Here is a 55536-nt window from a genome sequence, read left to right on the forward strand (position 1 = left end):
GGGTCGCGGCGGGCGCCTGGGCGCTCTCGTCGCACACCCCGCCACGGCCCGCGCTCATCGCCGCTCTCACCGGAGCCGGCGCGTTCCTCGTCTCCGACCGCCCCCGCCGGTCCCTCCTCCGCACCGCCCTGATCGGGACGACGACCGCTCTGCTGGCCGTCCTGGTCGCGGCGGCGCTCCTTTTCCACGCGTCCGGCGGACGCTGGTTCATCGTGCAGACGCCCTCCATGGGCACGGCCGCCCCGGTCGGCACCCTCGTCCTCACCGAGCCGACGGCCCTCGAGGACGTCCGGGTCGGCGACGCGGTCAGCTTCCACCCCACCACCACGCCCGACGAGACCTACACCCACCGCGTCGTCGAGATCGCGGACGACGGCACGCTCCGCACCCAGGGCGACATCAACGGAGCCGTCGATCCGTGGGCCACCGGCCAGGACCAGCTCATCGGAGTCGTCACCACGGCGCTGCCGGTGCTCGGCTGGCTCGTGCGCGGTCTGCCGCTGCTGATCATCGGCGCCGTCCTCGTGCAGCTGCTCACCCGCTTCATCGCCTCGCCCACCCAGCGGGCGTCGATGCGGATCCTCGGCCTCTCGCTCGTCGCGTCCGTCACCGTCTTCGTGCTCCGCCCGCTGGTCGGCATCGTCGTCCTCGAGGCCACGGTCGACAGCGGCACGACGAACGCCACGCTCGTCTCGACGGGCGTCCTCCCCATCCGCGTGAGCGCCGAGGGAGCCGACCCCGTCGACCTGGTCTCCGGACAGGTCGGCCGCCTGCAGATCCCGGCGCACGACGGAGACGCCTACGCCCTCTCCTCCGCTCTGCACCTGCCGTTCTGGGGCTGGGTCCTCTTCGTCCTGCTCTGCGCGATCCCGGTGCTCTACACGGTCTTCGTCGGCCTCCCCGGCGAGCCGGAGCGGACCGCCGAGCGCGGCCGCCGCGCCGCCCGCGAGGAGGAGACGGCTTGAGCCGGCACCGCCTCTCCGCCGCCTCGCCGGCCGCGCGGCTGCGCACCCTCCTCGCCCGCCCGATGTCTGTCGTCGCCGCCCTCGCCACCGCCGCCCTGGCCGCCGTGCTGCTCACCGCCCCTGCCACCTCCGGCGCGTACACCGCGTCGATCCTGAACTCGACCAACACGGTCGGCAGCGCCGCCGCGTTCTTCACCTGCGACGGCGCCCTCGCCGCCGACCGCGGGGCCGCGCTCTTCGCCTACACGCTCGCGCAGCCGAGCGGATCGACGACCGCGCCCGACACGGACTCCGGCCAGTACCCGGGCACCTACCGCTCCACCAGCCTCTTCCCGACCGCGATGGTCAGCTCCGCCGCGACGCCCAAGGCCTGCCCGCGCGACGCGGGCGGCTCCTGGATGCCGAACGGCACCAACCAGTACCTGAGCACGCCGCTGGAGATCAGGAACCCCGGCACCTTCAGCACCGAGATCTGGTTCAAGACCACGAACGCGGGCGGCAAGCTCTTCAGCTTCAGCGCGGGAGCCACCGCTCCCGGCGGTCAGTACGACCGCCACACCTACATCGGTGCCGACGGCAAGCTCGTCTTCGGCGTCTACAACGGCGCCGCGCAGACCATCACGAGCACCCGAGCCGTCAACGACGGACTCTGGCACCACGTCGTCTCCACGCTCTCGCCGACAGCGGGCATCGCGCTCTGGGTCGACGGCGTGAAGGTCGCCTCGAACAGCACGTACCGCACGGCCGAGAACACGACGGGCACCTGGAAGATCGGGTACGACAGCCTCGGCGGCCAGTGGCCGAACGTCGGCTCCTCGTATTTCGGCGGGAGCCTGCGCTACGCCGCGGTGTACTCGACGGTCCTCACGCCGGAGCAGATCCAGACGCACTACGCGGCAGGACGCTGAGCGAACGGCCCGGTCGGCGGCGCCTCCGCCGCCCTAGGGTGAGCGGATGAGCACCCCCGCCCTCTCGCGCCGCGCCCGCTTCCACCAGCGGTTCCTCGTGGAGGAGCGCGTGATGGCCCCGGAGGCGCGCCGCGGCCTCGACCGGGCCGGCTTCGGCCTCATCGGCGTCGGCATCGTCCTCTTCGCGGCCTTCACCGCGCAGGTCGCGAGCGGCACCGGCCTCACCGTCCTCGATCCGGTCGTCGCCGAGTGGTTCCGCGAGAAGCGCTCCGCCGAGGGCACGGTCGTGATGGACGCGCTCGCCACCGTCTTCGGGCCGGTCTACCTGCCGGTCATCATCCTGGCGGTGCTCGTGCTCTGGTTCGTCCTCGCGCGGCACCTCTGGCGGCCGATCCTCCTGGCCGGCGGCATGCTCGTCGGGATGCTCAGCGTGCAGCTGGCCGCTCACCTCGTGATGCGGATGCGCCCGCCGATCGAGTACATGCTGCTCGGGCCCGACGGGACCTTCTCGTTCCCCTCCGGCCACGTCACCGGCGTGAGCGACTTCTTCCTGATCACCACGTTCCTCCTCGCCTCCCGCCGCTCCTCCCGGAGCTGGATGATCGGGGGCTTCGCGCTCTCGCTCGGGATGATCGCCGGCCAGATCGTCGCCCGGCTCTACCTCGGCTACCACTGGCTGACCGACACGCTCGCCTCGGTGTCGCTCGCCCTGATCGTGCTCGGCTCGGTGATCGTGATCGACACCCGCCGGACCGCGGTCGTGCGGGGCGGCGCGGACTGACCGGCGCGGCGCCTCCCTCTGCGGCGAGGAGCCGGCCGAGGGAGCCGCCCTGTCGTCAGCCCCGGTCGGCCGGATCCTCCTCGGTGACGATCGGCACCGGCTCCGTCACGCCGATCGTGCTGACGATCGGGACGATCCCGGTGCGGGTGAACGGCTCCTCGGCGGCCGGCGCCGACTCGTCGGGCAGCGGTGCGGGGACGACCGCGGCCGGCGCCGACGGGTCGGACGCCGTGGGGCCGGATCCGCTGCCCGGCGCCGTGGCGTCCTGCGCGGTGTCCGCCTGCCCGGCCTCGGCGCCGTCGGGGTAGAGGACGTCGGCGGCGAGGGCCTGCTCGATCCCGCGGTCCCGGCGGGTCCGGGCGCGGACCGGCGCCACCGCCCGCACGATCGGGGTGCGCAGGCGGCGGTAGGCGATCCGGCCGAGCGTGACTCCGCCGGCGAGGCCCAGCGCGATCATGCCCGCCTGGAGCAGGAGCTCGATCCCGGCGCTCGGGCCGGCGTTCGAGGTGAGGCCGAGGACGCCGCGGTAGAGGGTGAGGCCGGGCAGGAGGGGGACGATCGCGCACGCGGTCGTCACCACGGCGGGCACCCGCATCCGCTCGGCCAGCATCTCGCCGAGCAGGCCGATCGCCAGCGCCGGGAGGGCGTTGGCCATGAGCGGCGCGAAGCCCGAGGTGGTCAGCGAGTCGGAGACGAGGAACGCGCCGGCTCCGGTGAGAGCGGCGATGAGCGCGGGCCGTGGCGGGGTGTGCGACGAGAGCGCCCAGGCGCCCGCCGCGACCCCGGCACCGAGCACCTGCACGGCGGCCGGCCAGGGGCGGGCGTAGGAGTCGACCAGCACCAGCTCGACCCCGAGCGACCGCGCGCCGTCGAGCACCACGGCGATCCCGACGACGATGCCCAGCGTCAGCAGCCCGACCTCGAGCAGCCGGCCGCCCGCCGTGATCGGGAACCCGTTGATCGCGTCGTCCGCCGCTCCCACGAACGAGAGCCCGGCGAGGAGCACGACCACCCCCGACGCGACGACGAGCGCGGGCGGCAGCACCGCCAGCTCCACGGGCAGCCGCGGCACGACCGCGAGCAGCACCACCGCCACTCCGGTCGCCAGCGCGGCGCCCGCGATCTGCTGGAAGAAGGCGGGCAGGCCCCAGCGGGCGAGCAGCTGGTTGACCAGGTCGATCGCGGCGGCCGTCGCGGCGGCGAGGAGCACGACGAGGGGTCCGCCCCCGAGCAGGAGCGCGACGCCCGCGGCCATCAGCGCGAGCGTGAGGGTGACGACTCCGCGGCGGTAGCGGTGCGGCTGGACGAGGATCGCGTCGAGCCGGTCGTGCGCGGCCTCGAACTGGTGGCGGGCCTCCTCGCGGGCCTCGGCGGAGTCGACGGCGTCGGCGACCCGCACCTCCGGCGAGCCCTCGGTGATGGCGGTGACGAGCGCCGTCACGCGGGCGAGCCGCTCGTAGTCGGCGCTGCGGGAGGGGACGACGCGCAGCACGCTCACGCTGGGGGAGTCGTCGCCTCCGTCGTGCACGACCAGGATCGACGTGAAGGTGAGGTCGACCTGGCACTCGATGCCGTAGGCGCGGCACACCCGCTGGATCGTCTCGGTCACCTCGGCGGCCGCGGACCCCAGCGAGAGCAGCGTCTCGCCCAGCCGCACGGCCAACTCGAGCACCCCGCGGACCGTCTGCTCGGCGAGGAGCGCGCGCTGCGCTCGACGGCTCACCGGGGCCGCGGGCCGCTGCCCGCCGAGCTTGCCGACGACCTGCTGCAGAAGACGAGGAGAGCGCACCGTCCAGGGTAGGCACGCGGGGGCCGGTCCGGGGACGGGTTGCGGCGGCGGCTCTTCCGCGGATGCCGGGGCAGCAGCCCTCAGAAGCAGGCGAGCACCCGGGTCGTCAGCCAGAGGGCGGCCTCGAGCTCGGTGTGCAGCTCCCGGCCGAGGGCGAGCCAGCGCTCCTCCGCCTCGGCGCTCCTCCAGCCCTCGAACACGTCGCATCCGGACGCCCAGAGCTCCTGCCAGCGGAGCAGCGGTGCGTGCAGGGCCTCCGGGACGCCGATCGCACCCGGATCGTCGATCGGGCCGTCGACCGCCCAGAGCGGATACTCCGCGCAGTGGTCCGGGTACAGGCGGAGGTCGGCGAGCCGCCCCTCCCGATCGGCCCGCGCGCGGGCGAGGGTGTCCTCCTCGGTCGCGAACGGCGGGACGATCCACTCGATCTGCGTGACGGGATCGACGACTCGGTGTTGCACGGCTCCTCCTCCGCTCCTCGATGCGCGCACGACGGTAGCAGGGCCGTTCCGCGCCGCATCGGAGGGGGCCTGCCTACACTGGCGAGCGACTGCGTCCGCGGACGGGCGGGCGGGGCGAGGGGTGGGAGCGCATGAGGGTTCACGAGCGCGCGGTGCGGCACGGGCGGCTCCGGCGGCGGTCCGGGGTGCGGACAGTGGTGGTCGGGATCGCGGCGGTGGTCGGCGTCCTCGCCGTCAGCGCCACCTCGCTCGTGGCGATCGCGACGGTGAGCATCAGCCGGAACGTCGCCGACAACGCGGTCGATCTGGGCGTCGCTCCTCCCACCGCCGGGAACGTGCAGATGGGCGCGGTCGAGGGCGGCTTCGACGTCCTGGTGGTCGGCACCGACAACGACGCCACGCAGGGCGACACGTTCGGCGTCCGCGACGACACGCTCAACGACGTCAACATCCTGCTCCACGTCTCGGCCGACCACCGCAGCGCGACGGTGATCAGCTTCCCGCGCGACCTGATCCTGGACCGTCCCGCGTGCACCGACCCCGAGACGGGCGTCGTCACCGAGGCCGCCGCCGGCGTCCCGCTCAACTCCGCGTTCCAGTACGGCGGGCTCGCCTGCGTCAACGACACCCTGCAGCAGTTCACCGGCCTGACGGTGCCCTACGCCGGCTGGGTGTCCTTCAACGGCGTCATCGAGATGAGCAACGCCGTCGGCGGCGTCCCGATCTGCCTCACGGGTCCGATCCTCGACACCGACTCGGGCCTCGACCTGCCCGCCGGCACCTCCACCGTCTCCGGGTCGATGGCCCTCTCGTTCCTCCGCAGCCGCCACGGCGTCGGCGACCAGAGCGACCTCAGCCGCATCTCGTCGCAGCAGCAGTACCTGGCCTCGCTGATGCGCACCGTCCGCTCGGCCGACACCCTCTCGAACATCCCCGCCCTCTACGGACTCGCGCAGGCGACCTCGTCGAACGTGCACCTGTCGACGTCGCTCACGAGCCCGGCGACGATGATCTCGCTCGCCCTCGCACTGAAGGACGTCGACCTCTCGAAGATGGTGTTCGTGCAGTACCCGGCGCTCGACGACCCGGACTATCCGGGCAAGGTCGTGCCGAACGCCGAGGTCGGCGCCGAGCTCATGAACCGCGTCCTCAACGACCAGCCGGTGACCCTCGCGTCCGACGCTCCGGCGGAGGAGGCGCCCGCGGCGGAGACGCCCGCGGAGGGCGGCGCGGCTCCGACGGATCCCGCTCCCGTCGCCGTCGACGCTCCGGGCCAGACCGCGGCGGAGGAGACCTGCGCGGTGCCGTCCGACTGACCCCACAGGTCTCGCGACGACGAAGGCGCCCGGGCGGTGTGCCCGGGCGCCTTCGTCGTGCGTGGTGCGCGGCCGTCTACGCGCGGCGGCGGCGGAGCATCGTCAGGGCGAGACCGCCGAGGACGCCGAGGGCGGCCAGGGCGAGCGGCGCGGTCGTCGAGACGCCGGTCGAGGCGAGGACGGGGCGGTGGCCGCCCGTCTGCGCAGCGGGTCCGGAGCCGGCCGGGTGCCCTGCGGGCCCGGCGCCGGCAGGGTGCGCCGTGACCGCGGCGACCGCGGCGGAGCAGTCGGCCTCTCCGGCGATCGGGTCCTCCTCCGTCAGCGTGTAGTCGTAGGAGGTGCTCGCCACGAGACCGCTCGACGTGCCGCGGGCGATGACGCAGTAGATCTCGCTCGCCGGGTCCTGCAGCGGGTACTGGCCGAGGGAGATCAGGCTCCAGCCGAGCGCGTCGACGCCGACCTCGAGGCTCGAGCCGCCGCCCGTGAGCGTCTGGCGCGCACCCGAGGTCGAGAAGACGCCGATCGAGACGGTCTCGTCCGCGCCGAAGCCGAGGAGAGCGCCACCGCTGGTGGGCTGTCCGTCCGCCGGGGCGGGCTCGGGCGGAGCCCCCTGGGGCCAGATCCGGATCGCGGTGCGCGAGGGGACCTGCTCGAGCGACGACGTCACGGAGCGTCCGCTGGTCTCTCCCGTGGCGGTGACGGTGAAGGTGCCCAGCTGGTCCGCCATGGTGTCGGCGTCGAGCAGGACGAAGGCCTCGCCCGAGAGCGGGGTCGGCGCGGGGGGCACGAGGGCGGAGGTGCTGCCGTCGGGCGCGGTGAGCGTGACGGACACGTCCTCGCCGCGGTCGAATCCGCGGAACGAGGCGACGACGCCGTAGATCCGGAACTCTCCGACCTGGATGTCCGCACCGGCCGGGAGCACCCCGCCGTCCTCCCGGTTCTGGAAGACGACGCTCGTGTCGGGCTGCGTCACGGTCAGCTCGACGGCATCGGAGGCGACAGTGGCGCCCGAGGCGTCGAGTCCCTCCGCGACGACGGAGATCGTCTCACCGGGGAGCGGGAGGTGGGGGTCCACCGCGACGCCGTCCGCGTCGGCGGGGAGCCAGTCCTGGAGGCGGAGCTCGCCGGAGGCGGTGATCACGCTGGTGGTGACGGCCTCCTCCGAGTCGCCGTCGCGGAGCACGACGACGGCGACGGTGCCGGGCTGGAAACCGGTCCCGGACACGTCCAGGCCGCCGGCCCAGCCCTCCGCCGACGGGATCGCGGAGAACGCCGAGCCCGCTTCGTAGGTGGTGCGGTCGAGGGCGATCGCCAGGGGCGACTGCGCGCTCTCGACGGGCGCGATGGTCGGAGCCGGAGTGGGCACGGGAGTCGAGGCCGGTTGCGGCGTCGCCGTGGGCTCCGGAGTCGCGGTCGGCTCCACGGTGGGAGCCGGCTCGGCCGGTGCCGGACTCGAGGCGGCGTCCGGGACGACCTCGGTGGCCAGAGCGACGGACGGGAACGCGAGCGCCCCCAGCAGTGCCGCAGTGGTGATGACGGTGACGCCGTGGCGTCGTCGCGCAGAGCGCACGATTCCTGCTTCCTCCGAGCCGCTGATCGCGGTCGGCTTCCCCATGAGCGGGGGACGCTCGCCCCCTGTCGCTGAGTGTGTCCTAAGCGGAACCTCAGCCGGTGCCGGATCCTGCAACGATCCGATCACGCCGCGCGGCGCGAGGTGACGGTCCGGTCACGGGCGCGCACGGCGACCCGGACAGGCTGGTGGGCGACGCTCCCCGGGGCTCCTCAGACCGGAGGCACGACCAGCAGCAGCACGCCGATCGCGGCACTCATCGCGGCGACCACGCACCAGCGCTCCGCCCGGGTTCCCGCGGGTCCGCGCGTCCGCGCCACGGCGCCGAGACCGATCGCGAGCACGGCGATGCCGACCTGCAGCGCCACGGTGGTGCGGAGCAGCGTCCAGGCCTCGAAGACGCTCGCTCCAGCCGATCCCGTGGCGAGCAGCGGCACTCCGCCGACGCCCACCGGTACCAGCAGCAGGCCGGATCCGATCGCGAGCGCCGCGACCAGGTGGGCGAGCACGTCGTCCAGCGCGGTCCGTGGCGGCGCGCCCACCGGCCCGAGAGCGGCGGCGCCGGGCCTCATCGCGACAGTGCGGAGATGCATGGGGCGAGCGTAGGCCCGGACCGCAGCGGAGCGGACCCCCTGCGGAGGCCCCTGTCCGGTGGGCATTCCGGGGGAGGATCGGCGCTGGGCGCGCAGTCGACCGGCCCGGTCCTCCGGTCGCTCGTCGACGCCGTCCGGGCGGCTCGCTTCACGCCCGTCAGTCGCTGCTCCCGGTCCAGGTCCCTTCGATCACCTGGATCAGGTCGTGCCGCTCATCGGGGCCCAGATCCGGTTCGAACTCGACGACGAGCCGGTCCGACCGGTAGACGTCCCTCGTGTTGTACACCGTCGCCTGCCGCGCGAGATCGAGGGAGTGGTAGCGGTGGATCGACGCCCCGGGCCCGTCGACGCCCTCCACGCACCCACGACGATCTCCGCAGGCCTCCCTGCTCGGAGCGGCAGCGCGCTCGAGTCCGTCCAGCTCCGCGCGGGTGACGTCCCGGATCGTGATCCTCGATCTCGAGTCGTCGAGGAGGAGCCCCGCTCCGAAGACGGCGGCTCCGCCGACGACGGCCCCGACGACGAGACCCGCCGCCCCGAAGACGACGGCGGTCCGGCCGACCGTTCCCGTGGCTCTGCTCGTCGCTGTCATGGAGGTCCTCTCTTCGGCCGGCTGCTCGGGCGGACGGCGGAGTGCCACCGCATCCGGAGAATCTCCCAGCGCTCATCGGCGGAGTCAAGAGCGCACACCTCGATGGCAGGAGATGTGGCGCGATCGTCGACGCAGAGGGTGCAGCAGCAGGCTCCGCATCCGCCCGGCGCCTCCGCCTCAGGCGCCGTCTCCGGCAGGATCAGGGGATGCTCCTGCAGACGATCACCACCGGGTCCGGACCGCGACACGTCGGGCTGGTGCACGGTCTCGGCGGGTCGGCGGCGACCTGGGGGCCGCTCGTCGAGCGGCTCGTCGCGACCGGCCGTCACACCGTCACCGCCGTCGATCTGCGCGGGCACGGCGAGAGCCCGCGGGCCGAGTCGTACCGGATCGACGACATGGCCGCCGATCTGGTCGAGTCGCTGCCGGCGGGACTCGACAGCGTGGTCGGCCACTCGCTCGGCGGCGCGGTGCTGCAGCGCGCCGTCGCCGCACTCGCGCCCGGCCGGGCCGTCCACCTCGATCCCGGGTTCGCCCTGTCACTCCCGACGAGCGGCCTGGCCGGACGGCTGTTCTGGGCGGCGCCGCTCCTGTCGCTCGGCATCGCCCAGCTCGGACAGGCGCGGGCGAGCGCCGCGGTCCGCGCCGCCTACAGCCCCGAGACCCGCGCGCTCCTCGACGAGGCGAAGAAGCGGTTCGACGCGCGGATGGCCGTCGGCGTGTTCCGGGACGTCGCCTTCCACCCGGTCCCGGTCGAGGCGCCGGCGGTCCCGTCGACGATCGTGCTCTCCGACCAGTCGCCGGCGGTGCTGCCGGACGCCCTGGCCGCGCGGCTCGAGCAGCGGGGCTGGCAGGTGCGCCGGCTCCCGGGCGTGCACCACGACATGCAGCTCGAGGACCCGGAGAGGACGTTCGCCGCGATCGCCGACGTGCTCTAGCCGCGAGCCCCTCCGCGGGTCGGGCGCCGGTGAGCGGGCTACCGGCACATCCGCCCCGACGACCGCGGCCACGGGCGGCTCCGGACGGACGGACGCTCGAGCCGTCTGCGAGAGTGCTGGCATGTCCCCGCAGTCGTTGTCCGAAGCCGATCGTCGCCTCGTCGCCGCGTGGGCGGCCGACTGCGCGGAGAGGGTGCTCCCCCTCTTCGAGGCCGAGGCCCCCGACGACGTCCGGGCACGGGACGGCATTGCCCGCGCCCGAGCCTTCTCGCGGGGCGAGTCGGACGCGGCAGGGGAGATCCGGCTCCGCTTCGTCGCGGGTCGTGCGGCGCAGTCGGCGATCTCTCCGGCGGCGAAGGCTGCGGCGCGGTCGGCGGGACAGGCGTCCGGCGTCGCCCACATGGGAGCTCACGCGCTCGGCGCCGCCGCCTACGCAGTGAAGGCGGTCGGGCTGGCCTCGACGCGGGAGGGCGGCGAGGCCGAGATCCGGTGGCAGCTGGGGCACATGAGCGGGCAGGTGCGGGCGGCGCTGCGGACCCTGCCGCTCCTCGGCGAGGACCCGTCCGGCCCGCTCGGTCCGGGACTCCTGACCTCGGGTGTGCTCGGATCGAGCATCCGCGCGGTGCAGGCGGCGCTCGGCGCAGCAGCCGCGGACTGATCGCCGACGCAGGCGGCGCAGCAGAGGGATCGGGCGACGGCGCGCAGGTCGTCCCCCCTCAGCGTCTTCACCCGCGTTCGCCCACCGCGGATCCGGACGCGCTGCCGTCCCAGGCGGAGAGCATGCTGAGCCGATCCGCACTGTCGCTGTCCGCGTCCGGGCAGGAGATCACCAGGACGCCCCCGCCCACCGGCAGCTTCTCGCACGGGCGTCGGTTCGCGCTCGTGCACATCCCCTCGACCAACCGCTGCACCCTCGTGATCGCCGCCGAGCCGGACGGCGCGCGCTGGTCAGCGAGTCCACGCCAGCCAGCGCTTCGTCTCGGTCCACACCCAGCCGCACCGCGGATCTTCGGATGAGCCGTGTGCTCACCTCGCGTCACTCGCCGATCGGCCGCCTGCCGTCGACCTCGAATCGCCGCTCCGACGGCTTCATCCACCCCGATGATCGGTCGCGTTGCCATTTCGCGGAGGAGGGGACGACGTGCTTCGCCGCACGATCAGTTCGGTGGAGACCGTCGTTCGAGCATCCACCGCCTCGCGGCCCTCGATGACCGCGACGAGTGTCCGAACGCTCACACGGCCGACCTCCATCAATTTCTGGCGGACCGTCGTCAGAGGGGGCCAGAAGGCCTCGGCCTCCTCGATGTCATCGAACCCCACGACGCTGACCCGGCCGGGCACGGGGATGTCCGCCTCGTGGTAGGCGAGGAGGACTCCTAGCGCCATCTGGTCGTTGGCGGCGAACACTGCGGTGACGTCATCCCGCTCTCTCAGCGCGACTCCGGCGCGGTACCCCGATCCGGTCGACCAGTCGCCGGCGAGGGTGGCCGGCGGTTCGATGCCGCGCTCACGCAGCGCCTCCCGCCAGGCGGCCTCCCGTCGCAGAGCCGCGAAGCTGTCGCTCGGTCCGCTGACGTGCCAGACCGTGTCGTGCCCGAGGTCGAGCAGATGCTGGGTGGCGAGCAGTGCGCCGTGCCTCTGGTCGGAGTCGACCACGGGATGGCTGGTCTCCCGGCTGGCGTCCAGGGAGACGACGGGAACGCCTGGCGGGAGGTGCACGTCCGGGTTGTCTCGGTAGTGGAACTGCTCGAGCACGATGATGATGCCGTCCAGGGCCTGGTCGGCGAGCACCGAGAAGGCGTTGCTCGTCTCGTCCCGGCTGGAGACGTCCACGGTGATGAGCGTGAGAGAGTACCCGGCCCGGTTGGCCTCTGCGGAGATCGCCTCGAGGGTTCGGCGGTTGCCGAACGAGGAGAGGGTCGAGAGCACCACGCCGATGTTCCGGTACCGGCCCGATCGGAGCGCGCGGGCCGCGCGATTGGGCCGGTAGCCGAGCTCGGTCATGCTCAGGAGGACCTTCTCCCGGGTGAAGGAGTCGACCTCGGGCGCCCCGTTCGCGACGCGCGAGACCGTCTGCTTCGACACCCCCGCCCGCTCGGCGACGTCGCTCTGAGACGGTCCCTTGTGCCTCGTCGCACCGGGACGGTGCGCCTCAGACATCCTGGTCATCCGCGCGCACCGGGGCCGCGGGAGGAGGCGTCGCACGGGGATCCTTCTCGTTGCTCATGGCTCCATGCTAGAGTCCGGACCCAGATGGTCACGTGACCAAAAATCTCAACGACTGAGGAGCGACGATGGTGTCTCTGACGACAGCCCGACCGGTGAGCGCCCGCCGCGCCCGCCGCGACTGGCGGGGCTGGGGGTTCATCGGCCCGTTCATGCTCGTGTTCCTGGCGGTCCTGGTCGCGCCGGTGGTCTACGCGATCTACCTCAGCCTGTTCCGCCAGCAGCTGGTCGGCGGCAACGCGTTCGTGGGAGTGGAGAACTACGTCCTCCTCCTGCAGGACCCGCGCTTCTGGGAGTCGCTGGGCCGCGTCACGCTGTTCCTCGTCGTGCAGGTCCCGGTGATGCTGGTGCTCTCCCTCGTCGTCGCTCTCGCCATCGACAGCGCCCACCTCGTCGGCCGAGGCGCGTTCCGGATCCTGCTGTTCCTGCCCTACGCGGTTCCCGGCGTCGTGGCAGCACTGATCTGGGGCTTCCTCTACGGCAACCAGTTCGGCCTCACGGGCAGCGTCAACGATCTGCTCGGCGCGGAGATCCTGCAGCCGTTCAGCTCGGAGTGGGTGCTGGGCTCGATCGGCAACATCGTCACCTGGGAGTTCCTGGGCTACAACATGCTCATCTTCTACGCGGCACTGAAGGTCATCCCCGCCGACATCTACGAGGCGGCGGACCTCGACGGAGCGGGCGGCCTGCGAGTGGTGTGGAGCATCAAGCTGCCGGCCATCCGCAGCGCGGTCGTGATCGCCACCATCTTCTCGATCATCGGCAGCTTCCAGCTCTTCAACGAACCGAACCTCCTGAAAGTGCTGGCCCCCAACGTGATCTCCACCTACTTCACCCCGAACATGTACGCCTACAACCTCTCCTTCGCAGGCCAGCAGTACAACTACTCGGCCACGGTGGCGATCGTCATGGGGCTCCTGACCGCCGTTATCGCCTACATCGTGCAGCTGCGCGGACAGCGCTCCGAGGTGCGCTGAGATGACCGTCTCCTACGCACGCACCAGCCCCCGCGCTCGACGCCCGCGCCGCTCGATCCTGCTCGCCGTCATGATGGTCGTCTTCGTCGTGTACTCAGTGGTCCCGCTGGTCTGGCTCCTCATCAACGCGACCAAGAGCCAGAGCGATCTGCTCTCCACCTTCGGCCTCGGCTTCGGCGGCGAGTTCGCGCTCTTCCAGAACATCTACGAGACACTCACCTACCGCGACGGCGTGTTCCTGCAGTGGTTCGCCAACACCCTGCTCTACGTCGTCGTCGGAGCGGGCGGAGCGACACTCCTCGCCACGGTCGCCGGCTACGGACTCGCCAAGTTCGACTTCCCCGGGAAGCGGGGCGTCTTCGCCCTGATCCTCGGGGCGGTGGCGGTGCCCGGGACCGCCCTGGCCGTGCCGACCTTCCTGATGTTCAGCCAGGTGGGACTGACGAACACGCCCTGGGCGGTCATCCTGCCCTCGCTCGTGAGCCCCTTCGCGCTCTACCTCATCTGGAGCTTCGCCACCGAGGCCGTCCCGACCGAGCTGCTCGAGGCGGCACGCATGGACGGGTCGAGCGAGTTCCGCACTTTCTTCACCATCTCGCTGCGACTGCTCTCCCCGGGCATCGTCACGGTCGTCCTCCTCACCGTTGTCGCCACCTGGAACAACTACTTCCTGCCGCTCATCATGCTCAGCGAGCCGACCTGGTATCCGCTCACGGTCGGCCTCAGCCAGTGGAGCGCGCAGGCGACCGGCGTCGGAGCCCAGCCGATCTACAACCTCGTGATCACCGGCTCGCTGCTCACGATCGTCCCGATCGTCATCGCGTTCCTGTTCCTGCAGCGCTACTGGCAGTCGGGTCTGACCGCCGGAAGCGTCAAGCAGTGAACCTCCGCACCTCCTTCCTCCCCTCCCTTCCCGTACAACGAAGTCACTCGAAAGGAACTCCCATGACTCACTCCACCAGCAGGCGGCGTCTCGGCCGCTTCGGCACCCTGGCGGGCGCCGCGCTCACCCTCGGCCTGGTGCTCTCCGGCTGCTCCGCCGCCGGCGGCGCGACGAACTCGGACGCCGATGCGGCCGACCTGGACGCGGCCCTCGAAGAGGGCGGCGCCCTGACCTACTGGACATGGACTCCGTCCGCCGAGGCGCAGGTCGCCGCGTTCGAGAAGGCCTACCCGAACGTCGATGTGAACGTCGTGAACGTCGGCACCGGCACGACCGAGTACACGCAGCTGCAGAACGCGATCACCGCCGGCTCCGGCGCGCCCGACGTCGCCCAGGTCGAGTACTTCGCCATCCCGCAGTTCGCGCTGGCCGACTCCTTCGTCGACCTGACTCCGTACGGCCTCGCCGACCTCGAGGATCTGTACAGTACCGGTCCCTGGAGCTCGGTCAGCATCGGCGGCGGGCTGTACGGCCTGCCTCAGGACTCCGGCCCCATGGCCATGTTCTACAACCAGGCGGTCTTCGACCAGTACGGCATCGAGGTCCCCACTACCTGGGACGAGTACTACGCCGCCGCACAGAAGCTGCACACAGCGAACCCCGACGCCTACATCGCCGGCGACACCAGCGACCCCGGCTTCGCGACGAGCATGATCTGGCAGGCCGGCGGCCGCCCGTTCGAGGTCGCGGACGACGGCACGACGATCTCCGTCGACCTCGAGGACGAGGGCTCTCAGGCCTTCGCCGCGAACTGGTCCCGCCTGACCGAGGGCGAGCTCTTGCCGGACATCCCGAGCTGGAGCGACGAGTGGTACCGCGCACTCGGCGACGGCACCATCGCCACGCTCCTCAGCGGGGCCTGGATGCCCGGCGTGCTGGAGTCCTCCGTGCCCGAGGCCGCGGGCGACTGGCGCGCCGCAGCCCTGCCCACCGCCGACGGCGGCAGCACGGGCGGCAACTCGGAGAACGGCGGCGGCGGACAGGTCGTGCTCGAGCAGAGCGAGAACAAGGCTCTGGCCGCGGCGTTCGTGCGGTGGCTGAACTCGGACGACGAGAGCATCGACATCTTCCTCCAGTCCGGCGGCTTCCCCGCGACCGTCGCCGACCTCGAGTCGGACGAGTTCCTGGCGCAGACCCCCGAGTACTTCGGCGGGCAGGCGATCAACGAGATCCTCGTCGAAGCGTCCCGCACCGTCAGCACGGGCTGGCAGTACCTGCCCTTCCAGGTCTACGCCAACAGCGTCTTCCCGGACACCGTCGGTCAGTCCTTCGTCAACCACGAGGACATCGGCAGCGGACTGATGGACTGGCAGGACCAGCTCGTCGAGTACGGCGACCAGCAGGGCTTCTCCGTCAACAAGTGATACGGAGTCGCTGAGCGATACGAGAGCGCGGCGCGGGGCTTCCCCGCGCCGCGCTCTCCTGCGTGGTCGAGGGCGCGATCGACTGTCCCGCGACAGCCGCCGCGCTCCGCGGGACCGGAGAGGATCGGCGCGGAGCGATCAGGGCCGGTACAGGACGGCCGCTGTGCCGCGGACTCCCGGCCGCACCTGGAACAGCGCTCCGGCGAGAGGGTGCGCGGCGGCATCGGCGGGAGAGTAGTCCTCGCGGGACGTCGTGATGAACAGGGTGTCCAGATCGGGTCCGCCGAAGGTCACGCTGGAGACCTGCGGGGCGTCGACGTGGACGACACCGATCAGCTCGCCGGAGGGGTCGTAGCGATGCACTGCCGAAGCACCCCACATCGCTACCCACAGCGCCCCCTCGTCGTCGATCGTCATGCCGTCCGGGCTCCCTGGCCGCGACGACAGATCGAGCGATCCGTCACGACGGAGGGCGGACCCCTCCGTGAGATACCGGTCGATGCGGTGGGTCGGGGTGTCGATGTAATGCATCGTGCCGCCGTCTGGGGACCAGGCCAGACCGTTGGAGATCGTGACCTCGGGGACCGCCTCCGTGACGACGCCCTGGTCGAGGGCGTAGAGGGAGCCGGCGCCCGAGCGCTTGTCCATCGCCATCGTGCCGAACCAGAACCGGCCGGCCGGATCGACCTTCCCGTCGTTCATGCGCCGGTGCACGCCGTCGCGCGGAAGGACGTCGACGACGGGGGAGACGGTGCCCTCTGGGGAGAGGGACCACAGGCCGTCCGCAGCCGCGACGAGCCAGCCGCCGCGCACGTCTCCGACGACGGCGCCCACGGGACCGTCGAAGGCGATCGGGGGGCGGAGCAGGAAGCTCGTACCCTCCGGGGTCGCGGAGCGGACGAGTCCCGCGTACTGGTCGACCCATATCAGCGTGTCGCCGCGCGGGTCCCAGAGCGGGCCCTCGGCGTGATGCGACACGGGCGGGATGCACACCGCGGCCTCCCAGTAGGCGGGGACGGCGGAGCTCATGCGCCGCCTCCCGGCGTCGCCGCGACCGCGTCGTCCGGGTGCTCCACGGGCTCCTCCAGGCGGCCCCGGGTCTGATCGACGAGCGCACGGGTGAGGCCGACCGCTGCTGCGGCGTCGCGTGCGGTGAGCGCGTCGGCGAGCCGGACGTGGATGGCCAGGGCCCGCTCGCCCTCCTCGTCGAACACCGGCACGCTGCCGGAGTAGCGCAGCCGGAGGGCGGCGAGGACGGTGTCGGAGAGCTGCGCGAGGACGGAGCTCGAGGCCGCGACGACGATCGCCGAGTGGAAGTCGAGGTCGGCCCGCGTGAACGCGGCGACGCGCCGGTCGCGGTAGGTCGCGGTCATCTCCTCGGCGGCCCGGACGATCGCGGTCAGCTGCTCCTCCGTGCCTTGGACCGCGGCGAGCTCCGCCGCCGCCGGCTCGATGATGGTGCGCAGCTGCATGAGCTCGCGGAGCTGGATCTGCGCGTCGTCCGTGTGCGACCGCCAGGCGATGACCCGCGGATCCAGGAGCTGCCAGTGCTCGCGGCCGAGGACGGTGATCCCCACCCGCTGGCGGGCGACTATCATCCCGAGCGTCTCGAGGATGCGCAGAGCCTCTCGGATCACCGACCGCGAGACGCCGTGCTCGCGGGTGAGCGTCTCGATGTTCAGCACCGTGCCCGTCGGCGGATCTCCGCCGACGATGGCGGTGCCGATGGTGTCGACGAGGGAGCGTTGATGAGTCATGAGAGGGGTGGGACCACTCCCTCGTAGGCGCGCTGCGGGAGCTGCGTGGCGAGCTTTCCGCCGCTCACGTCGATGAGCGTGCCCGTGATGTAGTCGGCGGCGTCGCTCGCGAGGAACACGAGCAGATCGGCGATGCTGTCGGCGGTGCCCCAGCGGCGGAGGGTCAGCGTGTCGAGCAGCCGGTCCTGAGCCGCCTGGGGCATCGTCTCGAAACCGTTCATGGCGCTCGGGATCATACCGGGAGCGTAGGCGTTGACCGTGACGCCCCACGGCCCCAGCTCGCCGGCGAGCACCCGGCTGAACTGCACGACGGCCGCCTTCGATGCGCCGTAGGCGGCCGCGCCCACCGAGGGGACGATCGCCGCGAACGAGGCCGCGTTGAGGATGCGTCCATGACCGGAGGCCTTCACATGCGGAAGCACCGCCTGCGACATCAGGAACACGCCGCCGACGTTCACGTCGAAGCAGCGGCGCCAGGCGGCCAGATCGAGATCCTCCACCCGGCCCTCGACGTTGATGCCCGCGTTGTTGACCAGGACATCGATACCGCCGAACTCCTCGGCGACGCGAGCGACGCCGCTCGCCACGGAGTCGGGCTCGGTCACGTCGCCCTCGATCTGCAGGACGCCCTCGGGCGCGCCCTCCGGGAAGGCGACGTCGAACGCCGCCACCTTCGCACCCTCGAGGGCGAACCGCTCAGCGAGCGCCCGCCCGATGCCCCGGCCGCCACCCGTCACCAGGACGACCCGATCAGTGAGATCCATCAGCATGTCCTACCCCCGTCGTTCTGAAAAGTCTGCTTATTATAGATCTCATGGACGCGGAGATGCGAGTCGCCTGGGTGACAGGAGCCGGAAGCGGAGTGGGGCGCGCCTGCGCGACGGCCCTGGGGGAGCGGGGGTGGACCGTCGCCCTCTCGGGGCGCAGGGCGCCCGAGCTGTCCGAGACGGCGGGACTCGTCCGCGCCGCAGGCGGCACCGCCCTCGAGCTGCCGTTCGACGTCGCCGCGGACGACGCCCGTGAGCGCGTCGAGGCGATCGCCGCCGCGACCGGCACCGACCGCCTGGACGCCGTCATTCTCTCCGCCGGTGCCAACACCCCGCGGCGGGCGTGGGCGGACCAGTCGATGGCGGAGTTCGCGAGCGTCGTGCAGACCAACCTCCTCGGCGTCGTCCGCAGTGCCGACGCCGCACTTCCGGGACTGCGCGCCGCATCCGGCGTGATCGTCGTGGTCTCCTCGATCGCGGGCTGGCGCCCCTCGCCCGGCGCCGGAGTCGCCTACAGCGCCGGGAAGACGGCGCTCGCGCCGGTCGTCCGCACCCTCAACGACCAGGAGGCGGACTCGGGCGTCCGCGCGACACTCCTCTGCCCCGGGGACATCGACAGCGACTTCCTGCGCCAGCGGCCCGAGGTCCCCGGCGCGGCGGCCCGCTCGGTGATGCTCGCGCCCGCCGATATCGCCCGCTCGGCGATGTTCGTGGTCGACGCACCCCGCCACGTGCGGATCGACGAGCTCGTCATCTCCCCGCTCTCCCAGCGCTCCGCCTGACCGCGCTCGACCCGCGCTCGACCCCACACGACCCGCGGTCGCCGTCTTCACGGCGCCCGGACACCGACGAGAGGCTCCCATGAACGACCGATGGCTCCGCACCGGCGAGGAGCGCACCCCGCGCATCTCCTTCGGCGCCGACTACAACCCGGATCAGTGGCCGCGCGAGGTCTGGGCCGAGGACGTCCGGCTGATGCAGGAGGCCGGGGTCGACGTCGTCTCCGTCGCCATCTTCTCCTGGGCGAAGATCCAGCCCGCCCCCGACCAGTGGGACTTCGCCTGGCTCGACGAGGTCCTCGACCTGCTGCACGCCGGAGGCATCGGAGTCGATCTGGCGACGGCGACCGCCTCCCCGCCGCCCTGGCTCACGCTGGCCCACCCGGAGATCCTCCCCGTCACCGCCGACGGCAGGATCCTCTCGCCCGGGGGCCGGCAGCACTGGCGTCCCACCTCGGCGGTCTTCCGAGCGCACGCCCTCGGGCTCGTCGAGCGCATCGCCGAGCGCTACCGGGACCACCCCGCGATCGTCGCCTGGCATGTCAGCAACGAGCTCGGCTGCCACAACGCCTGGGACCACTCCGAGGACGCCACGCGGGCGTTCCGCACCTGGCTCGAGCGCCGCTACACCGGCATCGACGGCCTCAACGCGGCGTGGGGGACAGCGTTCTGGTCGCAGCGCTACAGCTCGTTCGAGGAGGTGCTCACTCCGCGTCTGGTGGCGGCCCTGCCGAACCCGACCCAGCGCCTGGACTTCCTCCGCTTCTCCTCCGACGCCCTGAAGGAGTACCTCGTCGCCGAGCGCGAGGTGCTGCGGCGGATCACCCCCGACATCCCGGTCACGACCAACTTCATGATCATGGAGGGCAAGAACCACGCCGCCTACGACGACTGGGCGCGGGAGGTCGACTTCGTCTCCAACGACCACTACCGCTTCGCCGGGGAGCAGTCCTTCGACGAGCTGGCCTTCTCAGCGGCGCTGACCTCAGGCGTCGCGCAGGGATCGCCCTGGTTCCTGATGGAGCACTCGACCAGCGCGGTGAACTGGCAGCCGGTCAACCAGCCCAAGCAGCCGGGGGAGATGGCGCGCGACGCCCTCACCCACGTCGCCTACGGCGCCGACGCCGTCTGCTACTTCCAGTGGCGGCAGTCCGTCGCCGGAGCGGAGAAGTTCCACTCCGCGATGCTGCCCCACGCCGGCGAGGACAGCCAGCTGTTCCGCGACGTCGTCCAGCTGGGGGAGCGGCTGCGCCGGCTGGACGATGTGGCGGGGAGCCGGCGCGAGGCGGCCCCGGTCGCCGTCCTGTTCGACTGGGACTCCTGGTGGGCGAGCGAGCTGGAATCGCACCCCAGCACGCTGCTGCGCTACCGACGCGAGGCGCTGGACTGGTGGCGCGCGCTCGCCGACGCGGGCGTCCGCGCGGACGTGATCACCCCGGGCACCGACCTGACCCCGTACGACGTCGTCGTCGCTCCGATGCTCTACCTCGTCTCCGGGCGGACAGGTCGCGAGCTGACCGGCTACGTCGAGGGCGGCGGGAACCTGATCACCACGTACTTCTCGGGGATCGCCGACGAGAACGACCACGTCGTCGCCGGCGGCTACCCGGGTGCTCTGCGCGACCTCCTCGGCATCCGAGTGGAGGAGTTCCACCCGCTCCTCGAGGAGGAGCACGTCCTGCTGGAGGGTGACCTGCGCGGATCCCTGTGGACCGAGGGGATCCAGCTCCGCAGTCCTGAGACGCGGGTGGTCCGCCGCTACGCGACAGGACCGCACGCCGGCGAGCCGGCGGTGACGCGGCGCGCGGCCGGAGCGGGCAGCGCCTCCTACGTCTCGACCCGTCTCCGAGGGGGTGACCTCCTCGATGTCGTCGCCGAACTTCTCGAGGCCGCCGGAGTGGCCTCCGAGCTCCCGTCGGAGATGGTCGGCGCCGTCTTCCACTCGCGGCGGACGATCGACGGCAGCGGATTCGATTTCTACATCAACCGCACCGACCGCCGAGTCCCGCTTCCCTCTGATGAGCCGGACCTTTTCGAGCAGCGGGCTGTTCCTCCGAGGGGAGTCGCAGTGGTTCGTCGGATCGGCAGCCCACTCCGCTGACAGCGAGCCGGGCGGCGCTGCTGCTCGAAGCGCTGATCCGCTCGATCGTGCAGCGCGCGGGGGCCGTGCCGCATCGCGACCGGTCGCCGGGAGCCGGCGCGTCCTGATCGGAGGCGGGCTCACCGGTCCGGTCGTGCCGACACCCCCCCCGACGCAGGAAGGGTCGCCCCGAGGGACGGCCCTTCCTGCGACTCCGCCGGCCCGCGCTCCTCGAGAGGAGCCGGGCCGACGAGTGCTCAGTGCTGGCGGATCCTGTCGATCAGCTTCCCGCCGATGTCCTTGACCTTGTCGGTGATGGGGGTGCTCGACTTCGGGCGCTCGGTGACGGTGAACGGCAGGGTGATCGCCTTGCCGGTCTGGTCGCCGGTCACCGTGACGCTGTAGTCGCCGGGCGTGGCGGGCGCCTTCGCCGTGACGGTGAGGCCGCCGCCGGCGAGGTCGCGGGTCGCGGTGCGGTCCGTGAAGAGGGGCGCGGAGCCGATCAGCTGCGTGTCTCCGTTGAAGCCCCTCGCGGTGAGAGTGACGTCGGCTCCGGGGGCGAACGACGAGCCGGAGAGCTCGGCGGCGGCTCCGAAGCTCATCGAGCGGATGTCGCGGTCCACTCCGAGCGCGTTCGTGATGGTGAAGAACGTGTCGGTCTGGTCGGTGAGCCCGGCGACGTTCGCCGCGCCCGGCCCGTAGGCGGCGATGCGCAGCTGCGTTCCGGTGTGCTGCTGCGATCCGCCCTCGGCGGCGGTGCCGTACGACACCTTCATGGTGCTGCCGTCGGCGGTCTTCAGCGCGGTGCTGAGCGAGGTCGGCGGGGTGGAGTCGACGATCTGGCTGGAGTGGGCGTGGTCGGCGGTGACGATGACGAGGGTGTTGCCGTCCGCCTCGGCGAACGCGAGCGCGGCCTGGACGGCCTCGTCGAGGTCGACGGTCTCGCCGATCTGGCCGCACGCGTTCGCGGCGTGGTCCTGCTTGTCGATGCTCGCGCCCTCGACCTGGAGGAAGAAGCCCTTGTCGCCGGTGTCGAGGAGGGAGATCGCCTTCTCGGTCATGGAGCGGAGCGTCGGCTGATCGGCCGGACGGTCGGGGTTCGCGACGCAGGTCTGCGGGGCGGCGTCCGCTCCGCCGACCGTCGCCGGGGTGGGTGCGTAGCGCACGGGCAGGTTGCCGGAGTTGAACAGTCCGAGCACGGGCGCGTCCTGGTCGGCGACGGTCAGCGCGTCGAGCTGCGCGGCGGTGGCGGGAGTCGTGGCGTCCCCGAGCAGCTGGAAGCCGCGCTCCGCGGCCTGCTGGAACAGCGGCTCGCCGCTCCAGTCGCCGGCGCGGGCGACCTGCACGAAGCTGGCCGACCCTCCGCCGAGGGTCAGGTCGGCGCGGGTGTCGAGGATCTGCTCGCTGATCGAGCCGAGTCCGCCGTTCTCCAGCGCGTCGTCGCCGCAGCTCGCGCTGTCGGGTCCGTAGCAGCTGCGGGCGTCGACGTGGGCGGCCTGCACGGCCGGGGTGGCGTCCTGGATCTCGGCGGTGGTGACGTTGCCGGTCTTCAAGCCGTTCGCCTTCGCGATCTCGAGGAGGGTGTCCTTGCGCTGCTGGTCGATGTCGACCGAGATGGCGTTGTCGTAGGTCTTGGTGCCGGTGGCCCAGGCGCTGCCGGTGGCGGCGGAGTCGGGCACGTAGTCCGGGGCGCCCTTGACGGCGCCCGTCGCCGGGTCGTCCGCGCGGTAGAGCGAGTAGGTCGTGTACTGGCCGGTGATCGGCAGGGCGTCGATCCCGGGGAAGCGGCCGGCCGCTCCGTACTGGTAGTTGCGGGCGACGGTGATCTCCGAATCGCCCATGCCGTCCCCGATGAGGAGGATGACGTTCTTCGCGTCCTGCTCCTCCACCGCTGCGCGCAGCGAGTCGGAGAGGTCGGCGTCGACCGGGGAGATGCGGGCGGCTCCGCCGGTGGCGGAGAGGTCGGCGGCACCGACGGCAGTGGCGGCGCCGGGTGCGGCCAGGGCGGCGGCGCAGACCAGAGCAGCGGCCGAGAGGGCCAGAGCGGAGCGTCCGCGGTTCGCGGAGCGGAACAGTCGTGTCACGTCGTGGGCTCCTTGAGAGGTGAGGCCCCGAGAAGGGGCACGCTCATCTCACTCCTCATCGCCGCGTCGGTGGGTGAACGATGATGTATAGCTGAGTGAACTGTCCGACGAGGGCTCTCGGCCCCGGCGGCCCGCCGGAGCGTCCTGCCGACCGGCGTCCTGCCGACCGGCGCTCACCGGGAGCGTCGGTCGGCAGGGGCGCGGTCGCCGGGAGCCTTTCGGGTCAGCGCTGGACGAGCGGGACGGCGATGTCCGTGACGTTCGCCCCGATGGTGCCGAGCGGAGTCGCCGTGCCGTTCAGCAGTCCGATCTCGTAGAGCGACCCGTTGACGGCGGCGAGGCCGACCGAGCCGATGGAGCTGCCGTTGCGGAGGACGGAGTAGATGTCGAAGCCGGTCGCACCCGCTGCGTCGAGGCCGAGCTTCCCGGTCGGCGCCAGGGTGCCGGCGTTGGCCGGGGACTGGATGGCGATCTGGTCGAGGGCCGTGTCGAGGACGAACAGGGTGGTCGCGCTGTTCGCGTCGAGGTCGTTGTTCGTGTACGCGGCCCCGGCGACACCGGTGGCCACGGCGGGCGCGGCGTAGCTGAGCGTGCCGTCGGCGACCGTCGCGGCGCCCGCGGTGGCGAACGGCTGACGGAGGTTCTGGCCCGTGTCGCTGACTACGCGCAGCGCGTTGGCGGCGGGGTTGAAGTCGACGCCGAAGGAGGTGCCGCTCAGCGCCACGGTGAGACGGGTCACCTGAGTGGCCACGCCGGTGGACGGGTTGATGGAGTAGACGCCGGCGCTCGCCGCGTTGTCGCCGACGCCGTAGAGGGCGCCGTCCTGGACCCGGTAGTCGATGCCGATGAGCGCGGTGTCGCCGCCGGTGAGGCCGGTGACGGCGACGCGGCTCGTGACCTTGCCGGGCTTGGTCGGGTTGAACTGCACGAGCTTCGTGCCGCCGTCGGAGAGTCCGACGACCCGCAGCTTCGCCGCCACGGAGCGGACCGCGTTGATCAGGTTCCTGTCCGACGCGCTGCTGGAGTCGCTGGTCGCCGCGGCGGGAGCGACGCTGCTCGCACCGGCGAGCACGGGTGCCACCGCCATCACGCCCGCGACGGCGACAGCTGCGATACCGACTCTGATGTTCCTGGTCATCGTGCACTCCTCGAGACTTGCGGTCGCCGGAGATCGGCGGCTCGGAAGGGGATACCGTCCGGAGCGCGCGAGCGTTCATCCGATCCGGAAACCGATCCGGAACCGATCTCGGAAGAGGTGCCGCGGGCGGATCACGACGGGGCCAGGGCTCGAGGCGAGTGCGCGAGTCGACCGTCCTACCGCCGCGTGAGCCGCTTGCTCGCGGCCTCGAGGATCTCGTCGGACAGCGCCGGATCGGCATCGGCGACCGCGCGGGCGACGACGACGGATCCGACCATCTGGGAGAGCGATGCGACGGCCTCTTCGCGAGCCTCCGCAGCGGACCTCTCGGTGCCCGGTTCGCTGGCTCGTCGTCGGGCTCGGGGGTCACGGCCGTGATGCCTCGGGAACGCGGGTCCTCACACCCGTCGCCGACGAGCACGGCTTCGATCGTGCAGCGCTTGGAGATCTTCGGGCATCAGGTGGTTGGTCCACGAGTAGTAGACACCGTCGCTGGTTTCTAAGGCTTCTTTCACGGCCCGCTTCCACAACCCGCGAGGTGGAAGGTCGGCAGCCTCATTCGTCCGCTGTTTCTCCGCGACCAGACTGGCCAGCCATGACGACGCCTCTGATCGGGCAAGGCTGCCGGCCTCATTGACCAACTGCGTGGCGGAATCGGTGGTAGCTCGATACTTGTTCGCTGCTACGGCGGCCCGCGCCGAGAGCGTTGCTGGCTGCAGGAAAAGGAGAGACGCGGAGAGCACGGCGGCGGCTGTAGCCAGCACCCCGGCCACCACGGGTCCAGCGAGCTCCGCGAACGAGGCGGCCCCCGCCGCCGCAGCGAGAATCGCTGCAGGTAATCCGACCCAGAAATTGACCAGTGACCAGCGACGCGCGAGCATGCTCTGCGCTTCAGCCGCGGTACGGCACTGCAACGCGAGCCCCCAGGCCTGACGCATGAGCCCGTCGTCATCTCCCACGATGCCCCTCTCGTCACGCGGAGCCACGCTGCTCCTGCGATACGTCTAGCACGGCGACCGTCCCGCGTACAGGCGCGCGTCTCGTTCAGACCTCCGCCGCCGTCATTTAGTCACGTGCTGAGCGATACAGAGGCGAGTCCGAGAACGGTCGTACTTGACGCGGCGGCCAGTCGGCTCGACCGGCCCAAAGGCGCCCATTCCGCGGCCTGGGGAGGTACCGCAGGCTCGCGGCGACCAGTGGGGCGGTGCAGTCGTTGTCGTGGAACTCCGACCGCCGCCCCGCCTCGAACGCGAGGACATCGCCCCACTCGCCCGCGACGCCGATCAGTTCAGCCATCACTGGACCCCGGTTGCGGGTGCACCGGCTCCGACTGCAGATCGCCGACACGACGCTGGACTCGCGTCGGCCGACGCGCCACTCCTCCGTGCTCCCAGCGGCGTCGCCGGTGATCCTCCGCGCCGGCGGTCCAGGACGGCGCCGAGCGCCTCCCGAATGTCGGTGCCCCCGACCTACACTCGGACGCGTTCGAACACACGTTCGATACCACGAGGAGGGAGCCGACCATGGGCGTGACCGTCGTGGAGCGCATCGCGACTCCGGCCTCGGACGCCGTCGCCGTCACCTTCCTCGTCACCAGCGAGGCCGTGGCGGCGGGATTCCCGTCGCCGGCGCAGGACTACTTCGACGGGTCCCTCGACCTCAACGACCACCTGATCCGCGACAGGACGTCGACGTTCATCGTCCGCGTCTCGGGCGAGAGCATGGTCGGCGCGGGCATCAGCGACGGCGACGAGCTCGTGGTCGACCGGTCGATCACGCCGACGCACGGGAGCGTGGTCATCGCGATCCTCGACGGCGAGCTGACCGTCAAGCGCCTCGAGCTGCACCCCGGGGGAGTGGTCCTGCGGGCCGAGAACCCGGAGTACCCGCCGATCCACGTCGCCGAGCTGAGCGACCTCCAGGTGTGGGGCGTCGTCACCGTCTGCCTCCACCGGCTGCACCGTGCGCTCTGAGCGGCGCATCGCCCTGGTCGACGTGAACTCGTTCTACGTCTCCTGCGAGCGGCTGTTCGATCCGAGGCTCGCGGGCAGGCCGGTCGTCGTCCTCTCGAACAACGACGGCTGCGTGGTCGCTCGCTCCGACGAGGTGAAGAGGCTCGGGATCGAGAACGGCACGCCCTGGTTCCAGATCGAGCCGCTCATCCGCTCCGGTCGTCTCCCGGAGGTGATCGCCCGATCGAGCAACTACGAGCTGTACGGCGAGCTCTCCGCGCGCGTGATGGAGCTGCTGGGCCGCTACTCCGCCTGGCAGGAGGTGTACTCGATCGACGAGTCCTTCCTCGGCGTCGACGGCGACGCGGCGGAGCGGGCGAAGATCGGCCGGGCGATGCGGGCGGCGGTCGCGAAGAACGTCGGGCTGCCCGTCTGCGTCGGATTCGGGCCGAGCAAGACGCTCGCGAAGTTCGTCAACAAGGGCGGAGCGAAGAAGCACCCGCGGCTGGGGGGCGTCTGCGACACGGACTGGTACACGCCCGAGCAGCTCGACGCGCTCATGGCCTCGCAGCACGTGACGGAGCTGTGGGGCGTCGCCGGCCGCACTGGGAAGCGTCTCGCGGAGCTGTCCATCCACACCGTCCGCGACCTCCGCGACGCGGACCCCGCGCTCATCCGCAAGAAGTTCTCCGTGGTCCTGCAGCGCTCCGTCTACGAGTTGCGCGGCGTCGACTGCATCCCCCTCGAGGCCGCCCGCACCGTCCGCGACCAGCTGATCTTCTCCCGGTCGTTCGCCACTCCCGTGACGACGATCAGCGACATGGAGCAGGTGCTCTCCGTCTACGCGCAGCGCGCCGCCCACCGCCTCCGCGCGCAGGAGTCGGTCACCAGGACGATGAGCGTGTTCGCGTCGACGTCGCCGTTCGCGGACGCGCCCTACGAGTCCGCCGGCGGCCTCGCCGGCTTCCCCGTGCCCACCGATGATCCGGTGGCGATGGTGAGGGCCGCGATCGGCACCCTGCGCCCGCGGCTGCGGGAGGGCGCGCGCTACGTGCGGGCCGGCGTCATCCTCACGAACCTGTCGCCTCGGAACTCCCACGCGCTGCTCGAGATCTTCGACACCGCCTTCGACACGAAGGGCCTCGGCGCCACCATCGACGCCGTGACGAAGCGCCACGGCCGGTCCGCGGTCGGCCTCGGGCTGGCGGGCATCCGCACGGGGCCGGTGTGGACGATGAAGCGCGACGCCCTCTCGCTCCGGGCGACGACGCACTGGGGCGAGCTGGCCACGGCGCACGCGCGGTGAGTCCGCCGCCGGGGAGATCGGGTCATCCGACGCGTAGGCGCCCGGGGCGGTCTCGGGCATGCTCGTCGCCATCGACGGGTGTCGGTGCGAGGACGGCGGGAGGACCCATGGCCGAGAGCTGGCAGGACGCGTCGGTGCGGGGCGTCGCGATGATCGAGAACGAGCTGGTCGTGCGCGACTTCCTCGAGGTGTGGAGCGCTCGCGACAGCCGCCAGCTCATCCCGTTCCTGCATCGGAGGTCGTCTACAGCGCGTCGAGCTCGCAGGAGATCGCGGGGCGGGCGCGGGTCCTCGAGATGTGCGACGAGGTCCATCGGGCGTTCACCGAGATCCGGATCGCCCTCGTCACGATCGCGGTGGCCGGCAGCGTCGTCCTCACCGAGCACGCCCTGCACCTCCGCTCGGACACGGGGGAGGGCCACTGGCTCCGCTGCTTCGGGAGCTACGAGCTCCGCGGAGAGCAGATCGTCACCTGGCGGCAGCTCCATGGCTGAGGGCCTCGCGTGACGGCGGTGGCCGGGCCCGCCCGCCTCAGGCTCGCCCTGGTGCTCCTGGCCATCGCCTCGGGCGCGACCGACGCGTTCGCGTTCCTCCTGCTCGGCGGCATCTTCACCGCGAACATGACGGGCAACCTGGTGCTGCTGGGGCTGTACCCCCGCTCCGCCTGGCTGACGACCGCGGCCGGAGCGGTCACGGCGATCGTCTTCTTCGCCGGAGCGGTCTACGCCGGGTTCCGCGCGACGCGGGCGCGCACGTCGCCGACCGTCGCGGGGAGGCGTCCGCTCCGCGCGATCGCGCTCGTGGGGGTCGTCCTCTAGCTCGCCGTCGCGGTCGCCTGGCCGACGGTGCAGAGCGGCACGTCGCTGCTCGTGGACTGCGCGTTCATCGCGACCAGCGCGGCGGCGCTCGGGCTGCAGACCGTGCTCGCGAAGCGGATCTCCGGCGCCGCCGGCCTGACGACGACGTTCGTCACGGGCACGCTCACGAGCCTGATGCAGGAGCTCGCCGAGCGCTCGTCCGGGTCGAGGACCGTCCAGGCGCTCATCGTCGCGAGCCTCGCGGGCGGGGCGGTCGTCGGAGCGGCGACCGTGACGCTCGCCCCGGCCTGGGCTCCGACGCCGGCCCTCGTGCTCTCGGCGCTCGCCGTCGTGCTGCTCTTCGCGCACCGCGCGCGAGCCGTGCCCGCGGGAGCGGAGCCCGGTGCCCCGCGTCCCGCGTGACCGGGATCAGGCGTCGAGCGCCCACTTCGGCCGGACCCAGTGGCAGGTGTAGCCACCGGGGTGCTTGCGCAGGTAGTCCTGGTGCTCCTCCTCGGCGTCCCAGAACTCGCCCGCGGGCTCGACCTCGGTGACGACCGGTCCGGGCCAGCGGCCCGACGCGTCGATCTCGGTGATCGTCTGACGCGCGACCCTCTCCTGCTCAGGCGAGAGGAAGAGGATCACGGAGCGGTAGGCCGTGCCGATGTCGTTGCCCTGACGGTTCTTCGTCGTCGGGTCGTGCACCTGGAAGAAGAACTCGAGCAGGTCGCGGTAGGAGAGCTGCTCGGGATCGAACTCGATCTCGACCGCCTCAGCGTGGTCGCCGTGGTGGCGGTAGGTCGCGTTCGGCGTGCTGCCGCCGGCGTACCCGGCGCGGGTGCTGAAGACGCCCGGCATGTCGCGGATGAGCTCCTGGAGCCCCCAGAAGCATCCGCCCGCCAGGATCGCGCGCTCCTCGGCCATCAGACGCCTGCCTTCGTGTCGTGCGCGAACTCGCGCGGAGAGATGATCATGCGGGCAAGTCCATCACGGCCGGGGACGTCGCGGGGAGCGTCGGACGACTCTCGGAGCAGACCGTCGGCGGGGGAGCCCGGCCCTCGCGCCTCGGCTCGTCGTCACTGCGCTCGGGACGCCGCCGGAGACGTGCCGGTGGGAACGAGTCATCCGACCGGGAGGCGCGAGCGGAGGCGGGCGGACGTCCGGGGAGACGGGCCGGCCGCGACCCGTCTCCCCGGAGGCCCGTCAGGGCGCGAGCTCCTCGCGGACGATCGACGCTCCCGCGCTCAGCGCACTGAGCTTCCCCCAGGCGAGGTCGCGGGGCAGCGGCGCCATGCCGCAGTTCGTGCTCGGGAGGAGCAGGTCCGCGTCGACGAACCGGAGGGCGCGTCGCAGGGTGTCGGCGACCTCCTCGGGCGTCTCGACGGTCCCGCTCGCCACGTCGATCGCTCCGAGCATGACCTTCTTGCCGCGGACGAGCTCGATCAGCTCCATCGGCACATGGGAGTGGTGGCTCTCCAGCGAGACGATGTCGAGAGAGGACTGCTGGAGGAGCGGCAACGACTCCTCGTACTGCCGCCACTCCGACCCGAGGGTCGCCTTCCAGTCGGTGTTCGCCTTGATCCCGTAGCCGTAGCAGATGTGCACCGCGGTCTCGATGCGGAGTCCCTCCGCCGCCCTCTCCAGCGCGGCCACACCCCAGTCGTGCACCTCGTCGAAGAAGACGGTGAAGGCGGGCTCGTCGAACTGGACGATGTCGACTCCGGCGTCCTGGAGGGCTCGCGCCTCCTCGTTGAGGATGGTCGCGAACTCCCACGCCAGCTTCTCGCGGCTCCCGTAGTGCCGGTCGGAGAGGGTGTCGATCATCGTCATCGGGCCGGGCAGCGCCCACTTGATGGGCTGATCGGTCTGCTCGCGCAGGAACCGGGCGTCGTCGGCGAACACGGGCCTCTCGAGGCCCACGGCGCCGACGACGGTCGGCACGCTCGCGTCGTACCGGTCGCGGATGCGGACCGTCTCGCGCCGCTCGAAGTCGACGCCCGTGAGGTGCTCGATGAACGTCGTGACGAAGTGCTGCCGGGTCTGCTCCCCGTCGCTGACGATGTCCAGGCCGCGGTGGTGCTGCTCGTGGACGGCGGCGCGCAGGGCGTCCTGCTTGCCCTCGGCCAGGGCGTCGCCGGTCAGCCGCCACGGGGACCACAGGGTCTCCGGCTGCGCGAGCCACGACGGCTTCGGCAGGCTGCCGGCGATCGATGTGGGCAGGAGCGGGAGGGACGTCGAGGATACGCGGGCGCTCATCGGACCGCTCCCGCGTACCCGGCGGCCCACTGCCGCAGCCGCTCCCCGTGCGGCTTCATGAGGTGCTCCTCCGCGAACCGCCCCTGCTCGACCGCGAGCCGGCCGCGCTCCTCGCGGTCGTAGGAGACCGCGGGCCGCACGTAGTCCTGCTGCTCCAGGTCCGGCCGGTAGACGTCGGCGGCGGCCGAGCGCGCGCCGTAGATCTCGGGCCGGTAGATCCTCTGGAACGTCTCCATCGTGCTGATCGTGGCGATGAGCTGGAGGTCCGAGTAGTCCTCCAGCAGGTCGCCGCCGCAGTAGAACGCGAGCGGCGCCGTGCTGCCGGGCGGCATGAAGAAGCGGACCCCGAGGCCCATCTCCGCGAAGTACCGGTCGGTCAGCGAGAGCTCGTCCTGCCGGTACTCGACGCCGAGGATCGGATGGAGGGTCCCGGTGCGCCGGTACGTCCTGCTCGTCGAGACGCTGATGCAGATGACGGGCGGCGTCGACGAGAGCTCCGCGTACTGCGCGGAGTCCCGGAAGTGCTGGAAGAGCGCGCCGTGCAGGACGCCGAAGTCGTCGGGGACGGTGAAGCCGGCCTGCGCGGCGTTGACCGCCGGCAGCCGCACGCTGAAGTCGTGGTCGCGGAGGTAGGAGGAGAAGTTGTTCCCCAGTGTCCCCGGCTGACATCGGCCGGTGCGGCGGTCGAGGATCCGGGTGCGCAGGACCTCCAGCAGGGGGAACTCCCGGTCCTCGCCGTCCGTGGTGAGCCGCAGCCCGACGGAGACGATGTCGAGCCCGACCGTGTAGCGGCCGCGGCTCGGATCGTCGCCCGGCACGAGATCGTTCAACCGGTCGTCGATCATCCGCAGCGCGGTCCGGAGGTTCTCCCGGCGGCGCTCGCCGCGGGCCAGATTCGCGAAGTTGGTGGTGATCCGGGAGCTCCGGGCCGGCGAGTAGTCCTCGTCGAAGGGGGTGAGGGTGATGCTGAAGGCGGGTTCGTTCGTCATGATCGGCCGATCGGTAGGAGGGACTGGGGCGGGGCGGGTCCCCTACGTCCCGAAGAGGTTGGCGCGGGTCCCGCCGGGAGCGAGCTCGTCGCGGAGGATCCCGCGGCGGCGCAGGACGGGGACGAGGTCGTCGAGCATCCGGTGCAGGGTGACCGGGTGCAGGTCCCCGGAGAGGAGGAGCCCGTCGCTGCCGCCGTCGTCGCCGAGCTCCTCGACGAAGTCGGCGAACTCCTCCGCGGTGCCGACGAAGCCGGCGCGCTCGGCGACGCGGCCCTTCCGCGCCTTCCTGGTCAGCAGCTCCCGCAGCGGAGCGTCCTCCGTGCCGCCGTACAGGCCGGCGATGGTGCCGTGCGAGACGTGCTCGCCGAACACCGACCGCGGGACGGGGAGGTCCAGGTCCAGCCCGGTGAGGTCGGTCTCCAGGTCGCTCGACCAGCCGAGCGCGATCCGCCGCAGCGCGTCCTCGTCGGGGTGGCGCGATGCCTCGACGACGCGCGCGGCCTCCTCCGGGCTCGACACGATCTCGGGCTTCACGACGAAGAGCACGCGCAGGTCGTCCGCCGTCCGCCCGTGCTGCTCGGCCGCGGCGAGCACGCGCGCCCGGTAGTCGCGCACCGCCCGGGCCTCCAGAGGGGCGAGCGCGAGCTGCACGTCCGACTGCGTGCCGGCGAAGGCCAGGCCGCGGGGAGACCCGCCGGGGGAGACGACGATCGGGTCGCCGTTCGCGAAGGGGACGGCGTTCAGGGGGCCGTCCACGCGGAAGTGCTCCCCGCGGTGCCGGAACGCGTCGATCCGGGTGCCGTCGGCGTAGCGGCCCGACCCGGGGTCGGCGATCAGCGCGCCCTCGCCCCAGCTGTGCCAGAGCCGGCGGACGACCGCCATCCACTCGTCCGCCCGGTCGTAGGCCGCGTCGTGCGACAGCGGCTCCAGGCCCACGTGGCGGGCGCTGCCGACGTCGGTGACGAGGTTGATCCCGAAGCGGTCGGAGCTGAGGTGCTGCAGCGTCGCCGCCTGCCGGGCGGCGAGGTACGGGGGCGTGATGCCGGCGTTGATCGTCGGCGCCAGCCCGATCCGCTCGGTCGCCGCGAACAGGTACGGCGCCAGGAGGAGCGGATCGTGCTTCGGCCCGCCGTACGCTCCCCGCACCCGCAGGTCGAGCGTCTCCGGGGAGCCGAGCGAGACGGCGTCCTCCATCACGATCAGCTCGAAGCCGGCCTGCTCCAGCTCGCGGGCCGACTGCTGGTAGAGGCCGGGCTTCGTCCAGTCGTGGTTCCACTCCCGGTAGGGGTGCCCCCACCCCTGCGGGCCGAAGCCCCGGGAGAAGAACCAGCCGAAGTGCTGACGGCGAGCCATGCTCACACCTCCGCGAGTGCGGGGAGGGCGCGTGCGCGCACCGCGGCGAGCCCGCGCTCGAGGTCGCGGAGGAGGTCGTCGACGTCCTCGATCCCGATCGACAGCCGGAGGAGCCCGGGGTGGATCCCGGCGGCGGCCCGCTCGGCGGGAGTGCGTCCGGCGTGGGTGGTCGACGCGGGGTGCAGCACCAGCGAGCGCACGTCGCCGAGGTGGGTCATGTGGCTGAACAGCTCGACGGCGTCGATGAAGGCGGCCGCGCCCGCCTCCCCTCCGGCCACGGTGAAGGAGAAGACGGAGCCCTGCCCGCGGGGGAGCAGGCGCTGCGCGAGGGCGAACGACGGGCTCGACTCCAGGCCGGAGTAGTCGACCGACACGACCTCGGGCCGCTCCTCGAGGAAGCGGGCGACGGCGAGGGCGTTCGCCGAGTGCCGCTCGACCCGGAGCGACAGCGTCTCGACGCCCTGCCGCAGCAGGAAGGAGTTCAGCGGTGACGGGGTCGGTCCCAGGCGGGAGACCACGATGTCCCGCGTGTACGAGACGAAGGCGCGCCGGCCGTGCTGCTCGGTCCAGCTGCGCCCGCCGAACGACCGCTCCTCCTGATTGAGGTGCGGGAAGAGCGCGGGGCGCGCCGCCCAGTCGAACGTGCCGGCGTCGACGATCACGCCGCCGAGGGCCGAGCCGTGCCCGGCGAGGAACTTGCTGGTCGAGTGCACGACCACGTCGGCCCCGTGCTCGATCGGGCGGAGGAGGTAGGGAGTCGCGAGCGTGTTGTCGACCACGAACGGCAGCCCGTGCCGGTGCGCGATCGCGGCCAGCGCCGGGAGGTCCAGCAGATCGTTCTTCGGGTTGGGGATCGGCTCGCCGAAGAGGACCCGGGTGTCGGGCCCGATCCGCCGTTCCCACTCGCCGAGGTCCGACGCGTCGTCGACGAAGTCCACGCCGATCCCGAGCCGCCCGAAGTTCTGCACCAGCAGCCCGCGGTTGCCCTCGTAGAGGCGGCGCGACGAGAGCACCCGGTCGCCGGCCTGCAGGATCCCCAGGAGAGCGGAGGCGGTCGCCGCCTGGCCGCTCGCCACCAGGATCGCCTCGGCGCCGCCCTCGAGATCGGCGAGCCGGCGCTCGACCTCCTCGGTGGTCGGGTTCCCGTTGCGGGTGTAGAGATAGCCCTCGTCCTCGCCGGCGAACCGCTCGCGGGCGTGCTCGAAGCTGTCGAACACGAAGCCGGCGCTGAGGTGCACGGGAGTCACGCGCGCCCCGTGGGCGCCGTCGGGCGCGGCACCGGCGTGCACCTGGCGCGTGGAGAAGCCGGCCGCCGCGGAGGCACGGGGTGCGGGCGCCGGGGTCGAGGTCGCGGCGCTCGCCGCAGTGGTCGCCCCAGCGGTGGTCGCGGTGTTCGCCGGTGCAGTGATCGTCACGGTGTGCTCCTGTCCAGACGCCCGGAAGGCGGATGCCGGGAGCCTGTCAGGCCGAGGGGAGTGCGCGCCGGATCGTGACGGAGTGTGACTGCCAGGGCGCCGTCGCGGGTCGTGGAGGTCGACCGCTCGGAGTCCGCGGATCGTGCCTCAGCTGTGCGTCGTGTTCGCCCGGATCTCCTCGACGGACAGCTCCGGCGCACCGCCCGCCGCAGCCGCCGGGTCCATCCAGACGAAGTCCCAGTGGTGGCCGTCGAGGTCGTCGAAGCTCTTCGAGTACATGAAACCGTGGTCCTGCTCGCCGGCCGGGGTCGCGCCCGCGGCGAGGGCCCTGCCGTGGAGGGTGTCGACCTCCTCCCTGCTGTCGGCGCTGAGGGCGAGCTGCACCTCGGTCGAGGTGGTGGCGTCGATGATCGGCTTGCTGGTGAACTCGGCGAAGAACTCCCGCGTGAGCAGCATCGCGGTGATCGTGTCGCTGATCACCACGCTGACGGCGTTCTCGTCGCTGAAGCCCTCGTTGATCGAGTAGCCGAGCGACTCGTAGAAGGCCCTCGCCCGGGCGAGATCGGCGACGGCCAGGTTGACGAAGAGCATGGTGGGCATCGGTGCACCGTTCCTGTCGGGACGCCGGTGGCGCGCCGCCGCCGGTCGTGACTGCATGATGGTGACCGGCCGGCGGCGGTGTCAAGGAAGCGGTGCCGAGAAGGCGGTGGATGCCCGGCGCGGGCGTCCGGAGGAGGACGCGGCGCACGGATGCCGCGGATCTGCTGGACTGGCCTCGAGCAACGCAGCACGAGCAGGAGGGAGCGGAGATGATCCGGACCCTCGTTCCCACCGTCCTCGCGGCCGCCCTCCTCGCGGCCGGCTGGACCGCGATCGGACCCTCGCATCCGGTCTTCGCCGCGGTCGCGCAGATGGTCCTCACCAGCTGGGCGGCCCTGACCTTCGGTGCGCGCACGCGTCCGCTCGAGCAGTCCTGGTTCGACGTGGGTCGCCGCGAGCCGGCGCTGCTGCGGGTGCTCGGGGTCGGCGTCTTCGGCCGGCTGCTCGACGTCGTCGGGTGGAACCGCCTCGTCACCCGCGAGCGCGGCTTCGACGGCACGCGCGCGGGACTGACCGCTCTCGATCAGCACACCCGCCGCTCCGAGGCGGTGCACCTCGCGTGCACGGCCGTCGGAGTCGCACTCGCCCTCGCCGCGACGGTCACGGGTGCGACGGGCGGCGCCGGGTGGCTGCTCGGGTCGACGATCGCCGTCCAGCTCTACCCCGCGCTGCTGCAGCGGCTGGTGCGGGCGCGCATCCAGCGGGCGGGGCGGGCGGCGCGCGGTGCGCTTCACGTCGCGGACTCGGGCAGGACGGACGAGGCCTAGGAGGTCGAGGTCGCCGAGCGCCCCTTCCGGCGCGTCGGTGGAGGGCGTACGGTGAGGCGCCGCACCGCGCCGCGGGGGCGCACGAACCCTCTGCCGGACGACCTGGACCTCGTTGCCGGACGGAGAGGGCTTCTTCTCGCCGAACCGAGCCGACATGTAGCAGGGCGGCGTCGCCGACGGTGTCAGCGGGCCGCGCGCCGATGTGCGCGCCGCTTCTCCCCTCTGAGGATCAGGGCCGCGAGGAGCGCGGCGAGGAGTGCCCCGATGGTGTTCATGAACCAGTCGTTCGTGTCGCAGGAGCGGCCGATCGCCGGAACGCCCGCCTGGATCAGCTCGATCAGGGCGGACAGGCCGGAGACGGCGGCGGCGACGAGCAGGGGCCGGCCGACCGCGACCGCGAGCAGCAGGGCCCCGGGGAGCAGGAGCGCGATGTTCGCGAGGGTGTCGATGCCGTCGAACGGCACCGAGAACTGCACGGTGCAGAAGATGCGCGGTGTCCCGTCGGGGGGATAGACGGTCAGCGCGATCCCCGCGACGAAGGCGAGCGCAGCGAGGACGAGGAGAGTCCTCCTCGCGCCGCGCCGGTGGAGCAGCCAGGCGATCCCCGTGACCAGCGCGACCGCGATCCAGAAGCCGATCGGAACGAGTGCGGCGTGGTCGACGAGGAACGTGCTTATCACGGTGCTCCGCTTCGAGGTGTCGGGGTGGCGGGATCGGACGAGGCCTTCCGTTGACGGTCGGCCCGCTCCCTCCAGGTCGGCCTGTGTCGTCGGCCCGTCGGCCTTCGGCGCGAGTCAGCTCCGGAGGGGAGAGCCTGCTGCGTCGAAGCGGTAGCCGCCGAAGGCGCCGCTGAGCAGCGGGCGCGCCGTCGCGATCGCGGCCTGGACCCGGGGGAGGGCGAGGGAGGCCCGATGCGCCTCGGCGCTCTCCCACAGCTCGACGACGAAGACGGTGTCGGGCTGCTCGTCGTCGACCCCGACCTCGTAGAGCAGGCAGCCGGCGTCGACGAGGTCGTCGTTGTGCTCGGTGAGGACGGCGACGAGCTCGTCGCGTCTGCCGGGGACGGCCCCGAGGGTGCCGACGTTCACGAAGGTCATGCCGCGAGGGTACCGCCGAGGACACCAGCGGCGGGTGGCCGTCTCGCCGGTCGGAGTGCGGTCGGGACGTCACGCTGGACAGAGTCGCCGTGCTCCCGCCTGCGAACCGCAGACCGGTCGCGGTCGGCCCGAGGCCACGCCGGCTCGGGAGGATCGCGTCGCGAGAGAGGATCCCCGGTGGTCTCCGCGATCCCTGTCGGGTCCCACCGGCCAGGCATGGGCGTGCTCGGACCGACGGAGTGCGCCCGATCAGCCGGCGGGCCTGCTGAACAGATTGACGACGTTCCCGTCCGGGTCGCGGACGAGGGTGGAGCGGTTGCCCCACGGCATGGTGCTCGGCGGGAGCACCACGTCCTCGCTCCGGGGTGCGAGCTCGGCGAAGGCGCGGTCGACGTCGGTCACCTCGAACCCGAGCACGACGGACCGCAGCCGTCCGTACTGGAGCGCGAGGTCCTCGGCTCGCAGGGTGCGCTGCGGAGGCCGCTCGTCGGTCACCTCGACCGACAGCATCCGGTCGCCGCGGAACGCCCTGACCCCCTCCCGCAGTCGGCACCACGCGATCAGGTACCAGTGCTCCTCCTTCCCGATCGAGCCGAGCGGTTCGACGTCTCGGACCGACTCCGCGCCGCTGCTGTCGCGGTAGCGGAGCCGGACGACACGATCCGCTCGGAGGGCCGTCGCGAACTCCGCCGGGACGATCGCCTCCTCCTCGCTCTCGAGGAAGTGCACCCGGGAGGCGACCGCGCCGGCGCGGGCGGCCACGTCGTCCGGCAGGACCGCGAGCGTCTTCCGGGCGGCGGTCCTGGCTGCCTGCCGGAACGGACTGCGCTGCAGCGCGCTGAGGCCGATCAGCACCGCGACGGCCTCCTCCACCGTGAACCCGGCCGGACCGAGGGTCGCGGACGCGTCGATGACGTAGCCGCCCGTGCGGCCGGGCTCCGCCCAGATCGGCAGACCCGCCTGCTGCAGCGCGGACAGGTCCCGCTCGATGGTCCGCACCGACACCTCGAACCGCTCGGCGAGACGGCGCGCGCTCCGCGGCCGGGGCGAGACCGCCCGCAGCTCCTCGACGAGCCCGTACAGACGATCGGTGCGGTTCACCCGACCATCATCCGCCCGGGGCCGCCGCGAGCGGCCGCAGCGCTGGGCTCAGTACTGCGCTTGCTCGTGCACCTCGACCGAGCCGTAGAGGGGGGCGCGTCGGGCGTACCGCACGGCGTCGTCCCGGGTCGGGCAGTCGAGCAGGTAGTAGCCGACGAGGGCTGACCGCTCCTCCGCTCGGGACGGGGCCGGAGTGCCGCCTTCTCTTCGCGCCGCGGTCAGATCCGTCTCGACGGCGACGTCCCCGGAGGCGTCGGCGAAGCGTCCGGAGTCGACGAGGACGCCGTCCGCCTTCAGCGACGCGTCGTAGTCCGCCCAGGCCGCGTAGTCCTCGGGCGCATCGCCCCCGGCGTAGCTGCCGTCCGACCGCATCACGAGCATGATCTTCATCGCGCCTCCTGGTCCATCCGACCACCGTTCCCCCGGCGGCCGCCTCCGCGGTCGGATCGCCCCCGGGAACCGGCGCGCCGAGCCTCCGACCATTCTGGGTCGAGGCGACCGTGCGGGGAAGGGATCGCTACGGAGCGGGATCGTCCGCGTCGAGGGCCTGCTGGAGGAGCCGGAGCGCCTTCGGCCCGACTCCGTGGAGGGTCGCGAGACGGTCGAGGCCCACCCGCCTCACGTCGTCCAGATCGTGCACGCCCCCGTCCTCGAGCGCACGCGTGGCCGGGGCGCCGACGGCGGGAAGCGGTCGCGGATCCCTGCGTCCGACACGACGAACCGGTCGGCCACCCGACAGCCGATCCGGCTCGGCGCGGGTCGCACTCGCGACTCTGCGTCTCAGGGCGTCGACGAGTGCCGCCACCGAGGCGTCCGGTACGGCACGAGTGACGGCCAGGACGGTGCGCTCGAGGGGCGGGTGCAGTCCGACGGCGACCATCCCGTGCGCGAGGGCGCTCCGCGGGACGGGGGCGGCCCCGACACCGGCGGAGGCGAGGGCGGCGGCCTGCTGCACAGACCGGGTCTGGAGGGCGTAGGAGACGAGCACTCCGGCTCCCGCGAGCCGCTCGGCCAGCCAGGCGCCGTACCCGTTCGACGCGTCCACGCCGATCAAGCCTCCCGCCTCACCGAGCTCGGCCATGGGGAGCCGGCCCGCCGAGACCTCTCCGGCGGGCCGGCCGACGACGACGATCTCCTCCGTCCCGAGGCGCTCGACGTGCAGTCCGTCCACCGTCGCCGGCCCGGGGACGACGACGAGGTCGAGGAGGCCGGCGCGCAGGTCGTCGATCGAGGTGGCGGCGCTGGTCGTCTCGACGAGCTGCAGCGGCGTGCGTCCGTCGGCGTTCCACCGGGTGACCACGGGGACGAGGAAGGGCAGGGTGAAGCTCTCGGCGACGGCGAGCCGGATCGGCTGCTCCGCGTCCGCCGTCCGCGCGGCCGCCACGGCGCGTTCGGCGGCGTCGACGGCGAGGCGGGCGTGCTCGACGAGCGCGCGACCGTACCGGGTGAGGGTCGCGCCGGCCGGATTCCGGTCGACGAGGGGCACCCCGACCTCGCGCTCGAGGGACGCGACCTGGTGGGAGACCGCGGGCTGCGAGAGGTGCAGCGCGCGCGCGGTCGCGCCGATCGATCCGACCCGCGCCAGCGTCACCATCACCTCGAGGGCTCGAAGACTGGGCATAGACGGACCCTATCCCTGACCTCAGATATGCGACAGTCGTTTATGGACTGATGGTGTCCGTCCCCTGGTTGTCACGAACGAAGGAGCCGCACCGGCTCCTCGACAGGGAGGCACCATGAACGAGAAGAAGAACCGCGTGCTCGTCGTCGGAGGGGGATCCGGCATCGCCCGCGCTCTCGTGCGCGAGCTGCTCGAGAGAGGTGACGAAGTGATCGTCGGCGGACGTCACCCGGAGGCGCTCGGTGACGACGCGGGGGAGTCCGGCGGCCGGCTCCGGTCCGTCCGGATCGATCTCGCCGATGAGTCGAGCATCGCGGCGGCCGCCGATCTCGGGCCCCTCGACTTCGTCGTCTCGTTCGCGGCGGCGCACGCGAACGGCCCGGTCACCGGGCTGGAGCGCGATGCCGTCGTGATGGCGTTCGACGCGAAGGTCATCGGGCCGATCCTGTTCGCCAAGCACCTCGCGTCCTCCGTCCGGCCGGGCGGCGGCTTCCTCTTCTTCTCCGGTGTCGCCGCCTGGAGGCCGTCGGCGGGGCTCGCGGTGATGGCGACGACCAACGGAGCGGTCTCCTTCCTGGTCGAGGCGCTCGCGGTCGAGCTCGCCCCGGTGCGCGCCGTCGCGATCTCGCCGGGGATCATCGACTCCGGCGCCTGGGACGCACTGGGCGAGCAGGAGAAATCAGCGATGTTCGCCGAGACGGCGGCCGGGAATCTTGCTCGCCGGATCGGCTCGGTCGACGACATCGTGTCCGCCGTGCGCTTCGCCATGGACAACACGTTCGTGACCGGGACGACGCTGCACGTCGACGGCGGCGGGCGGCTCGCATGAACCGCCGCGCACCCCTCCTCGCCGTCGGTCTCGCCGCACTCCTCGCCACCGCCGGCTGCGCGAGCACGGTCGCGACGGAGGACCCGGCCGCGGCGGTGAGCGGCGACGACGGCCTCGTGCAGCCCGGGACCGTGCATCTGGGGGACTCGAGCGTCGAAGCGAGCCGACCCGTCGTCCTCCGCGCGCAACAGCTCTACTCCTTCTGGAACACGGGCGACGAGACCTGGCTCGAGCTCGCCGTCGACGACTCCTTCCTCGACCGCACCCTCCCGACGGGGCGACCCCAGGGAGTCGAGGGGCCGATCACCGCCTCGGAGCAGTTCCGCGCGGCGGTGCCCGACCTGGCGTGCTCGCTCGACGACCTGTACGTCACGGGCGACACCTTCACCGCGCGCCTGACCTTCACCGGCCACTTCACCGGCGTCTCCGGCGGAGTCCAGGGCCAGGGCCAGCCGATCGAGTTCGGCGCGATCGACATCCAGCACGTCGGCGCGAGGGGGCGGATCGTCGAGGACTGGCACCTCGAGGACGACCTGACCTTCCAGCAGCAGGCGGGCCTGCTGCCGGCACCCGCCTCCTGATCTCCCCTCCGACAGGCGACCGTCCTGCACGAGCCCCGTTCGACGCCGTCGTGGGCCCGCGATCGATGGTGGTCTCCGGATCCGGCGAGCGCAGGAGCGCGGGACGCTAGTCGTGTCACGGTCGTCCGCTCAGAAGGCGCGTCGTCCACCCGGCCAGCGCGGAGACGGCGGTTCGCGACATCTCGGCGCCGGGCATCATGCTGGTGAACCCGTGGAACGCGCCGGGCCAGACGTGGAGCTCCGCCTGGACTCCGGCGTTCCGCGTCGAGACGGTCGAATCGCCGTCGTCGAGCATCGGGGAGATCAGGGCCTCGGCCCGGTCCGTTCACCGGGGCGGGGTCGAGGGAGAAGCCCCTCCGCCGCGACGAGCGGCTGAACAGCACCTGCGGGCCGCTTCGAACGGCTGGCAGATGCGAGCACGTCGAGGGAGCACCGGTGCTCGAGGTTCACGGAGGGCCCCCGATCGACGTGTCGTCACTGGTTCACCCCCCCCCGCTCGACCCTCAAGCGGTTCGGACCTCTACCGTTGCACCCGTGCCCCTCCTTCTCGCCGACCTGCTGTCGTGAGAGCGCTCGTCGCCTGGCTCGAGCACCGCCAGATCCCGCTCTACCTCGCCGCGATCGCCGCCGGCGCCGCTCTCGGACTGCTGCTGCCCGCCGCGCACCACCTCGAGGTCGCGATCGAACCGGTGCTCGCGCTGCTGCTGTTCGCCACGTTCCTCGGGGTCCCGTTCGCCGCGATCGGACGGTCTCTGCGCGACGGCCGCTTCCTCGCCGCGGTCGGTGTGCTGAACTTCGTCGTCGTGCCGCTCGTCGCCTACGGGCTGTCCCGATTCGTCGCCGACACTCCGGTGCTGCTGTTCGGGGTCCTCCTGGTGCTCCTGACGCCGTGCATCGACTACGTGATCGTGTTCGCCGGGCTCGCCGGAGGGGCGTCCGACCGGCTGCTCGCCGCCGCACCGCTGCTGATGCTCGCGCAGATCCTCCTCCTCCCCGTGTATCTGCTGCTCTTCATCGGTCCTGCGGGGGTGGCGGTGGTCGACGCCGGTCCGTTCGCGCGGGCGTTCCTGCTGCTGATCGTGGTGCCGTTGTCTGCGGCCGGGCTGGTGCAGGCCCTGGCGCGCCGACACGTGTCCGGCCGGATCGTCGAGTCCACGATGCTCGGGCTCATGGTGCCGCTCATGACGGCCACGCTCTTCACCGTCGTCGCCTCCCAGTCCGGCGCCGTGGGCGCCTCGGCCGGCCGGCTTCTCGTTCTCGTCCCGCTCTACGCGGGATTCCTCGTGGTCATGACCGCTCTGGGGCTGGGTGCTGGACGCGTCTTCCGACTCGACGTGCCCGCGACGCGCGCCCTCGTGTTCAGCGGCGTGACCCGCAACTCGCTCGTCGTGCTGCCCCTCGCACTCGCGCTCCCGGCACCGCTGTCGCTCGCGCCCGTCGTCGTCGTCACGCAGACCCTCGTGGAACTCGTCGGCATGGTCGTCCTCGTCCGACTGCTCCCTCGGCTCGCCCGAGACCGAGCAGCGCGGGCCGGCCCGGTCTGAGGCGGACTCACCAGCGCCCGAGACGACTCGGGCCTGGAAGGGTCGCCCGAAGAGTCGCCCGGGAGGTGCTCGCCGGTCAGTCCTTCTCCGGTCTGCCCGCGCTCCCTGCGTCAGCGGGCTCGTCGGCCGGGGCGACAGGAGCTGCGGACTCGACCGCGGTGGGCTGGACCGCGGCCGATCTCGCCTCCTTGGCGGCGAGGCGCTTCTTCTGGGACTTGCCGGTGCTGAACGGGCTCACCCACAACCAGGAGAAGCGCCGCAGCGACTGGAAGAGGAACAGCGACGCCCAGAGGGAGAACACCGTCAGGGCGAACGGGAAGACCGTCGCCGGGCCGGTCGGGACATTCGTCTCGCCGAGCAGGGGGACGAACGCGACGACGACAGCGATCACGAAGAGGTGCAGGAGATAGATCTGGAAGCTCTGCTGCCCCATGGTGACGAAGATCTTCAGTGCGCGGACCTTGACGAGGTACTGGGAGCCGGCGATCCCCAGGACGATCGCGACCGAACTGGCGATCAGGATGACGCCCGGAATGCGGTTGGCGTCGAAGGCGACGATCACCGCGATGATGCCGATGTAGGACACTGCGAGCGCGAGCGCCTGCCAGACCTTCACGCGGGCGGCGAAGCGGTAGAACGTGCGGGGGATGAACATCGCCACGAGGAAGAAGATGAAGTTCTGGAGCACCCGGTCCCAGCCGATGTTGTCGGTGTCCAGCAGGCCCGTGGTCGTGGACGCGACGGACAGCAGCCCGGCCACCGAGAGCTGGATCCACCGGGGCACCTTGCGGATCGCCCAGGCGAGGATGCTGAAGATCGCGAGAGCCCAGATGAACCAGTAGCTGCTCGACGGCAGGATGGGGAGCACCAGCACGTTGAGCGGGTCCGTCGGTGAGGTGGCCTCCGACCGTGAGAACGGGACGATGAGGTAGAAGACGACCCGGATGAACGACCACAGCAGATAGAGGTACACCAGCGCGAGGACCCGGCGGCGCCACAGCTCGGCGAACGTCCACGTCAGCATCCGGGCGGCCGTGAGGCCCGCGATGAAGAAGAACACCGGCATGGGGAAGTAGAGCAGCACAGTGCGGAGCTTCGGGACGTACCCCTCGAGGCCGAAGAATCCCAGGAACAACGACGAGTGGTAGAGCACGACGAGACTGATCGCGACGCCCTTGGCGAAGTCGATCCACTCTCGCGACTCGGGGCGCTTCACGACGGCCCCTGCCGTGCTCGATCCCGTCATCCGTCGCTCCTCGCGTTGGCGCACAGGGCGCGATCACTCTTCACCGATTGCTGCGGATCCATTGCGCCCCCAAGATGCTGAATTCGAATCGGATGCGAATGAGCCCCGATTCATTCCCCGTACGGCTTTTGAGAGTACGGGAAAGAATCTGATCGCGGACGAATCGCTGGAGCATCGAGGCGGCCCGGGAAGTCCGGACGCCTCGCAGGCACCGGACGACGTCCTGTCCGTGGGGTCGGCCGCTCCGCGCCGGAGGGCCTTCGGCTCGGTTCGACCGACGTCGTTCGGACCGCAACCGTGGATCCCGGACGAATAGACCGTTCAGGAGTGCGCGGACACCGCATTCGTCCAGTTCTGGAGGCCCGGGAACCGAAGGATGAGACGAAATCGGCACCCGGTCAGGACACCTCGACCCCTCCGGCATACTCCATGACGTGAACGACGCCACCACCGCCCCCAGTCTCGACGGCCGCGAGTTCGTGATGACCTCTTCGACCAACAGCGCGGTCGACCCGGAGTCGCCGTCGCGGTTCCACTACTCCGAGCGCGACGGAGTGGTCTGGGGCGACTACGTCGGCGACACCGTGACCTTCGGCCGCTTCGTCGGCACGCGCACGGGTGACGCCCTGCAGGTCTCCTTCGTGCACCAGCTGATCGACGGCGGCACCCTCGTCAGCGGCACCGCGGGCAGCCGCGTCGAGCTCGACGGGACGGGCCTGCTGCGGCTCGTCGAGGAGTTCGAGATCGACGGCGACGACCACGTCAGCATCTGCGTCGAGGTCTGACGCTCAGCGCGCCGCGTCGCGGCCGTTCCCCGCGGTGGTGAACCGCGTCATGCCGAGCCGGTTCGTCGATCCGGAGCGGTCGGGGATGTCGGAGGGCAGCAGATAGGCCTTCCGCACCACCTCGTCGAGCACGACGACCGAGACCACCGACTTCACCTCGGGCCGGGCCGCGACCACGCCGGTGACGAAGTCGTGCACGCCGCCGATGTCGAGCGAGCGGACCAGGAGCATCGCGTCGTGCTCGCCGGTCGTGATGCAGCAGTACTCCACGTCGGGCATCTGGAGGATGCCCTCGCGGAACCGGTGCCACGACTGCGGGTGCACCGTCACGAACACCAGGGCGCAGACGTCGAGCCCCACCTTTCCCGGATCGACCAGGGCCGAGAACCCGGTGATGACGCCGGATGCGGTGAGCTGCTCGACCCGGTTGTAGACGCTCGCCCGCGAGACGTTCACCCGCTCGGCCAGGGCGGACATCGAGATGCGCCCGTTCTCGCGCAGGACGGCGAGGATGCGCAGATTGAGCTCGTCGAGCCCGCCCGCGCTTTGTCCAGCGACCGCACCGGCGGCCGGATCGGTGATCGACATAATCCACTCCTTCGTCACTGCGGGCGGCAGTTCGTCCACGATAGCGGCCCTCTGGAAACGGAGTGCGTCGCGATGTGCCATCGTTTCGCAACACGTCCAGCCGAACCCTCGCCAGGAGGCCTCCATGGTTGTCCGCTCCACCCGCACCCCGCGCTCCGCCCCGACGCGAGTGGTGATCGCCGCTGCGGCGGTCTCCCTCGCCCTTCTGGTGGCGGGCTGCTCCTCGGGCCGCGTCGACACCGCCGACGGCAGCAGCGCGACGCTCACCATCAACAAGGCGTTCGACCTGAAGACCGCCGACCCGGGCCGCATGTACGAGCCGACCGGCCAGATGGTCGACAAGGCGCTCTACGAGACCCTCCTCACCTTCGAGGGCGGCGACGTCTCGCAGGTCGTCGACGGCCTCGCGAGCCTCGAGCAGTCCGACGACGCGAAGACCTTCACCCTCACCCTGAACGGCGAGCACACCTTCTCGGACGGCACCGCGATGACCGCCGACGACGTGGTGTTCTCGCTGCAGCGCGTGATCGGCCTCAAGGGCAACCCCTCGTTCCTCCTCGACGGCGTCACCGTCACGAAGAAGGACGACACGACGGTGGTGCTGACCACCGAGAACCCCACGCCCGCCCTGCCGGCGATCCTGGCGAACCCGGCGCTCGGCATCCTGAACTCGGAGGTCGTGAAGGAGAACGGCGGCACCACCGACGAGACCGACACCGCCGAGACGTTCCTCAACACCACCTCCGCCGGCTCCGGCCCGTACGTGCTCGACACGCTCGACCTCGCCTCGCAGGTCGTGCTGACCGCGAACGAGAACTACGACGGCGACGCCCCGGGCTACGGCCGCGTCGTCATCCAGAACGTCGAGGGCGCGACCCAGAAGATCAACGTCGAGGGCGGCAGCGCCGACGTCGCGCTGGACCTCTCGGGCACTCAGGCGGAGGCGCTCGGCGACTCGGTAGCGGTGACCAGCGACCCGTCGGCGAACGTGATCTTCCTCCTGCTCAACCAGAACCCGAGCGTCTCGGCGATCACGTCGAACCCCGACTTCGTGAAGGCCGTGAAGGAGGCCGTCGACTACGACGACCTCGTCTCGATCGCCGGCAACGGCACCGCCCAGGCGTCCGGCGTCATCCCGAGCATGCTGCTCGGCGCCCTGCCCGAGAGCGGCGCGCTCACCCAGGACCTCGACGCCGCGAAGGCGGACCTCGCGAAGAGCGGCTACGCCGGCGAGTCCGTGACGCTCAACTTCCCGAGCGACATCAGCCTGAACGGCATCGACTTCCCGACCATCGCGCAGCGCATCCAGTCGCAGCTCAAGGACGCCGGCATCACCGTCGAGCTCGCCCCGGCCCCCGTCGCCACCGAGCTCGACGCCTACCGCAACGGCACCGAGACCATGGGCCTCTGGTACTGGGGCCCGGACTACCCGGACCCGAGCGACTACCTCGTCTTCACCCCGGGCGACGTCGTGGGCCTCCGCTCCGGCTGGACCGACGGTGCGGCCCCCGCGATCTCGGCGCTGGCCGACGCCGCGGCCACCGGCGGCAGTGACGACGAGCGCCAGTCGCGCTTCGAGGAGCTGCAGACCGCGCTGAACGCCGATGGCCCCTTCATCCCGCTGCTCCAGCCCGGCAACAACATCGCCGCGGCGAAGGACGTCTCGGGTGTCGTCTACAACGCGGTGTGGACCATCGACATCGCGGCCCTCACCGCGCAGTAGCCCGTGTCCACCACCACGACGGCCGTCCGGACCCCGCGTCAGCGCGGGGGCCGGGCGGCCCACCCGTTCCTCCGCTACGCGCTCCGCCGCGTGCTCACCTCGCTGCTGCTGGTGGTGGGCGTGACCCTCGTCACCTTCATCCTGACCAACCTCGTGCCGGGCGACCCCGTGGCGGCCGCCCTCGGCCAGCGCGCTGCGGAGGATCCGGAGATCGTCGCGCAGTTCCGCGCCCAGTACGGTCTCGACCAGCCGCTCGTCGTGCAGTACTTCACCTACCTCGGCAACCTGCTTCACGGCGACCTCGGCGTCTCCACCACCACGCACAACCCGGTGGTCGCCGACCTGGCGAAGGCGCTGCCGGCCACCCTCGAGATCGCCTTCGGCGCCATCGTGCTCAGCGTGATCATCGGCGTGCTGTTCGGCACCGTCGCCGCCTACCGGCGCGGAAAGGCCTCCGACCACGTGCTGCGCGTGGTCTCGCTGGCCGGCCTCAGCGTGCCGACCTTCTGGCTCGCGCTGGTCCTCTACTACGTCCTCTACTTCCAGCTGCGGATCGCGCCGGGATCCGGCCGGCTGAGCAGCGACTTCACCACGCCGCCGACGGTGACGGGCCTCTACACGGTCGACGCCCTGCTCGCCGGCCAGCTCGACACCTTCCTCGACGCGGCGTCGCACCTCTTCCTCCCCGTCCTCGTCCTGACGCTCTACACGGTGGGCCTGCTGACCCGGTTCGTGCGCACCGCGGTGCTCGAGATCCTCGACCAGGACTATGTGCGGGCCGCCCGCGCGAAGGGGCTGCCGAACCGCGCGGTCACTTTCTCCTACGTGCTGCGCGGGGCGAGCATCCCGATCCTCACCGTCGTGGGCCTCGCCTTCGGCAGCCTGCTCAGCGGCACCGTGCTCGTCGAGGCGGTCTTCGGCTGGCCCGGGATCGGCTCCTACGCCTACCAGGCCGCGTCGCACCTCGACCTGCGCGGCATCATGGGCGTCGGTCTGCTCATCGGCGTGATGTACCTGCTCGTGAACCTGATCGTCGACCTGCTGTACGGCGTGCTCGACCCGAGAGTGAGGCTGGCCTCGTGACGGATCCGCGAACCACCCGGTCCGACCCGCGCGACGGCGCTCCGGCCGGTCCGCGCGACGGCGTCGGTGCCGGAGTGCTCGACCCGGTCGCCGCCCCCGGCCTCCGCCTGCGCCGCCCCCGCCTGCGCCTGGGCCGCTGGTCGGCGCCGCTCGGACTCCTCGGCGCCGCCGTCGGCGTGCTCTGGATCCTCATCGCCGTGCTCGCCCCCGTCATCGCCCCTCACGATCCGCTCGCGCAGGACCTGCCCCTCCTCCAGGCGCCCGGCGAGGGCACGCTGATGGGGACCGACGCGCTCGGCCGGGACGTGTTCTCGCGGGTGATCTGGGGTGCCCGGGTCACGATCCCGCTCGCCCTGCTGCTCGTCGTGATGTCGGTGCTGATCGGCGCGATCGTCGGATCCGTCGCCGGATTCTTCGGCCGTGCGGTCGACGAGGTCGCGATGCGCATCACCGATCTCGTGATGGCGTTCCCCACGGTCATCCTGGCGATGGTGATCGCGGCCGCGCTCGGAGCGTCGCTCCTGAACGCGGTGCTCGCGGCGCTGATCGTGTCATGGCCGTCCTACGCCCGGCTGACCCGCGGTCTCGTCCTCGGCCTCCGCTCGTCGAACTACGTCGTGTCCGGCCAGCTGCTCGGCTTCTCGCCGCTGCGCTCCCTCGTCCGCGACATCGCGCCCAACATCGTCGGCCCGGTGCTCGTCCTGGCGAGCCTCGACATCGGCACGGCCATCCTCCTGCTGTCGGGCCTGTCGTTCCTCGGGCTCGGCGCGAAGCCGCCGACCGCCGAGTGGGGCTCGATGGTGTCGGACGCCATCCAGAACTTCGATGCGTGGTGGATCGGGGTCTTCCCGGGCCTGGCCATCCTCACCGTCGTCATCGCGTTCAACTTCGTCGGCGACGCCCTGCGCGACGCCCTGGACCCGCGGTCGCAGACGATCCGCGGAGGAGGCGCCACGCTGTGAGCGACGCACTGACCATCAGCGGGCTGCGCATCCGCACCCGCAGCCACGCCGTCGTGGACGGCATCGATCTGGCGCTGCGCCGCGGTGGCATCCACGGTCTCGCCGGCGAGTCGGGCTCGGGCAAGACCATGACCGCCCTGGCGGTGCTCGGACTGCTGCCCGGATCGATGACGGCCAGCGGGAGCATCCGCCTCGCCGACGACACCGGCGACGGCACGACGGAGCTCGTCGGCGCGTCCCGGCAGGTGCTCGGCGCGGTGCGCGGACGCCGGGTCGCCATGGTCTTCCAGGACCCGTCGACGAGCCTGCACCCGCAGCTCACCGTGGGCCGCCAGCTCACCGACCACCTGCGCCACCACCTCGGTCTCGGCAAGGAGGCCGCGCGGTCGAGGGCCGAGGCCCTGCTCGAGCGGGTGCGGGTGCCGGACGCCCGGGCCTCCCTCGGGCGCTACCCCCACCAGTTCTCCGGGGGTCAGCGGCAGCGCATCGCGATCGCGGTGGCGCTCGCGTGCGAGCCCTCGGTGCTGCTGGCCGACGAGCCGACGACCGCGCTCGACGTGACCGTGCAGGCCGGAGTGCTGCAGCTGCTGCGGGAGCTGGTCGACGACGGCGGGCTGAGCATCCTGCTCGTCACCCACGATCTCGGCGTGATGAGCGCCGTGGCCGACGAGGTGACGGTGATGCGCCAGGGGCTCGTCGTGGAGTCGGCTCCGCGGGAGCGTCTGTTCACCGCGCCCGAGGACGAGTACACGCGGGCGCTGCTCGCGGCTCTGCCCGGCTCGAGCTTCGAGGAGAGCCCGGAGGAGCTGGTCGCCGAGCTCGTCGAGGGGCACGAGAGGGCCGCCGCCGCGGACGATCCGGGCGTGGCCACGGCAGGCGACGTCGAGAGGGGTGCGCGATGAGCGCGGGAGTGGTTCTCGAGGCCGACGGCATCGTGGTCGAGTACGGGCGGCGACCGCCGCTGCGTGCCGTCGACGGGGTCGGCTTCCGGGTGGCGGCCGGCGAGGTCGTGGCGCTGGTCGGCGAGAGCGGCTGCGGCAAGTCGAGCCTCGCGCGCGCCGTCGTCGGCATCGAGAAGCGCCGCGGTGGGGACGTTCGCCTGAACGGCGTCGACGTGCCCGCGCTCGGACTCCGTCGGCGCAGTCCGGCGATGACCGGCGTGCAGATGGTCTTCCAGGACCCGAACTCCTCGCTGAACCCCCGTCGCCGCATCGGCGAGCAGATCGGCGACGGCGTCCGGGCGGCGCTCGCCAGGGGCGCCGAGGGCTCGGACCCGGCCGACTGGCTGCGCCGCGTCGGGCTCGACCCGGCGATGGCGAGCCGGTTCCCGCACGAGTTCTCCGGCGGCCAGAAGCAGCGCATCGCCATCGCGCGGGCACTGGCGGCGCGGCCGCGGATGCTCGTGGCCGACGAGCCGATCTCGGCCCTCGACGCCTCGACCCAGACGAGCGTCGCCGCGCTGATGCGCTCGCTCAGCGTCGAGGCCGGCGCGGGCATGCTGTTCATCTCGCACGACCTCTCGGTGGTGCGGCGCATCGCCGACCGGGTGCTCGTGATGTACCGCGGCCGGGTCGTGGAGTCGGGGGACACCGAGACGGTGTGGCAGAGCCCGCTGCATCCGTACACGCGGGCGCTGCTCGCGGCGATCCCACTGCCGGACGGGCTGGGGCGGCTGCCGCTGGCTCCGCTCGACGCCGACCGGGCGGCCTGGCTCGAGGAGCTGCCCGACGCGCTGGAGCGGACGGGCGCGTGAGCGCGGTGGAGGAGGTGCGGGCCGAGGAGTCCGCTCTCTGGAGCATGCCGAGGGCCGTGAACCGCAGTCCGCTCCCCGGGGACGGCGCGTTCATGACCGCCGGCTGGGCCGATCCGGAGCCGGTGATCGACCCGGACGACCCGGTGCTCGCTTACACCGCGGAGCGCCGGTCGCGACTGGCGCAGGCGCTGCCCGCCGAGCTGCTGATCATCCCCGCCGGCCTGCCGCGGGTGCGCTCGAACGACAGCGACCACCGCTTCCGCCCGGGCACCGACCACGTGTGGCTGACGGGCAACGGAGTCGCCGAGAGCGTGCTCGTCGTCGACACGACGGGAGGGGAGGCCGGCTCGATCCTGTACCTGCGTGCTCCCTCCGGCCGCGACGGCGACGAGTTCTGGCAGAACGACGCGCTCGGCGACCTCTGGGTCGGGCCGCGGCCGTCGCTCGCCGAGACGCAGGCGGCACTGGGCATCGAGACCCGGCCGCTGGCCGACTTCACCCGCGACGTGGAGCGGGCCGCGCGGCGGGCCCGGCGCATCCGCGTGCTGCCCACCCTCGACGAGAGTGTCGACGAGCTGGTGCGGAGCATCGGCGGGCCGGAGCTCGGACCGCACCTCGTGCTCAAGGCGACGCTCGACGAGCTGCGCCTGATCAAGAACGACTGGGAGATCGGACGGCTGCAGCTCGCCGTCGACGGCACGGCGCGGGGCTTCGACGACTGCCTCGAGGCGTGGCAGGTCGCCCGCGCGATGCCCCGCGGCGAGCGCTACCTCGAGGGCACCTTCGCCCGCCGCGCCCTGGTCGAGGGACAGGGGCCGGCCTACGGATCGGTCGTCGCCTCGGGAGCGCACGCCACGACCCTGCACTACACGCGGAACACCGGGCCCCTCGCCGAGGGCGATCTCGTCCTGATGGACATGGGGGTCGAGCTGCCCTCGCTCTACGCCGCCGACATCACCCGGACCTTCCCGGTCAGCGGGGAGTTCACCCCGCTGCAACGGGACGTGTACTCGATCGTCCTGCGCGCGCAGCAGGCCGGCATCGACTCCCTGCGCGCGGGAGTGCGCTTCCAGGACTACCAGGACGCGTGCGGGCGAGCCCTCACCGAGGGGCTGATCGACCTCGGCCTGATCCGCTGCTCGGTCGACGAGGCCATGGCCCCGTCCGCGTCGTACCACCGCCGGTGGAGCATCTCCCGCGCCGGGCACATGCTCGGGATGGACGTGCACGACTGCAACCACGCTCCGCACGAGACGTACCTCGGCGGAGTGCTCGCGGCCGGCCACACGCTCACCGTGGAACCGGGCCTCTACTTCCAGCCCGGCGACCTGACGGTCCCCGCCGAGCTGCGGGGGCTGGGCATCCGGATCGAGGACGACCTCGTGGTCACGGAGACGTCGTCGATCCTGCTCTCGGCGGCGATGCCGCGCACGCCCGACGCGGTGGAGGAGTGGATGGCGAGGTTGGCGGGCTGAGAGGTCGGGCGCTCGACGCGATCGGCCGACGCGGCCTACGGGAGCTGCGGGGGCGCGATCAGTTCGAGGAATCCGCCGAGGGCACCTTCGAGGTAGATGATGCGCGTGCCGGCTCGGGCGCCAGCGGTCATCCGGTGAGGTGTCCCGACCGGTCTCCAACCGTGTCCAGCGCAGAGCTCGAGGACACGATCGAGGTCCGAGACCGTGAGCGCGATGTGCACCGTGCCGACCTGTGCGGGCGAGCCGGCGGACTCGAGCTGTCGGGGCGGGTGGTACTGCAGCAGCTCCACACGGTGGGGGCCGAGGGTCACCGTCGCTGCGCGGATCACGGCTCCACGGACGCCGGTGGTCGCCGCCGTGACGTCGACGTCGAGCGTGAAGGTGCGCTCGAGCACGAACCCGAGACCGGAGCACCACAGCACCAGCGCGTCGTCGAGGTCGGCCACGGTGAGACCGGAGTGAGCGACGTCGGAGACGAGCGGTGATGCCATGACATCAGTATCGAGCTCCGACACGCCTGCCTGAGGATGTGCGGCACTCCTCACCCTCCCTGGGTGAGGCCGGTGATGAGGTTGATGGCGACGGCGACGACGAAGGTGCCGAAGAAGTAGGACAGCAGGGCGTGGGCCAGGGCTACGCGGCGTGAGGGGGTGGAGGACTGGGCGATGCTGCTCGCGCTGTAGGCCATCCCGGTCGAGAACGCGGTGTAGGCGAAGTCGCTGTAGGACGGGTCCTCGTCCTGGTCGAAGTCGAAGCGGTGGCGGTCGTCGAGGTAGTACATGCGCGCGTACGTGAAGGCGTAGACGGTGTTGACGAGCGCCCAGGCCGCGACGACCCCGACGACCGCGAGGATCGCGGCCGCGGATCCGACGGGGTCCTTCTGCTGGCTGCGGAGGAGTGCGACGACCCCGAGGACGAGGCTGAAGAAGGTGGCGGCGATGATGAGCGAGTCGACCAGCTTCCGGGACCGGTCCTCGTGGCGGGCGAGGTCGCGGGTGCGTTCCGGGCCGGCTCGCCAGGCCGTCGACCAGGCCCAGACGAGGAACACTGCCGCGGCGATCGCCCAGCCGAGCAGAGGCGACAGATCGGGGACCGCAGTGGACCCTGAGCGCTCGGGCCGGAGATCCTTCAGACGGGCACGATCGGCCCCAGCACATTGAGCGCGACGACGGCCACCAGCTGGACGACGCCCGCGGTGACAAATCGACCACCGAGGTGCGACGTGTCAGCGGGCCGCTCGGTCACCGAGCCGATCCGTACTGCTCCCGACGTCGTCCGGCACGTGAGTCAGGATGTCGCCCACCTGGCAGCCGAGGACCTCGCAGATGGCGTCGAGTGCTGAGGCACTCACACCATCCTCCTGCGAAGAGGGGGCGGTGTCAGCCGGAGAGGGCAGTGCCCGACAGCGGGTGGGTCAGTCGTCGTCGCTGTCGGGCGCGGGTGCCTGATCGGTGCTGGTGCTCGAGGTGGAGTCGGACCAGACGGCTTGCGCGCCGGAGTCGCCGATGCGGATGACGTCGATGGTCGCTCCGACGGAGATGGCGATCGCAGCGACGGCGAGCACGATTCCGACGAGGGGGCGGCGGGTGGTGGCGGCTCGGTCCTCGGTTCGTCGCGTGCGGCGGAACCAGAGCCACTGGACCAGGGCGACGAGGAACAGGCCGGCGGCCCAGGGGAGCAGGTGGTCGCCGAGCTCGGTGTGCTTCTCGAGGATCGCGGACGGCTCCGTCTGTCGTTCGAGCGCTTCACCGGCCTGCGTGGTGAGCGGGACGGCGATCAGCGCGGCGAGGGCGATGATCGGGGTGAGGATCCCGAACTTGCGGCGGGCGGCCGGCCAGACGCTGCCGAGGATGAGCATCAGTGCGGCGAGGGGGAGCAGGACCACGACGGCGTGCACGAGGAGCGGGTGGAGGGGGAGGCCGTTGATCTGCCAGTCGTTCATCGGGGGCGCCTTCGGTCGAGGGGGGGGGGCTGTCCTCGTGACGCTAACGCGCCCCGCCCTGCGCGCTCTGCCGGTGGACGTGTTCGTGTGAGCCCTCGAACGATCACTCGCCCGTCCTCTGAGCCGACTCCCCGCTTCACCGCCGATCTGCGAGGAGCCGACCGAGCGGAGTCAGGACGTGTGCCGGCTCGCCGGTGCGATCAGGCGGCGGAGCCGGTCGGTCACGAGAAGGGCACCGGCGGCGTCGATGGTGAGGACGTCGACGTCGAAGCGGTCGGTGACGGTGTCGAGCGTCCCGACGCCGCCGGCGAGGATCGCGGTCGCGAGGACGTCGGCGGTGACGATGTCCTCGGCGATCACGGACACCTGCACGAAGGGGACGTCGCCGGGCTCGGCAGGTCGGCGCCAGACGTGCTCGCCGCGTTCGGCGGTCCCGGAGGTGGCGATCGCGCGACGTCCGTCGCCGAGGGGGACGACGCAGAGCAGCGCCTGCCGGTCGCCGGGATCAACGATCCCGACCCTCCAGCTGCCGGCGGGCGAGGTGAGGACGTCGCCCCCGACATCGAGGAGCCATTCGCCGTCGCCGAGCAGCCGGGCCGCGTGCGCCATGGCGGTCGCCTTGACGGTTCCGGCGAGGTCGATGACGCCGTCCGGTCGGTGCGGGGTGAAGGCGCCGTCGGTCGCGATGCGCCAGTGGAGTGCTTCGGTGTAGGCGGTCCGCATCTGCTCGGACGCGGCAGTCAGCGCGAGCTCGCCGCGGGCGATCCGGGACGCCTCCGACTCCGGCCGGTACAGGCTGAAGCGGGCGTCGGCGTCGGCGAAGACGGCCTCGACGTCGTCCACTGGCGCATCGTCGGCGGCGCGCAGGCTGGCGACGGTGCCCATGGTCGTGAACGTGTGCACGGTCAGAGTCCGGCCTGGTCGATCGCCGATTGCAGGGAGGTGAGGTAGCCGTCGCTGGTGTAGGTCGCTCCGCTGACCGCCTGCACGTGCGCGGACTGGGCGGCGAGAACTTCCTGACGCAGGATCGGCGCGGCCCGATGGGAGATCGACACGGACCGGCCGTCCTTGTCTGTGAGGTGCACGGCGGTGACGTCGGTGATCTGCCCGCCGGCGACGGTGATCGCGACCTGCACCGTGCCGAAGCGGGTCGGAACCGAGGAGCCGGTCCAGGTGCCGTCGGCGGAGGCGGACGGGCTCGCGGTGGCCGTCGAGCTCGCGCCGTCTGAGGGGTCCGTGGTCGCGCCGGTGGAGGGTGCTGCGGGCGTCGACGGGGCCGGGGTGCCGGCCGGGGTCGGCGTGGTCGCCGCGGGGGCCGTCGGGTCCGTGGCCGTGGTGGCGCTGGTCCCGGTGGCGAGCGGGGAACCGGTGGCGCCGGCGGATCCCATCTGCCAGCCGCCGACGAGGACGGCGAGGGAGGCGAGGACGCTGGCGACTGCTGCTCGTGTCCTCACCAGTCGAACCTCTCCACGTGGATCTGCCGGTCGGGCAGGCCTGCCGCTCGCGCGTCGCGGACGACGAGGTCGGCCCACGCGGTGGGACCGCAGACATAGAGGTCGGAGTCGAGCAGGCCGGGCAGCGCGGAGGTGATCGTCACACCCCGAGCGACGGACTCGGCGGACATCCACGTCGCGAGCCCCGCGGGCCGGCGGCCGATCATCCCGAACAGCGCGCCGCGGCTGCTGCGCACCAGGGTCTGCGTCTCGTCCCAGAGGTAGGTCTGGGAGTCGTCGGTGGCGCGCAG

Annotated in this window: 58 protein-coding genes and 1 pseudogene (1 of these 59 only partly in view); 26 read left to right on the forward strand and 33 right to left on the reverse strand. The window is 71.9% G+C overall.

Translation table 11 applies throughout. From position 1 onward, the window contains the following. The 3 genes from C5C59_RS17160 to C5C59_RS04855 all read left to right on the forward strand — a co-directional run. Positions 1–965, forward strand: a 965-nt coding sequence (locus tag C5C59_RS17160) for a S26 family signal peptidase (RefSeq protein WP_104251230.1), incomplete at its 5' end; no start/stop codon positions are given. Next, on the forward strand, positions 962–1873 hold the full coding sequence (locus C5C59_RS04850) for a LamG domain-containing protein (protein ID WP_258062587.1): 912 nt from the start codon (positions 962–964) through the stop codon (positions 1871–1873). The genes C5C59_RS17160 and C5C59_RS04850, both read left to right, overlap by 4 nt. 46 nt (positions 1874–1919) lie before the next feature. Next, positions 1920–2654: a phosphatase PAP2 family protein gene (locus C5C59_RS04855; protein ID WP_104239674.1), complete on the forward strand. Its 735-nt coding sequence runs from the start codon at positions 1920–1922 to the stop codon at positions 2652–2654. A 55-nt stretch (positions 2655–2709) separates the two neighbouring features. Here C5C59_RS04855 and C5C59_RS04860 read toward each other — a convergent pair whose 3' ends face one another. Together C5C59_RS04860 and C5C59_RS17165 are read right to left on the reverse strand one after the other, a co-directional pair. Then, positions 2710–4443, reverse strand: a complete 1734-nt coding sequence (locus C5C59_RS04860) for a threonine/serine exporter ThrE family protein (protein ID WP_181134820.1) — start codon at positions 4441–4443, stop codon at positions 2710–2712. An 80-nt stretch (positions 4444–4523) separates the two neighbouring features. Further along, on the reverse strand, positions 4524–4904 hold the full coding sequence (locus C5C59_RS17165; protein WP_181134821.1) for a hypothetical protein: 381 nt from the start codon (positions 4902–4904) through the stop codon (positions 4524–4526). Between the two features lie 131 nt (positions 4905–5035). Between C5C59_RS17165 and C5C59_RS04865 the strand changes: the two genes are divergently transcribed. Then, on the forward strand, positions 5036–6220 hold the full coding sequence (locus C5C59_RS04865) for an LCP family protein (RefSeq protein WP_104238868.1): 1185 nt from the start codon (positions 5036–5038) through the stop codon (positions 6218–6220). A gap of 76 nt (positions 6221–6296) precedes the next feature. On the opposite strand, the gene C5C59_RS04870 is transcribed toward C5C59_RS04865, so the two are convergent. The 3 genes from C5C59_RS04870 to C5C59_RS04880 form a co-directional block, all read right to left on the reverse strand. Further along, positions 6297–7835, reverse strand: coding sequence for a hypothetical protein (locus C5C59_RS04870; protein ID WP_104238869.1), 1539 nt, complete (start codon positions 7833–7835; stop codon positions 6297–6299). A 167-nt stretch (positions 7836–8002) separates the two neighbouring features. Continuing rightward, a complete protein-coding gene (locus C5C59_RS04875) occupies positions 8003–8383 on the reverse strand; it encodes a hypothetical protein (protein WP_146082847.1) in 381 nt (126 codons plus the stop codon). A gap of 157 nt (positions 8384–8540) precedes the next feature. After that, positions 8541–8975, reverse strand: coding sequence for a hypothetical protein (locus tag C5C59_RS04880; protein WP_104226555.1), 435 nt, complete (start codon positions 8973–8975; stop codon positions 8541–8543). Positions 8976–9181: 206 nt separating this feature from the next. Between C5C59_RS04880 and C5C59_RS04885 the strand changes: the two genes are divergently transcribed. Both C5C59_RS04885 and C5C59_RS04890 read left to right on the forward strand, forming a co-directional pair. After that, on the forward strand, positions 9182–9913 hold the full coding sequence (locus C5C59_RS04885) for an alpha/beta fold hydrolase (RefSeq protein ID WP_104238871.1): 732 nt from the start codon (positions 9182–9184) through the stop codon (positions 9911–9913). Positions 9914–10034: 121 nt separating this feature from the next. After that, positions 10035–10571, forward strand: a complete 537-nt coding sequence (locus tag C5C59_RS04890; protein WP_104238872.1) for a putative immunity protein — start codon at positions 10035–10037, stop codon at positions 10569–10571. A 431-nt stretch (positions 10572–11002) separates the two neighbouring features. On the opposite strand, the gene C5C59_RS04900 is transcribed toward C5C59_RS04890, so the two are convergent. Then, entirely contained in the window at positions 11003–12082 is a 1080-nt protein-coding gene (locus C5C59_RS04900; RefSeq protein ID WP_308470719.1) for a LacI family DNA-binding transcriptional regulator, read from the reverse strand. Between the two features lie 125 nt (positions 12083–12207). On the opposite strand from C5C59_RS04900, the gene C5C59_RS04905 reads away from it, so the two are divergent. From C5C59_RS04905 to C5C59_RS04915, 3 genes are all read left to right on the forward strand, one after another. Next, on the forward strand, positions 12208–13116 hold the full coding sequence (locus C5C59_RS04905) for a carbohydrate ABC transporter permease (protein WP_104238875.1): 909 nt from the start codon (positions 12208–12210) through the stop codon (positions 13114–13116). 1 nt (position 13117) lies between these two features. Then, on the forward strand, positions 13118–13999 hold the full coding sequence (locus C5C59_RS04910; protein WP_104223309.1) for a carbohydrate ABC transporter permease: 882 nt from the start codon (positions 13118–13120) through the stop codon (positions 13997–13999). Between the two features lie 62 nt (positions 14000–14061). After that, positions 14062–15423, forward strand: a complete 1362-nt coding sequence (locus C5C59_RS04915; RefSeq protein ID WP_104233995.1) for an ABC transporter substrate-binding protein — start codon at positions 14062–14064, stop codon at positions 15421–15423. Positions 15424–15561: 138 nt separating this feature from the next. Here C5C59_RS04915 and C5C59_RS04920 read toward each other — a convergent pair whose 3' ends face one another. The 3 genes from C5C59_RS04920 to C5C59_RS04930 are packed head-to-tail and all read right to left on the reverse strand — an operon-like array spanning position 15562 to position 17944. Then, positions 15562–16452, reverse strand: coding sequence for an SMP-30/gluconolactonase/LRE family protein (locus C5C59_RS04920; RefSeq protein WP_104238876.1), 891 nt, complete (start codon positions 16450–16452; stop codon positions 15562–15564). Beyond that, positions 16449–17180, reverse strand: coding sequence for a FadR/GntR family transcriptional regulator (locus C5C59_RS04925; protein WP_104238877.1), 732 nt, complete (start codon positions 17178–17180; stop codon positions 16449–16451). The genes C5C59_RS04920 and C5C59_RS04925 overlap by 4 nt, the downstream gene beginning before the upstream one ends. Continuing rightward, entirely contained in the window at positions 17177–17944 is a 768-nt protein-coding gene (locus C5C59_RS04930) for an SDR family NAD(P)-dependent oxidoreductase (RefSeq protein WP_308470720.1), read from the reverse strand. The genes C5C59_RS04925 and C5C59_RS04930 overlap by 4 nt, the downstream gene beginning before the upstream one ends. Positions 17945–17994: 50 nt before the next feature. Between C5C59_RS04930 and C5C59_RS04935 the strand changes: the two genes are divergently transcribed. Both C5C59_RS04935 and C5C59_RS04940 read left to right on the forward strand, forming a co-directional pair. Continuing rightward, entirely contained in the window at positions 17995–18729 is a 735-nt protein-coding gene (locus C5C59_RS04935) for an SDR family oxidoreductase (RefSeq protein WP_104223304.1), read from the forward strand. A gap of 79 nt (positions 18730–18808) precedes the next feature. Beyond that, positions 18809–20827 (forward strand): beta-galactosidase, encoded by a 2019-nt coding sequence (locus C5C59_RS04940; RefSeq protein WP_104238879.1) that lies wholly within the window; start codon positions 18809–18811, stop codon positions 20825–20827. Between the two features lie 236 nt (positions 20828–21063). On the opposite strand, the gene phoA is transcribed toward C5C59_RS04940, so the two are convergent. The 3 genes from phoA to C5C59_RS16990 form a co-directional block, all read right to left on the reverse strand. Continuing rightward, on the reverse strand, positions 21064–22890 hold the full coding sequence (phoA, locus tag C5C59_RS04945; RefSeq protein WP_258062590.1) for an alkaline phosphatase: 1827 nt from the start codon (positions 22888–22890) through the stop codon (positions 21064–21066). Positions 22891–23113: 223 nt separating this feature from the next. Next, positions 23114–24028 carry a DUF4394 domain-containing protein gene (locus C5C59_RS04950; RefSeq protein WP_219812471.1) on the reverse strand — a complete coding sequence of 305 codons (915 nt, stop codon included), beginning with the start codon at positions 24026–24028 and terminating at the stop codon, positions 23114–23116. Between the two features lie 398 nt (positions 24029–24426). After that, a complete protein-coding gene (locus C5C59_RS16990; protein ID WP_146082848.1) occupies positions 24427–24987 on the reverse strand; it encodes an SLATT domain-containing protein in 561 nt (186 codons plus the stop codon). Positions 24988–25551: 564 nt separating this feature from the next. Between C5C59_RS16990 and C5C59_RS04955 the strand changes: the two genes are divergently transcribed. The 4 genes and pseudogenes from C5C59_RS04955 (at position 25552) to C5C59_RS17545 (ending at position 28505) form a co-directional block, all read left to right on the forward strand. Further along, positions 25552–26001, forward strand: coding sequence for a LexA family transcriptional regulator (locus C5C59_RS04955; protein WP_104238880.1), 450 nt, complete (start codon positions 25552–25554; stop codon positions 25999–26001). Further along, positions 25991–27286, forward strand: coding sequence for a Y-family DNA polymerase (locus tag C5C59_RS04960; protein WP_104238881.1), 1296 nt, complete (start codon positions 25991–25993; stop codon positions 27284–27286). The genes C5C59_RS04955 and C5C59_RS04960 overlap by 11 nt, the downstream gene beginning before the upstream one ends. A gap of 58 nt (positions 27287–27344) precedes the next feature. Continuing rightward, entirely contained in the window at positions 27345–27779 is a 435-nt protein-coding gene (locus tag C5C59_RS04965) for a nuclear transport factor 2 family protein (protein ID WP_104238882.1), read from the forward strand. A gap of 51 nt (positions 27780–27830) precedes the next feature. Further along, a pseudogene (locus C5C59_RS17545) lies at positions 27831–28505 on the forward strand (YoaK family protein). 6 nt (positions 28506–28511) lie between these two features. Here the strand turns inward: C5C59_RS17545 and msrA are convergent. The 6 genes from msrA to C5C59_RS05005 all read right to left on the reverse strand — a co-directional run bounded on the left by msrA (position 28512) and on the right by C5C59_RS05005 (position 34695). Then, positions 28512–29006 (reverse strand): peptide-methionine (S)-S-oxide reductase MsrA, encoded by a 495-nt coding sequence (gene msrA / locus C5C59_RS04980; RefSeq protein WP_104226547.1) that lies wholly within the window; start codon positions 29004–29006, stop codon positions 28512–28514. 279 nt (positions 29007–29285) lie between these two features. Further along, complete coding sequence (locus tag C5C59_RS04985) at positions 29286–30338, reverse strand: methionine synthase (RefSeq protein WP_104238885.1); 1053 nt, start codon at positions 30336–30338, stop codon at positions 29286–29288. After that, positions 30335–31327: a putative oxygenase MesX gene (locus C5C59_RS04990; protein ID WP_104238886.1), complete on the reverse strand. Its 993-nt coding sequence runs from the start codon at positions 31325–31327 to the stop codon at positions 30335–30337. The genes C5C59_RS04985 and C5C59_RS04990 overlap by 4 nt, the downstream gene beginning before the upstream one ends. A 42-nt stretch (positions 31328–31369) precedes the next feature. After that, positions 31370–32680: an LLM class flavin-dependent oxidoreductase gene (locus tag C5C59_RS04995; protein ID WP_104238887.1), complete on the reverse strand. Its 1311-nt coding sequence runs from the start codon at positions 32678–32680 to the stop codon at positions 31370–31372. 2 nt (positions 32681–32682) lie between these two features. Continuing rightward, entirely contained in the window at positions 32683–34095 is a 1413-nt protein-coding gene (locus tag C5C59_RS05000) for an O-acetylhomoserine aminocarboxypropyltransferase/cysteine synthase family protein (RefSeq protein ID WP_258062593.1), read from the reverse strand. Between the two features lie 147 nt (positions 34096–34242). Next, positions 34243–34695: a VOC family protein gene (locus tag C5C59_RS05005; protein ID WP_104238888.1), complete on the reverse strand. Its 453-nt coding sequence runs from the start codon at positions 34693–34695 to the stop codon at positions 34243–34245. A gap of 209 nt (positions 34696–34904) precedes the next feature. Between C5C59_RS05005 and C5C59_RS05010 the strand changes: the two genes are divergently transcribed. Further along, complete coding sequence (locus C5C59_RS05010) at positions 34905–35462, forward strand: hypothetical protein (protein ID WP_104238889.1); 558 nt, start codon at positions 34905–34907, stop codon at positions 35460–35462. A gap of 182 nt (positions 35463–35644) precedes the next feature. Here C5C59_RS05010 and C5C59_RS05015 read toward each other — a convergent pair whose 3' ends face one another. From C5C59_RS05015 to C5C59_RS05035, 5 genes are all read right to left on the reverse strand, one after another. Further along, a complete protein-coding gene (locus C5C59_RS05015; RefSeq protein WP_104238890.1) occupies positions 35645–36142 on the reverse strand; it encodes a VanZ family protein in 498 nt (165 codons plus the stop codon). A 114-nt stretch (positions 36143–36256) separates the two neighbouring features. Further along, complete coding sequence (locus C5C59_RS05020; protein WP_104226533.1) at positions 36257–36559, reverse strand: putative quinol monooxygenase; 303 nt, start codon at positions 36557–36559, stop codon at positions 36257–36259. Between the two features lie 249 nt (positions 36560–36808). Beyond that, positions 36809–37660, reverse strand: a complete 852-nt coding sequence (locus C5C59_RS05025; RefSeq protein WP_104251231.1) for a WYL domain-containing protein — start codon at positions 37658–37660, stop codon at positions 36809–36811. 48 nt (positions 37661–37708) lie between these two features. Next, entirely contained in the window at positions 37709–38050 is a 342-nt protein-coding gene (locus C5C59_RS05030) for a YciI family protein (protein ID WP_181134825.1), read from the reverse strand. Between the two features lie 127 nt (positions 38051–38177). Further along, positions 38178–39281, reverse strand: coding sequence for a LysR substrate-binding domain-containing protein (locus C5C59_RS05035; protein ID WP_104239505.1), 1104 nt, complete (start codon positions 39279–39281; stop codon positions 38178–38180). A gap of 115 nt (positions 39282–39396) precedes the next feature. Here C5C59_RS05035 and C5C59_RS05040 point away from each other — a divergent pair, with 115 nt between their 5' ends. Together C5C59_RS05040 and C5C59_RS05045 are read left to right on the forward strand one after the other, a co-directional pair. Continuing rightward, positions 39397–40110, forward strand: a complete 714-nt coding sequence (locus C5C59_RS05040; protein WP_104239504.1) for an SDR family oxidoreductase — start codon at positions 39397–39399, stop codon at positions 40108–40110. Beyond that, positions 40107–40691 (forward strand): ester cyclase, encoded by a 585-nt coding sequence (locus tag C5C59_RS05045; RefSeq protein WP_104239503.1) that lies wholly within the window; start codon positions 40107–40109, stop codon positions 40689–40691. Before C5C59_RS05040 ends, C5C59_RS05045 begins: the two co-directional genes overlap by 4 nt. A gap of 115 nt (positions 40692–40806) precedes the next feature. Here the strand turns inward: C5C59_RS05045 and C5C59_RS05050 are convergent, their stop codons facing one another. Then, entirely contained in the window at positions 40807–40986 is a 180-nt protein-coding gene (locus C5C59_RS05050; protein WP_181134826.1) for a hypothetical protein, read from the reverse strand. Between the two features lie 268 nt (positions 40987–41254). On the opposite strand from C5C59_RS05050, the gene C5C59_RS05055 reads away from it, so the two are divergent. Further along, positions 41255–42235, forward strand: a complete 981-nt coding sequence (locus C5C59_RS05055) for an arsenic resistance protein (RefSeq protein ID WP_258062594.1) — start codon at positions 41255–41257, stop codon at positions 42233–42235. A 76-nt stretch (positions 42236–42311) separates the two neighbouring features. Here the strand turns inward: C5C59_RS05055 and C5C59_RS05060 are convergent, their stop codons facing one another. Beyond that, the gene (locus tag C5C59_RS05060) at positions 42312–43481 is read right to left on the reverse strand and encodes an acyltransferase family protein (protein ID WP_104239501.1); all 1170 of its coding nucleotides are present in this window, start codon (positions 43479–43481) and stop codon (positions 42312–42314) included. Positions 43482–43915: 434 nt separating this feature from the next. On the opposite strand from C5C59_RS05060, the gene C5C59_RS05065 reads away from it, so the two are divergent. Further along, positions 43916–44266 (forward strand): hypothetical protein, encoded by a 351-nt coding sequence (locus C5C59_RS05065; protein ID WP_258062595.1) that lies wholly within the window; start codon positions 43916–43918, stop codon positions 44264–44266. A gap of 3 nt (positions 44267–44269) precedes the next feature. On the opposite strand, the gene C5C59_RS05070 is transcribed toward C5C59_RS05065, so the two are convergent. Beyond that, positions 44270–44854: an Lrp/AsnC family transcriptional regulator gene (locus C5C59_RS05070; protein ID WP_104239500.1), complete on the reverse strand. Its 585-nt coding sequence runs from the start codon at positions 44852–44854 to the stop codon at positions 44270–44272. A gap of 124 nt (positions 44855–44978) precedes the next feature. On the opposite strand from C5C59_RS05070, the gene C5C59_RS05075 reads away from it, so the two are divergent. Genes C5C59_RS05075 through C5C59_RS05100 form a run of 6 tightly spaced genes read left to right on the forward strand, consistent with a single transcriptional unit; the run spans position 44979 to position 51850 of the window. Further along, complete coding sequence (locus C5C59_RS05075; protein WP_104239499.1) at positions 44979–46577, forward strand: ABC transporter substrate-binding protein; 1599 nt, start codon at positions 44979–44981, stop codon at positions 46575–46577. 3 nt (positions 46578–46580) lie between these two features. Further along, positions 46581–47660: an ABC transporter permease gene (locus C5C59_RS05080; RefSeq protein ID WP_104239498.1), complete on the forward strand. Its 1080-nt coding sequence runs from the start codon at positions 46581–46583 to the stop codon at positions 47658–47660. Next, the gene (locus C5C59_RS05085) at positions 47657–48622 is read left to right on the forward strand and encodes an ABC transporter permease (RefSeq protein ID WP_244230527.1); all 966 of its coding nucleotides are present in this window, start codon (positions 47657–47659) and stop codon (positions 48620–48622) included. Before C5C59_RS05080 ends, C5C59_RS05085 begins: the two co-directional genes overlap by 4 nt. Beyond that, entirely contained in the window at positions 48619–49524 is a 906-nt protein-coding gene (locus C5C59_RS05090) for an ABC transporter ATP-binding protein (protein WP_104239497.1), read from the forward strand. Before C5C59_RS05085 ends, C5C59_RS05090 begins: the two co-directional genes overlap by 4 nt. After that, positions 49521–50375 carry an ATP-binding cassette domain-containing protein gene (locus C5C59_RS05095; protein ID WP_104239496.1) on the forward strand — a complete coding sequence of 285 codons (855 nt, stop codon included), beginning with the start codon at positions 49521–49523 and terminating at the stop codon, positions 50373–50375. The genes C5C59_RS05090 and C5C59_RS05095 overlap by 4 nt, the downstream gene beginning before the upstream one ends. Continuing rightward, the gene (locus C5C59_RS05100; protein WP_219813999.1) at positions 50372–51850 is read left to right on the forward strand and encodes an aminopeptidase P family protein; all 1479 of its coding nucleotides are present in this window, start codon (positions 50372–50374) and stop codon (positions 51848–51850) included. Before C5C59_RS05095 ends, C5C59_RS05100 begins: the two co-directional genes overlap by 4 nt. 35 nt (positions 51851–51885) lie before the next feature. Here the strand turns inward: C5C59_RS05100 and C5C59_RS05105 are convergent, their stop codons facing one another. From C5C59_RS05105 to C5C59_RS05135, 7 genes are all read right to left on the reverse strand, one after another. Beyond that, entirely contained in the window at positions 51886–52341 is a 456-nt protein-coding gene (locus tag C5C59_RS05105) for a VOC family protein (RefSeq protein WP_104239703.1), read from the reverse strand. Between the two features lie 50 nt (positions 52342–52391). Then, the gene (locus C5C59_RS05110; protein WP_308470941.1) at positions 52392–52982 is read right to left on the reverse strand and encodes a DUF1345 domain-containing protein; all 591 of its coding nucleotides are present in this window, start codon (positions 52980–52982) and stop codon (positions 52392–52394) included. Positions 52983–53075: 93 nt separating this feature from the next. Continuing rightward, positions 53076–53201, reverse strand: a complete 126-nt coding sequence (locus C5C59_RS17730) for a helix-turn-helix transcriptional regulator (RefSeq protein WP_181065426.1) — start codon at positions 53199–53201, stop codon at positions 53076–53078. A gap of 63 nt (positions 53202–53264) precedes the next feature. Next, complete coding sequence (locus C5C59_RS05120; RefSeq protein ID WP_104251232.1) at positions 53265–53792, reverse strand: DUF2231 domain-containing protein; 528 nt, start codon at positions 53790–53792, stop codon at positions 53265–53267. 171 nt (positions 53793–53963) lie between these two features. After that, complete coding sequence (locus tag C5C59_RS05125) at positions 53964–54695, reverse strand: FAD:protein FMN transferase (RefSeq protein ID WP_258062597.1); 732 nt, start codon at positions 54693–54695, stop codon at positions 53964–53966. Positions 54696–54697: 2 nt separating this feature from the next. Then, positions 54698–55246 carry an FMN-binding protein gene (locus tag C5C59_RS05130; protein ID WP_258062598.1) on the reverse strand — a complete coding sequence of 183 codons (549 nt, stop codon included), beginning with the start codon at positions 55244–55246 and terminating at the stop codon, positions 54698–54700. Continuing rightward, on the reverse strand, positions 55243–55536 hold the 3' portion of the coding sequence (locus C5C59_RS05135; RefSeq protein ID WP_104238923.1) for a ferric reductase-like transmembrane domain-containing protein. 1137 nt of this gene lie beyond the right edge of the window; the window shows 294 of its 1431 coding nt (coding positions 1138–1431); its start codon lies beyond the right edge, outside the window; its stop codon occupies positions 55243–55245. Before C5C59_RS05135 ends, C5C59_RS05130 begins: the two co-directional genes overlap by 4 nt.

The organism is Rathayibacter sp. AY1F4 (assembly GCF_002931775.1).
Classification (GTDB): domain Bacteria; phylum Actinomycetota; class Actinomycetes; order Actinomycetales; family Microbacteriaceae; genus Rathayibacter.

Coding starts and splice junctions, on each gene's coding strand:
- C5C59_RS04855 (WP_104239674.1), top strand. CDS start 1,920: ATGAGCACCCCCGCCCTCTCGCGCCGCGCCCGCTTCCACCAGCGGTTC.
- C5C59_RS04865 (WP_104238868.1), top strand. CDS start 5,036: ATGAGGGTTCACGAGCGCGCGGTGCGGCACGGGCGGCTCCGGCGGCGG.
- C5C59_RS04870 (WP_104238869.1), bottom strand. CDS start 7,835: ATGGGGAAGCCGACCGCGATCAGCGGCTCGGAGGAAGCAGGAATCGTG.
- C5C59_RS04875 (WP_146082847.1), bottom strand. CDS start 8,383: ATGCATCTCCGCACTGTCGCGATGAGGCCCGGCGCCGCCGCTCTCGGG.
- C5C59_RS04880 (WP_104226555.1), bottom strand. CDS start 8,975: ATGACAGCGACGAGCAGAGCCACGGGAACGGTCGGCCGGACCGCCGTC.
- C5C59_RS04885 (WP_104238871.1), top strand. CDS start 9,182: ATGCTCCTGCAGACGATCACCACCGGGTCCGGACCGCGACACGTCGGG.
- C5C59_RS04890 (WP_104238872.1), top strand. CDS start 10,035: ATGTCCCCGCAGTCGTTGTCCGAAGCCGATCGTCGCCTCGTCGCCGCG.
- C5C59_RS04900 (WP_308470719.1), bottom strand. CDS start 12,082: ATGACCAGGATGTCTGAGGCGCACCGTCCCGGTGCGACGAGGCACAAG.
- C5C59_RS04905 (WP_104238875.1), top strand. CDS start 12,208: ATGGTGTCTCTGACGACAGCCCGACCGGTGAGCGCCCGCCGCGCCCGC.
- C5C59_RS04910 (WP_104223309.1), top strand. CDS start 13,118: ATGACCGTCTCCTACGCACGCACCAGCCCCCGCGCTCGACGCCCGCGC.
- C5C59_RS04915 (WP_104233995.1), top strand. CDS start 14,062: ATGACTCACTCCACCAGCAGGCGGCGTCTCGGCCGCTTCGGCACCCTG.
- C5C59_RS04920 (WP_104238876.1), bottom strand. CDS start 16,452: ATGAGCTCCGCCGTCCCCGCCTACTGGGAGGCCGCGGTGTGCATCCCG.
- C5C59_RS04925 (WP_104238877.1), bottom strand. CDS start 17,180: ATGACTCATCAACGCTCCCTCGTCGACACCATCGGCACCGCCATCGTC.
- C5C59_RS04930 (WP_308470720.1), bottom strand. CDS start 17,944: ATGGATCTCACTGATCGGGTCGTCCTGGTGACGGGTGGCGGCCGGGGC.
- C5C59_RS04935 (WP_104223304.1), top strand. CDS start 17,995: ATGGACGCGGAGATGCGAGTCGCCTGGGTGACAGGAGCCGGAAGCGGA.
- C5C59_RS04940 (WP_104238879.1), top strand. CDS start 18,809: ATGAACGACCGATGGCTCCGCACCGGCGAGGAGCGCACCCCGCGCATC.
- C5C59_RS04950 (WP_219812471.1), bottom strand. CDS start 24,028: ATGACCAGGAACATCAGAGTCGGTATCGCAGCTGTCGCCGTCGCGGGC.
- C5C59_RS04955 (WP_104238880.1), top strand. CDS start 25,552: ATGGGCGTGACCGTCGTGGAGCGCATCGCGACTCCGGCCTCGGACGCC.
- C5C59_RS04965 (WP_104238882.1), top strand. CDS start 27,345: ATGCTCGTCGCCATCGACGGGTGTCGGTGCGAGGACGGCGGGAGGACC.
- msrA (WP_104226547.1), bottom strand. CDS start 29,006: ATGGCCGAGGAGCGCGCGATCCTGGCGGGCGGATGCTTCTGGGGGCTC.
- C5C59_RS04985 (WP_104238885.1), bottom strand. CDS start 30,338: ATGAGCGCCCGCGTATCCTCGACGTCCCTCCCGCTCCTGCCCACATCG.
- C5C59_RS04990 (WP_104238886.1), bottom strand. CDS start 31,327: ATGACGAACGAACCCGCCTTCAGCATCACCCTCACCCCCTTCGACGAG.
- C5C59_RS04995 (WP_104238887.1), bottom strand. CDS start 32,680: ATGGCTCGCCGTCAGCACTTCGGCTGGTTCTTCTCCCGGGGCTTCGGC.
- C5C59_RS05005 (WP_104238888.1), bottom strand. CDS start 34,695: ATGCCCACCATGCTCTTCGTCAACCTGGCCGTCGCCGATCTCGCCCGG.
- C5C59_RS05010 (WP_104238889.1), top strand. CDS start 34,905: ATGATCCGGACCCTCGTTCCCACCGTCCTCGCGGCCGCCCTCCTCGCG.
- C5C59_RS05020 (WP_104226533.1), bottom strand. CDS start 36,559: ATGACCTTCGTGAACGTCGGCACCCTCGGGGCCGTCCCCGGCAGACGC.
- C5C59_RS05030 (WP_181134825.1), bottom strand. CDS start 38,050: ATGAAGATCATGCTCGTGATGCGGTCGGACGGCAGCTACGCCGGGGGC.
- C5C59_RS05035 (WP_104239505.1), bottom strand. CDS start 39,281: ATGCCCAGTCTTCGAGCCCTCGAGGTGATGGTGACGCTGGCGCGGGTC.
- C5C59_RS05040 (WP_104239504.1), top strand. CDS start 39,397: ATGAACGAGAAGAAGAACCGCGTGCTCGTCGTCGGAGGGGGATCCGGC.
- C5C59_RS05045 (WP_104239503.1), top strand. CDS start 40,107: ATGAACCGCCGCGCACCCCTCCTCGCCGTCGGTCTCGCCGCACTCCTC.
- C5C59_RS05050 (WP_181134826.1), bottom strand. CDS start 40,986: ATGCTCGACGACGGCGATTCGACCGTCTCGACGCGGAACGCCGGAGTC.
- C5C59_RS05060 (WP_104239501.1), bottom strand. CDS start 43,481: ATGACGGGATCGAGCACGGCAGGGGCCGTCGTGAAGCGCCCCGAGTCG.
- C5C59_RS05070 (WP_104239500.1), bottom strand. CDS start 44,854: ATGTCGATCACCGATCCGGCCGCCGGTGCGGTCGCTGGACAAAGCGCG.
- C5C59_RS05075 (WP_104239499.1), top strand. CDS start 44,979: ATGGTTGTCCGCTCCACCCGCACCCCGCGCTCCGCCCCGACGCGAGTG.
- C5C59_RS05095 (WP_104239496.1), top strand. CDS start 49,521: ATGAGCGCGGGAGTGGTTCTCGAGGCCGACGGCATCGTGGTCGAGTAC.
- C5C59_RS05105 (WP_104239703.1), bottom strand. CDS start 52,341: ATGGCATCACCGCTCGTCTCCGACGTCGCTCACTCCGGTCTCACCGTG.
- C5C59_RS05120 (WP_104251232.1), bottom strand. CDS start 53,792: ATGAACGACTGGCAGATCAACGGCCTCCCCCTCCACCCGCTCCTCGTG.